51 protein-coding genes, 1 tRNA gene and 1 pseudogene (1 of these 53 running past the window's edge) are annotated in these 57671 nt (G+C 40.4%); 20 read left to right on the top strand and 33 right to left on the bottom strand.

Translation table 11 applies throughout. The features are described 5' to 3' along the window. The first annotated feature begins 942 nt into the window (after positions 1–942). Both HRT96_RS08750 and HRT96_RS21940 read left to right on the top strand, forming a co-directional pair. On the top strand, positions 943–1275 hold the full coding sequence (locus tag HRT96_RS08750; RefSeq protein WP_293155075.1) for a recombinase family protein: 333 nt from the start codon (positions 943–945) through the stop codon (positions 1273–1275). A gap of 192 nt (positions 1276–1467) precedes the next feature. Then, positions 1468–2019, top strand: a pseudogene (locus tag HRT96_RS21940) (recombinase family protein); the annotation flags it as partial. Positions 2020–2538: 519 nt separating this feature from the next. Here HRT96_RS21940 and HRT96_RS08755 read toward each other — a convergent pair. After that, positions 2539–2629: transfer RNA gene (locus tag HRT96_RS08755), tRNA-Ser, on the bottom strand. Positions 2630–3020: 391 nt separating this feature from the next. Here HRT96_RS08755 and HRT96_RS08760 point away from each other — a divergent pair. Beyond that, entirely contained in the window at positions 3021–5105 is a 2085-nt protein-coding gene (locus HRT96_RS08760; protein ID WP_293155078.1) for a methyl-accepting chemotaxis protein, read from the top strand. 187 nt (positions 5106–5292) lie between these two features. Continuing rightward, complete coding sequence (locus HRT96_RS08765; protein ID WP_293155081.1) at positions 5293–5652, top strand: DUF2750 domain-containing protein; 360 nt, start codon at positions 5293–5295, stop codon at positions 5650–5652. 88 nt (positions 5653–5740) lie between these two features. On the opposite strand, the gene HRT96_RS08770 is transcribed toward HRT96_RS08765, so the two are convergent. From HRT96_RS08770 to HRT96_RS08815, 10 genes are all read right to left on the bottom strand, one after another. Then, entirely contained in the window at positions 5741–6439 is a 699-nt protein-coding gene (locus tag HRT96_RS08770; protein WP_293155083.1) for a metal-dependent hydrolase, read from the bottom strand. A 107-nt stretch (positions 6440–6546) separates the two neighbouring features. Then, positions 6547–7356, bottom strand: a complete 810-nt coding sequence (yidA, locus tag HRT96_RS08775) for a sugar-phosphatase (protein ID WP_293155086.1) — start codon at positions 7354–7356, stop codon at positions 6547–6549. 211 nt (positions 7357–7567) lie between these two features. Then, positions 7568–8251, bottom strand: coding sequence for a cold shock domain-containing protein (locus HRT96_RS08780; RefSeq protein WP_293155089.1), 684 nt, complete (start codon positions 8249–8251; stop codon positions 7568–7570). A 32-nt stretch (positions 8252–8283) separates the two neighbouring features. Then, on the bottom strand, positions 8284–8790 hold the full coding sequence (def, locus tag HRT96_RS08785) for a peptide deformylase (RefSeq protein WP_293129510.1): 507 nt from the start codon (positions 8788–8790) through the stop codon (positions 8284–8286). A 223-nt stretch (positions 8791–9013) separates the two neighbouring features. Beyond that, positions 9014–10219, bottom strand: coding sequence for a hypothetical protein (locus tag HRT96_RS08790; RefSeq protein ID WP_293155092.1), 1206 nt, complete (start codon positions 10217–10219; stop codon positions 9014–9016). Between the two features lie 7 nt (positions 10220–10226). Further along, entirely contained in the window at positions 10227–10883 is a 657-nt protein-coding gene (locus HRT96_RS08795) for an energy transducer TonB (RefSeq protein WP_293155094.1), read from the bottom strand. Further along, the gene (locus HRT96_RS08800) at positions 10855–11259 is read right to left on the bottom strand and encodes a biopolymer transporter ExbD (RefSeq protein ID WP_293155097.1); all 405 of its coding nucleotides are present in this window, start codon (positions 11257–11259) and stop codon (positions 10855–10857) included. Before HRT96_RS08800 ends, HRT96_RS08795 begins: the two co-directional genes overlap by 29 nt. 3 nt (positions 11260–11262) lie before the next feature. Further along, the gene (locus HRT96_RS08805; RefSeq protein WP_112713345.1) at positions 11263–11760 is read right to left on the bottom strand and encodes a MotA/TolQ/ExbB proton channel family protein; all 498 of its coding nucleotides are present in this window, start codon (positions 11758–11760) and stop codon (positions 11263–11265) included. Continuing rightward, complete coding sequence (locus HRT96_RS08810; RefSeq protein ID WP_293155103.1) at positions 11760–13007, bottom strand: MotA/TolQ/ExbB proton channel family protein; 1248 nt, start codon at positions 13005–13007, stop codon at positions 11760–11762. The genes HRT96_RS08805 and HRT96_RS08810 overlap by 1 nt, the downstream gene beginning before the upstream one ends. Before the next feature lie 68 nt (positions 13008–13075). Continuing rightward, positions 13076–13828, bottom strand: coding sequence for a DUF3450 domain-containing protein (locus HRT96_RS08815; RefSeq protein ID WP_293155106.1), 753 nt, complete (start codon positions 13826–13828; stop codon positions 13076–13078). A 253-nt stretch (positions 13829–14081) separates the two neighbouring features. On the opposite strand from HRT96_RS08815, the gene HRT96_RS08820 reads away from it, so the two are divergent. From HRT96_RS08820 to HRT96_RS08830, 3 genes are all read left to right on the top strand, one after another. After that, positions 14082–16586: a TonB-dependent receptor plug domain-containing protein gene (locus HRT96_RS08820; protein WP_293155109.1), complete on the top strand. Its 2505-nt coding sequence runs from the start codon at positions 14082–14084 to the stop codon at positions 16584–16586. Positions 16587–16672: 86 nt separating this feature from the next. Continuing rightward, positions 16673–18397: an ABC transporter ATP-binding protein/permease gene (locus HRT96_RS08825; RefSeq protein ID WP_293155111.1), complete on the top strand. Its 1725-nt coding sequence runs from the start codon at positions 16673–16675 to the stop codon at positions 18395–18397. A gap of 46 nt (positions 18398–18443) precedes the next feature. Further along, the gene (locus tag HRT96_RS08830) at positions 18444–21377 is read left to right on the top strand and encodes a M16 family metallopeptidase (protein ID WP_293155114.1); all 2934 of its coding nucleotides are present in this window, start codon (positions 18444–18446) and stop codon (positions 21375–21377) included. Between the two features lie 181 nt (positions 21378–21558). Here the strand turns inward: HRT96_RS08830 and HRT96_RS08835 are convergent, their stop codons facing one another. The 5 genes from HRT96_RS08835 to HRT96_RS08855 are packed head-to-tail and all read right to left on the bottom strand — an operon-like array spanning position 21559 to position 27578. After that, on the bottom strand, positions 21559–21855 hold the full coding sequence (locus tag HRT96_RS08835) for a cytochrome c (protein ID WP_293155117.1): 297 nt from the start codon (positions 21853–21855) through the stop codon (positions 21559–21561). Between the two features lie 54 nt (positions 21856–21909). Further along, complete coding sequence (locus tag HRT96_RS08840; RefSeq protein ID WP_293155120.1) at positions 21910–24606, bottom strand: molybdopterin-dependent oxidoreductase; 2697 nt, start codon at positions 24604–24606, stop codon at positions 21910–21912. A 2-nt stretch (positions 24607–24608) separates the two neighbouring features. After that, on the bottom strand, positions 24609–25229 hold the full coding sequence (locus HRT96_RS08845) for an arsenate reductase (azurin) small subunit (RefSeq protein ID WP_293155123.1): 621 nt from the start codon (positions 25227–25229) through the stop codon (positions 24609–24611). After that, the gene (locus HRT96_RS08850) at positions 25226–26476 is read right to left on the bottom strand and encodes a cytochrome c peroxidase (RefSeq protein WP_293155126.1); all 1251 of its coding nucleotides are present in this window, start codon (positions 26474–26476) and stop codon (positions 25226–25228) included. Before HRT96_RS08850 ends, HRT96_RS08845 begins: the two co-directional genes overlap by 4 nt. A gap of 10 nt (positions 26477–26486) precedes the next feature. After that, positions 26487–27578 (bottom strand): cytochrome c peroxidase, encoded by a 1092-nt coding sequence (locus tag HRT96_RS08855; RefSeq protein WP_293155129.1) that lies wholly within the window; start codon positions 27576–27578, stop codon positions 26487–26489. Positions 27579–27926: 348 nt separating this feature from the next. On the opposite strand from HRT96_RS08855, the gene HRT96_RS08860 reads away from it, so the two are divergent. The 3 genes from HRT96_RS08860 (at position 27927) to HRT96_RS08870 (ending at position 34303) form a co-directional block, all read left to right on the top strand. After that, positions 27927–30251, top strand: coding sequence for a HEAT repeat domain-containing protein (locus HRT96_RS08860; protein ID WP_293155132.1), 2325 nt, complete (start codon positions 27927–27929; stop codon positions 30249–30251). Positions 30252–30378: 127 nt separating this feature from the next. Continuing rightward, a complete protein-coding gene (locus tag HRT96_RS08865) occupies positions 30379–32952 on the top strand; it encodes a PAS domain S-box protein (RefSeq protein WP_293155135.1) in 2574 nt (857 codons plus the stop codon). Further along, positions 32945–34303, top strand: a complete 1359-nt coding sequence (locus HRT96_RS08870) for a sigma-54 dependent transcriptional regulator (RefSeq protein ID WP_293155137.1) — start codon at positions 32945–32947, stop codon at positions 34301–34303. The genes HRT96_RS08865 and HRT96_RS08870 overlap by 8 nt, the downstream gene beginning before the upstream one ends. 116 nt (positions 34304–34419) lie before the next feature. Here HRT96_RS08870 and HRT96_RS08875 read toward each other — a convergent pair whose 3' ends face one another. Continuing rightward, entirely contained in the window at positions 34420–34623 is a 204-nt protein-coding gene (locus tag HRT96_RS08875) for a cold-shock protein (RefSeq protein WP_006033612.1), read from the bottom strand. A 239-nt stretch (positions 34624–34862) separates the two neighbouring features. Between HRT96_RS08875 and HRT96_RS08880 the strand changes: the two genes are divergently transcribed. From HRT96_RS08880 to HRT96_RS08915, 8 genes are all read left to right on the top strand, one after another. After that, on the top strand, positions 34863–35141 hold the full coding sequence (locus tag HRT96_RS08880; RefSeq protein ID WP_293155140.1) for a hypothetical protein: 279 nt from the start codon (positions 34863–34865) through the stop codon (positions 35139–35141). Between the two features lie 97 nt (positions 35142–35238). Then, positions 35239–35655 (top strand): GFA family protein, encoded by a 417-nt coding sequence (locus HRT96_RS08885; RefSeq protein ID WP_293155143.1) that lies wholly within the window; start codon positions 35239–35241, stop codon positions 35653–35655. Positions 35656–36890: 1235 nt separating this feature from the next. Continuing rightward, positions 36891–37514: an outer membrane beta-barrel protein gene (locus HRT96_RS08890; protein WP_293155146.1), complete on the top strand. Its 624-nt coding sequence runs from the start codon at positions 36891–36893 to the stop codon at positions 37512–37514. A gap of 119 nt (positions 37515–37633) precedes the next feature. Beyond that, positions 37634–38419 carry a DUF2071 domain-containing protein gene (locus HRT96_RS08895; RefSeq protein ID WP_293155149.1) on the top strand — a complete coding sequence of 262 codons (786 nt, stop codon included), beginning with the start codon at positions 37634–37636 and terminating at the stop codon, positions 38417–38419. A gap of 131 nt (positions 38420–38550) precedes the next feature. Then, complete coding sequence (locus tag HRT96_RS08900; protein WP_293155152.1) at positions 38551–38919, top strand: hypothetical protein; 369 nt, start codon at positions 38551–38553, stop codon at positions 38917–38919. Between the two features lie 100 nt (positions 38920–39019). Next, positions 39020–39313: a YciI family protein gene (locus HRT96_RS08905; protein WP_293155155.1), complete on the top strand. Its 294-nt coding sequence runs from the start codon at positions 39020–39022 to the stop codon at positions 39311–39313. A 110-nt stretch (positions 39314–39423) separates the two neighbouring features. Then, positions 39424–39576 carry a hypothetical protein gene (locus tag HRT96_RS21945; protein ID WP_366051998.1) on the top strand — a complete coding sequence of 51 codons (153 nt, stop codon included), beginning with the start codon at positions 39424–39426 and terminating at the stop codon, positions 39574–39576. Between the two features lie 629 nt (positions 39577–40205). Then, positions 40206–40640, top strand: a complete 435-nt coding sequence (locus HRT96_RS08915) for an RDD family protein (RefSeq protein WP_293155158.1) — start codon at positions 40206–40208, stop codon at positions 40638–40640. A gap of 40 nt (positions 40641–40680) precedes the next feature. Here the strand turns inward: HRT96_RS08915 and HRT96_RS08920 are convergent, their stop codons facing one another. From HRT96_RS08920 to HRT96_RS08935, 4 genes are all read right to left on the bottom strand, one after another. Then, positions 40681–41355, bottom strand: coding sequence for an ATP-binding protein (locus HRT96_RS08920; RefSeq protein WP_293155161.1), 675 nt, complete (start codon positions 41353–41355; stop codon positions 40681–40683). A 63-nt stretch (positions 41356–41418) separates the two neighbouring features. Further along, positions 41419–41847 (bottom strand): DUF5522 domain-containing protein, encoded by a 429-nt coding sequence (locus HRT96_RS08925; RefSeq protein ID WP_293155164.1) that lies wholly within the window; start codon positions 41845–41847, stop codon positions 41419–41421. 347 nt (positions 41848–42194) lie between these two features. Next, positions 42195–43346, bottom strand: coding sequence for a chromate efflux transporter (gene chrA / locus HRT96_RS08930; protein WP_293155167.1), 1152 nt, complete (start codon positions 43344–43346; stop codon positions 42195–42197). A 48-nt stretch (positions 43347–43394) separates the two neighbouring features. Then, positions 43395–43946, bottom strand: a complete 552-nt coding sequence (locus HRT96_RS08935) for an AAA family ATPase (protein ID WP_293155170.1) — start codon at positions 43944–43946, stop codon at positions 43395–43397. A 270-nt stretch (positions 43947–44216) separates the two neighbouring features. Between HRT96_RS08935 and HRT96_RS08940 the strand changes: the two genes are divergently transcribed. Next, positions 44217–45113 carry a hypothetical protein gene (locus HRT96_RS08940; protein WP_293155173.1) on the top strand — a complete coding sequence of 299 codons (897 nt, stop codon included), beginning with the start codon at positions 44217–44219 and terminating at the stop codon, positions 45111–45113. A gap of 59 nt (positions 45114–45172) precedes the next feature. Here HRT96_RS08940 and HRT96_RS08945 read toward each other — a convergent pair whose 3' ends face one another. The 7 genes from HRT96_RS08945 to HRT96_RS08975 all read right to left on the bottom strand — a co-directional run bounded on the left by HRT96_RS08945 (position 45173) and on the right by HRT96_RS08975 (position 52802). Then, complete coding sequence (locus tag HRT96_RS08945; protein ID WP_293155176.1) at positions 45173–46054, bottom strand: RNA polymerase sigma factor RpoD/SigA; 882 nt, start codon at positions 46052–46054, stop codon at positions 45173–45175. Positions 46055–46234: 180 nt separating this feature from the next. After that, a complete protein-coding gene (locus HRT96_RS08950; RefSeq protein ID WP_293155179.1) occupies positions 46235–46558 on the bottom strand; it encodes a metalloregulator ArsR/SmtB family transcription factor in 324 nt (107 codons plus the stop codon). 67 nt (positions 46559–46625) lie between these two features. Then, complete coding sequence (locus HRT96_RS08955) at positions 46626–47828, bottom strand: NnrS family protein (protein ID WP_293155182.1); 1203 nt, start codon at positions 47826–47828, stop codon at positions 46626–46628. A 146-nt stretch (positions 47829–47974) separates the two neighbouring features. Continuing rightward, on the bottom strand, positions 47975–48211 hold the full coding sequence (locus HRT96_RS08960; RefSeq protein WP_293155185.1) for a FeoC-like transcriptional regulator: 237 nt from the start codon (positions 48209–48211) through the stop codon (positions 47975–47977). Next, positions 48174–50486, bottom strand: coding sequence for a Fe(2+) transporter permease subunit FeoB (gene feoB / locus HRT96_RS08965; RefSeq protein WP_293155188.1), 2313 nt, complete (start codon positions 50484–50486; stop codon positions 48174–48176). The genes HRT96_RS08960 and feoB overlap by 38 nt, the downstream gene beginning before the upstream one ends. Next, on the bottom strand, positions 50486–50713 hold the full coding sequence (locus HRT96_RS08970) for a FeoA family protein (RefSeq protein ID WP_293134368.1): 228 nt from the start codon (positions 50711–50713) through the stop codon (positions 50486–50488). The genes feoB and HRT96_RS08970 overlap by 1 nt, the downstream gene beginning before the upstream one ends. 256 nt (positions 50714–50969) lie before the next feature. Then, complete coding sequence (locus HRT96_RS08975) at positions 50970–52802, bottom strand: ABC transporter ATP-binding protein (RefSeq protein ID WP_293155191.1); 1833 nt, start codon at positions 52800–52802, stop codon at positions 50970–50972. Positions 52803–53120: 318 nt separating this feature from the next. Between HRT96_RS08975 and HRT96_RS08980 the strand changes: the two genes are divergently transcribed. After that, positions 53121–54368 carry an aromatic amino acid transport family protein gene (locus HRT96_RS08980; protein ID WP_293155443.1) on the top strand — a complete coding sequence of 416 codons (1248 nt, stop codon included), beginning with the start codon at positions 53121–53123 and terminating at the stop codon, positions 54366–54368. A gap of 101 nt (positions 54369–54469) precedes the next feature. Here HRT96_RS08980 and HRT96_RS08985 read toward each other — a convergent pair whose 3' ends face one another. The 5 genes from HRT96_RS08985 to HRT96_RS09005 form a co-directional block, all read right to left on the bottom strand. Continuing rightward, positions 54470–55042 (bottom strand): acyloxyacyl hydrolase, encoded by a 573-nt coding sequence (locus tag HRT96_RS08985; protein ID WP_293155194.1) that lies wholly within the window; start codon positions 55040–55042, stop codon positions 54470–54472. Between the two features lie 103 nt (positions 55043–55145). After that, positions 55146–56045 (bottom strand): hypothetical protein, encoded by a 900-nt coding sequence (locus tag HRT96_RS08990; RefSeq protein ID WP_293155197.1) that lies wholly within the window; start codon positions 56043–56045, stop codon positions 55146–55148. A 221-nt stretch (positions 56046–56266) separates the two neighbouring features. After that, positions 56267–56587 (bottom strand): YdbL family protein, encoded by a 321-nt coding sequence (locus HRT96_RS08995; protein ID WP_293155200.1) that lies wholly within the window; start codon positions 56585–56587, stop codon positions 56267–56269. 16 nt (positions 56588–56603) lie between these two features. Next, a complete protein-coding gene (locus HRT96_RS09000) occupies positions 56604–56786 on the bottom strand; it encodes a YnbE family lipoprotein (RefSeq protein ID WP_112712419.1) in 183 nt (60 codons plus the stop codon). 9 nt (positions 56787–56795) lie between these two features. Next, positions 56796–57671, bottom strand: partial view of a YdbH domain-containing protein gene (locus HRT96_RS09005; protein ID WP_293155203.1) — the final stretch only. The gene runs 1806 nt beyond the window's last position; only the last 876 of its 2682 coding nucleotides appear in the window; its start codon lies off the right edge, out of view; its stop codon occupies positions 56796–56798.

The raw sequence follows: 57671 nt of genomic DNA on the forward strand, positions 1-57671 counted from the left end.
GTGAACCTTTTAAAATCCGTGATAATGATCTGATCACAAAGTTTACGAAAGGTTCCCTGATTTAGTCAACAACGCCGGTCGAGTAACTCAACGACATATTAATAAAACATTAAGATACGCAAGAAAGTACCTACAAAGTAGAGGCACTTTACACTAATAACTATTATTTACAAAAACTTAAAAGTTAAAAATTGAGACGTTAACAATCAATATTCACTGAATTCCGTAGACCTGAACAGTTAAAACGAATAGATGGGGGGGGGTTACAAGGTTAAAATAGTCGGAAATTTTGGCCGAAGCATAATTCTTAACTTACGACGTTTTTCTAGGGCATGTTTAAACTTAGTTTTTCTTCTTCCAGATGTTGACCAACCACCCATTTGAAGCTTTATTTTACAATCAAAAATTCAGTAGCTGTACTGTCGATACGGTGCATTTTTGTTTATTAATTCCATATACAAGAGAACTTGGTCATAAATAATTCATATAAAAATAGAATTATTTGTTATTTAGCCTACAGTCAATATAACAAAATGTTATTAAAAACAGTAACTTATTATCTAATTAATTAAATCTTCTGTCATTTCATAGTGAACAACCTGTTGAAAGATAGGACATTCCATTTTTAGTAATTCCGCTCTATTGACAATAGCATCTTCACCAACATATTAAGTCATTGTTTTTAATCTATTTTATAACTTGCGAAATCTAAGTTTAACACTTAACTTTTAAATATAAGTTCCCATTCACATATCAGAGTGCCAAATGAAGAAACGTAACCTAGAAGTAAATAATCAAATATGTACGGTAGTTTATAAAAAAATCTCTAGTAAAGAGTTAAGCCTAATAACTCACTCGCTACTTAAACAAAATATTGACGAAGTAATAAATATTTTTATTTATATGTCAAAAAAGAAACACGGCAACCAATAAGGTGCTCGCATGCAAAATATTAAAAAGTTAACAAGAATTGCAATTTACACCCGAGTTAGTACTGATCGGCAAGCTAAAGAGAATCAATCACTAGAGAACCAGCGATACACAATCTTAAAGTGGGCATCTGAAAATAACGCAGAAGTGGTTAAGACTTATGAGGATGCAGGTTATTCAGGCTTTAAAGGTATACGCCCTAACTTTGAGCAAATGCTACGCGATGTAGAGTCTAAAACTATAGATATAGAATACATAGTTACTTATGATCTTTCTCGCTTTAGCCGTAAAGAAATTAAACGTATAAGTTCAGAGCTTATACTCGAACAGGCTGGAGTGAAATGACTAACTCTTATGGACGGAATTCCTGAAGATGAAGATATTGCATTTATAGTCAAAGGAATGAACGGTTTATTTAATGAGCAATATAGTCGAGCTCTAAGTAAAAGTTCAAGCATTCGTTTAAATCAAACGGCTTTGGATGGCTTTCATACAGGGGGATGCTTACCTTTTGGATTTCAATCAATTGCTTCAGCTATGTCTGATAGCAGAAAAACGCGTAAAAAATTAATTCCAGTGCCAGAAGAAGCTGAAGTAGTAAAGCTAATCTTTAAGCTAGCTTCTGTAGGTAAAAGTGGTATTCGATACGGAACTAAATTGATAGCAACAGAGCTGAATGTAACTGGTAAGTTGAAACGGGGAAATAAATGGACTGCAAACGCCGTACATAGAGTGCTAAGGGATAGTGCCTATTATGGAGATAGAATTATTGGTAAAAATCGTACAAGAGCAGATATCAACCCTGAGCAAGTTATTGTTAAAGTTCCACCAATAATTGAAAAATCGTTATTTGAACAGGTTGCTTTACTTTTAAAGAAAAATGCTCCTAACAAACAAGAACATCAAGCACTAGGTTCACCAAGCTTATTAACAGGCTTAGTTAAATGCCATTATTGTAAATGTAACTTCGTGATTAACACCGGTAAGAGTGGAAAATACAAATATTATAAGTGTAGCGACTGTATTAAACAGTCGATTAAATCATGCTCCAACAAGGCACTACCTAAGGATGTGCTTGAACATGCAATCTTAAACGAGCTAACAAAAAACCTCTTTATAGAGCCAGTAATCACAAGTTTGCTCACGGAACTGAAAACTGACGTTCAAGACAGTTTTCGTAAGTCCCAAATAAAATTATTGGGTCTAAGTAAAAAAAAAGCTGCATTAGATCATAAACAATTTTCATTAATTGACAAAATAGCAGACAACTCGATTTTTTTAGATGAGTTTGTTCAGAAAAATTTAGACACTTATAAAAATGAAATACGAATAACTAACCATGAAATCAATAATTTAAAGTTAAGAATGGGACTTCCAATCAAGAAATTTGGAGCTAAACAAACGGGTTTATTCATTGATGCTTGTAAAAGAGTACTACTGGGAGGTAATTTAGAAGCAACAAAAGCTCTTCTTAATGCAGTGATTGAGCGGATAGAGATTAAACAAGATAAAGTTACCATCGTTGGAAATAAGCTAAAGATGATGGCTAATATTGGAGGTTTTGATTCTCGGCACTCAAGAATTAAGGTGCCCAGTATCATATCAGTATGGCGGAGGAGGAGAGATTTGAACTCTCGAGGAGCTATTAACCCCTGCTGGTTTTCAAGACCAGTGCATTCGGCCACTCTGCCACCCCTCCGCAGCAGTGCCGAATAATATAGAAGTAGAGTTTAGTTGTAAATAAAAACATGTCGTTAAGTCACACTCTCGCTCGCCTTCAGAACAACCTGTTCAAAAAACAATCCAAACTAATTTTCTAGTTGTAACAATATGGGAATTAAAGGAAGGATTAGTACTTTTTCAATCTTGTTATGACACAGCTTGCAGTTTGTTATGCTAAAAATACTAACCTTTAACCTTAACTACCCACATATAGGTGCCAACCCCAAGCGTAATATCACATATATATAAAATTCAATCACTTAAAACTTCACTATTATAATAAATGATACACATTTACTAACACTTTTGTATTAGTAAGGTTAAACTAATGCATCAATAATATATTATATATTTCAATAGGTCGTAGCATGCAGTTTTCAACCATCAAGCAGCAAATCCTTTTCTGGGGCAGTGCAAGTTTAATTGCGGTAGTCACCGCGACATTTAGTTTTAGTTACTTTAATAGCAATAACTTAAGTAACGAGATACAAACTCTCGTACTTAAAGATACCGAATCAGCGATTAAACAGCGACTCTCATTAAGTGCAAACGTTGAGGCTCAATATATTGCTTCCACCTTTAATAAAGCGATGAGCATAACAACAGGTCTAGCCGCATCATTTGGCAACGAAACCCCCGTCATATCGCGGGAGGCCGTCAATGTAATGCTACAAAATACGCTAGAGAAAAACAAAGACATATTAAGTATTTATACTGGCTGGGAAGTAAACCAATTTGACGGTCAAGATGCTGTAAATACCGATATGCCTCACTCCCAAGCAAGTGGTGTATTTGCCCCATACTGGAATAGATCAGCCAATGGAACCGTTGCACTACAAGCACTTGGTAACTTTTATGCCACAAAACTAAGTGCCGCTGGATTTCGAGCTTCAGAGTGGTATTTATGTCCAATGGAAAGTAAGACGGCCTGTGTAACCGATCCATCAAGCTTTAATGTTCAAGGTGTTCAAACATTACTCAGTTCATTTGTTGCACCAGTGATCCGTGATGGTCAATTCATTGGTATGTTCGGGGTTGATTATTCTCTCAATTTCCTACAATCCCTTGCTCAAGATACTGCCCAGCGATTATTTTCAGGTCAAAGCCAAGTCTTGATTATCAGTTCAGCGGGTGTCATTGCCGCAGATAGTAAACAGGCTGATAATATCGGTAAAAAACTCAATTCTATTGCCATTAAAAATCTGTTGAGTAAACGCCTTATTGACGAAACCGTTACTGTCGAAAACGATTTTCTTACATCAAAACAATTCAATGCCACTGGCGTAACGCAGCAATGGGAAGTGATCATTATCACCCCACGAAATGTGGCCTTAGCGAGCACCAAGCCATTTATTAAAGCGGTGGATAATGGTTTCTCTACTAACCTTAAAAGCCAACTTGGTATTGCAGTACTGACCAGTATCCTCGGTATTATACTGATGTGGATTGCTGCGCAGTCTATTTCCAAACCAATTCGTTATTTAGTCGATAAAGTACGTCAATTGACACAATCTGGTGGTGATCTTACGCAATCTTTAAATATTCAGCGCCATGATGAAACTGGCCAGCTAGCTGAATACCTGAATATTTTCATTGCCAACGTTAGAGAAGTAGTCGCAGACGTAGCAGTGACTTCTAAACACTTAAATACCAGTGCTAAAATAACGGCAAATGCAGCCGACCAAGGTTTATTAAAAATTGCCGAGCAACAACTAGAGATCGAACAAGTAGCAACAGCAACGAATGAAATGTCTTCTACAGCACACAGCGTATCAGATAGCGCCCAAGTCACAGCTCAAGCGGTATCAGAAACTCAAAAAGCAGTGAATAATGGCCAATTAGTCGTCGAAGCCAATGCCGACGGTTTAAGAAGTTTATCGCAGAATGTCTCTCACGCTACGCAGGTTGTCGCAGAACTAGAATCACGCAGTGAAGGTATTGTGGCGATCTTAGAAGTGATACGTAACATTTCAGCGCAAACTAACTTACTTGCGCTCAACGCGGCAATTGAAGCAGCGCGTGCGGGTGAACAAGGCCGTGGTTTCGCGGTTGTTGCCGATGAAGTACGTAACCTAGCCACACAAACAGCAACATCAACAGATGAAATTCAAGTCGTCATTGACTCACTACGTGATTATAGTCGTCAAGCAGTAGAAGCAATGAATACCAGTGGCAGCTTAACCGACTCTTGTCTGGGCCATGCCACAAATGCCGTAGATGCCTTAAAGCAGATTAATGAACAAAGCTGCCGGATACAAGATATGGCACATCAAATTGCCAGTGCAGCTGAAGAACAAGCCGCGGTAACAGAAGAAGTAAATCGTAATATTGTCGCCATCAGCAACGTGGCAGTGAGTATCGCTGAGGGTGCCAAAACGTCCCAACAAGAAAGTGCTAATGTTGCACAATACACCGCGGATGTGAGTAATAAAATAAATAATTTTCAGTATTAATATGGAACTCAACAACGGTTAGTTGGTAAATCTATGTTCATCGCCCAGTCAGTAAACCTGCCTGGGCTTTTTTACAAACGTTGCAACATCAAAACACCGATAACATCTACAACACGCTATATTAACTGTCTATTCGTTTAGTAAAAACGTATAATGCCGACATTAATCCTAATACAATGAGAACCCCATGAAAGAAACAAATCCAATATTGACGAAATTTTTTGCGGATGCAAAACCTAGCCAACAAGTTTGGGGTTTACAAGACAAGTCAGGTGAAGATTGGGTTGTTTGTGATTCCGTTAACTTTGAAGACACAGATGCAATGCCGCTTTGGTCTACTCAAGCATTAGCACAAGAGCATTGCTGTGATGAATGGAAAGCATTTAAACCAACGGCTATCTCGGTATCTGATCTACTTGAATTTTGGATTGAAGATCTAAATGAAGATAACGTGATTATTGGTCTTAATTGGGTATCAGAAGGTGAATGTGCAGAACTTGAACTAGCGGAATTCACACAATCAGTTGTGGATATCGAAGCACTTTAATTCTTAGTCTTTATACGCAATACATGAAAGTGCTTATCTGATACCAGTTAAGCACTTATTCCGTTAACCTCCCTCCAAGTTACCTGCATTAAACTAACGAAAACATCGACCAATCACAGAGCATATCCAGTGTTGTCTCAATTTCGGGTGTCGTCTTCCAAAGTACGCCAACGGCTATCATCATGCCTAACGCCAATAACTTACTGTCCAAATCGACTAGCTTCAACGCCGTACCAAATGAACGCTTTATCTTAATATTCCGTAAATCAACACTGTACATTTCATCTAACATTAAATGTATAAAGCCACCTAAAAATACAAAACCACCAGACAACCAAGCAAGACTATCCGCCTTATCAGAGTTGATACCATCGACGTTCGCAATAACCTGAGTCGTCAGCAGTCCACATAAAACTAAAAACAGTAACGAATGACAGCTCCCTCTGTGCACGGTTAAGCGTTCAAACATCGTCCTGAGCCCGTACTTCATCAGCCCATAAGTCACCACAGGAATCGCGATAACCTCAACGAAACTCAGTTCACCAAAATACGCACTCGTCATGTAACGCATAATGATCAAAATAACAGAAAACGCAAAGATGTTGAATATGGTATCGAGAGAGGTCGAATTATCCGAATCAATATCTGGTAGCAATCCACCGATTGTCCCTAAGAACCAAAGCCAAATAGCGGTATCGAGTTCAATGTGACCAGCCGCAACCAAACTTGCAGAAGAAACACCTGTTAATAGTGCTGCAACATTAAGATGTGTATTAAAATTTGCCATCGTTCTCTTATATCATAGAGTTTAATGCTGCTAGTATATGATAGATCACAATAAATTAATCATTAGATTGGAACTAATACGCTTAAATTTCTGTCCTATAAAAAGTACTATTTATTTAAAATAAACGCTTCAATGACCAGCGCGACACCGTCATCATTATGGCTTGCTGTAATATGGTTAGCGATGGCTTTAATATCATCACTGGCATTATCCATTGCCACACCTAAACCAGCGTATTCCAGCATTTGCTTATCGTTACCTGCATCACCCATACAGATCACTTCATCCGCATTAATGCCAAATTGGTCAGCGATGGCTTTAACACCTATGCCTTTGTGACTGTTGGTATGAAGAAATTCTAAAAAGAACGGCGCACTTTGCAAAATGTTATATTGCTCGTAGAGTGATGCTGGTAATTGCGCAATCGCGGCAGATAGTTTTTCTGGCTCGTCAATCATCATCACTTTTAGCATTGCTTCATCATCACTTAGAGTACTAAAGTCCACTTCAGTGATAGACAGACCATTAATTTTAGCTTCATGGTCGGTATAGTAATTATGTTTAGGGGTGATCAGTCCCGCTTTTACTGAAAATGCATGCACGTGCACACCAAGCTTGTTGGCTAAATCGGCAAGTTTTTTAGCATCTGCACCCGTCACCGTTTGGCTACGCAGCAACTGCTTATCCGCAACTTGATAAACTAAGCTGCCATTGTAACAAGCAACATAATCATCTTTACCTGTCATACCCAATTCTTCTAGCGCCCAATTCATGCCTTCAAGTGGGCGTCCTGAAGCAAGCACGACACGCGTACCCTGCGCTATTGCAGCAAGGATCGCTTGCTTATTACGCGGTGAAATAGCACCTTGAGAATTAAGTAAAGTACCATCCATATCTAACGCGATTAATTTATACATACAACCTCAGGAAATTACGTTCAACAATATTGTGGTTATATTACAACAAAGAGGTAGGTGGTTCAGCAATAAATACGCAATACCCCAAACGCGTCACACTTTAATGTAATAAACACACATAAAAAAGCGGTGGCATTGAATTAATCAATACCACCGCTTTATATTTTAAGCATGTCAAAAGACTGTCTTGACTCGATTACATCGAGCTATTTCAATGTGCCGTATTAACAAACCACATAGAAATTGCGAAAACGGCACCTAGAATAACAACCGCGCCTACTAATAGCAGTGGGTTAAATTTACGTAATTGCTTTGCTTTCGCTTTCATTTCAGAATTACTTACACGCTGAAACTGCCCTGCTACGGCTGTAACATTGGCGTCAATGATTGCTACAGATTCTTCACATTCCACGTCGTTATTACACGGAACATCTTCTGTAACTAATGCAAAGTCACCACTAAATGAATGCATAGTGAAATTTTCACCACCTTCAGAGAAGGTCTTCTTTTCCACATTTGTATTTAAAATAGCATTACAACCGATGCCTGCCGCCAATTTCTTAATATGGCTACGACCTTCGCTTTGATCTTTAAAGAAACGTGTGCTTAGTGTATATCTTGCAACAACATGCCCATATCTTGGTTGATTGCTTTTCGCTGTGAAAAAAGCAACCAACTGTTTTTTAAAGTTAACATCCGGTACGTGTACTTGTTTTGCGGCAAGGCCTTTTGGTGTTGTTGTTGGTTCGAATTCGACAACAACATCCTTCACCAATTTAGATTCATTGGCTTTATCGAGCAGGCTCGACACATGTAAGAAATAACTCTCGCCATCATCGCCACAAATAAATCCAAACTTCTTTGCAGAAATGTACGATATAATTTTTCCTTTCACTTAACTTAGCTCCTTCAGTATCGCTTTAGACCTTATTCGGTCATTTCTTTAATTGTTTTTTTAACTTTTTTCAGTGCCATTTTCTTTTTCAATGGCGATAGGTAATCAATAAAAAGCGTACCTTTAAGATGATCAATCTCATGTTGCATTGCAATCGCTAAGAAGCCATCGTCATTGATTTCAATTGCGTTGCCTTCACGATCCAATGCCGTTACTTTCACTTTCGTAAAACGTTCAACGTCTGCATAGTAGCCAGGAATAGATAAACACCCTTCTTGACCACTTTCTTTGTTTTCACCTTCAACAACAACAGGGTTGATTAATACCATAGGTTCATTACGATCCTCTGAAATATCAATAACAACAACGGCTTCTTTACGACCAACTTGCGTTGAAGCAAGACCAATACCGTCGTCTGTTTTGTACATAGTATCAAGCATATCATCGATCAATGTTTGAACTGTACTTACATCTGCGACTGTTTCAGCGGGTATCTCTAATTTTTTGTTTGGTGCCGTAAGAATAGTTAATACTGCCATATGTCTTTGAATCCTGGTTTTGTTCATATATTACAAACGTGCGTATTTTAAGCGTGCGTATTTTACACCTGTATATTACAAGCGCCGTAGTATAGCTTATATACTCAAACGACTTCAAGATGCGAATTAAAAGACGAACGAGATCGGATAATCTGGCTATCCATCCTAATAAAAATACAGTTAAACACAGACAAAGAGCTAAAAACGAAGACAGGAGGTATTATTAGCTTAATAAATAATCAATCTGTGATAACCAATCTTGTGCTGTTTTCATATATTGTGATTGTTTAATCAGCCTAAACTGCTTACGAGCATGTATGTAATCTTTATTTTCAAAATAACTCACCGCCAATAATAATCGCCAATAATCATTACGAGGTTGTTGTTTAATCTGTAGTTGCAACAACTCAATAGCCAAATGCCAGCGTGCTTGACTATATGCCAATTGACTACTAATCATCAGTTGCTCATCGGTTTTATCGACCTTTTTTTCAAGCAATGCTAGCGCTTCTGATTTACGCTCTGCCATGAGATAAGCTTGAATAAGTAACTGCCGATACTTTGAGACATCACACTCGGAGCAATATTTAACAGCTTGCGGAGTAAACTTATCGGCTTCTTTTTCCAGTATCCGAACCGCTCGATTTGGTGCTTGCTGCTGAATTAATAACTGACTATAAAATAATAGACTACGCAAAGGTAATAACTTTGACTTATAGGCACTGCCAAATACGTTTAGCGCTTGCTCTGGCTTATCAAGTTCATACCAGCTATAAGCTAACCGTTCCCAATATAGTGGATTATTAATGTATTTTTCTGTCAGTAATTGCAACAAGGTATTTTCAGCCGTTAATTGCTTGGTCTGTTGTAATAACGCTAACAAAAAACGATAGCGTGATTCATCAACCTCTAAGACTAAGGCCTGTTCAATACTTTGCTGTGCCGATACCAACGTCTGTAACTGATAAAAACTTTTCGCTTGTAATGTAAATATCATCGCACGATCAGATAAACTCGTTTGTGACGGCATCGACAGCCAATGCTCACTTTGCCTAATAACATCAGAGTAACGCTGTAAACGATAATATAATTGTACCGTTAATTTCATCAACGCCGGCTTGGATTCCTCTTGTCCTGGTAGGTCAAGCAATAATTCAGCCTGATGAACAGTACAAATATCTCGCTCTAATGCAGTACATGCTTGTAGATGTAAATAAGCAGCCATTTTTTTAGCTTTAGTATCCGCATTAGCAACTTGTAACTGAAATTGTTCAATTTGTGGCAAAATAAGATGAGGATCTTGCTCAAGTTGATATGTTAATTGTTGATACCGCCGATAATATGATGTATCAGTGGCATGTGCATTTACGACTACAAGCGCCAGCATACCAACACAAGATAACAGAACCTGCCTTTTAACCTTGTCCATATTTATATTATGACTCCAGTTGATAACGAATAATTATACGTTGCCACTCTGTTTGTGCAGGTGGATCAAAACGCCAACGCATGACAGCTCTTGTGGCGGAACGTACAAATATATCAGCGGGCTGCTGCTGAACAACTTTGACCTGCTGCACTCTACCCTTGACTGTAATCTTAAGTTCAAGAACAACGAAACCCTCGATAGCTCGCTGTTTCGCCGCTGGCGGATACTGAGGTGGTAATTGAAATACTGGTTTAGCAAACCTTATATTTGTCATCATTTGACTACCTAACTGCTTGCCATTTGGTGAGAATTGCAACGTTATTGGTTGTAGCTTAGCTTCAGACATAGGAATATCTGTTAATACCTTAGGTATTTTCACCAGACTATTCATTGCTAACAGCGACAAATTAACCGACATTGGCGGAGGCGTACTTAATTGCGGAGCCGATGTAAGTTTAGTGATTAACTCAGGCTCAATCTCTTCTACCTGTCTATCAGCAACAAAATATACTTTGGCTAATGAAACTGGCGTATATGTATTAACGATAGCCTCCCCCATCGTGAGTTGATAAATCAAGGCGACTAATCCGAAGTTAATAACGACAGCAAATAGCCCTGTTATCAAACAGCTTTTATTAGATTTTGTCGGTAGCAACAGCAACATTAGCAACTCCGGCAATCCTAATTTTATCGATAACAGTAATTAACCGATCACTTGTCACATCTTTATCTACCTGAATCACAGCAGAAGAACTCCCTGTCGAACTTACTTTAGCTTTAACGTAGGCACTCAAATCAGTCAATTTAATCGGGCCTTTGTCTAAGCTGATTTGCCCCTCCTTATCAATAGTAACCATCAATTTGACCACGTCACTACTATCATTTGTTGTACTTTGTGGACGATCGATGTTAATCGTGTTTTGTTGTTGAAACGACGCCGTTAAAATAAAGAATATCAATAAAATAAATACTATATCAATCAAAGGGGTCATATCGATAATGGCATTATCATCTTGTTCTTGAGTATGTTGAAAACGCATAAATTAACCTTTAATAAAACAATAACGAAATTGATCAATAATAATTTGATTACGACGATTAAGATTATGAGCCAGATACAGGCCAGAAAGTGATGTCACTAAACCAGCTAATGTCGTCAACAATGCCTGGCTAATGCCACCAGCAAGCTGTTGTTGTACATTCATTTTATCCAACTGAGTAAAACTCACTATCATGCCGTCGACAGTACCTAACAAACCCAAAAATGGTAAGATCTGAATGCAAATACGGATCCAAGGCATACCGCAATCAAGCATTAATGTCGCTTGACTGAGCCAGGCCTTGAGTAACTGTTGTTGATGCCAAAATGGTAGATTAAGCTGATGCAAAGAAATAGCTTGCAGAGAAGTCTGCAATTGCGGTTGGATATAGCGCTGACGCCAATATACCGTTAAGATCAATCCCCACATCACCACGGATAATAAAATGATCATCCAAACAAGCATCCCTGCCTGATAAAAAAACTGAAGCAACATAGCCATTACTGCTGCCACCCACTATGGCGAGCAACAACCAATCCGGCAGCTTGCTGTTCCAACAGCACAATTAATCGATTAGCCTGCGTTTTCACCCCACAATGGATTAGTAATAAAGGTACCGCTACAATCAGTCCAAGTTCCGTCGTCAATAAGGCTTGGGCAATCCCCCCTGACAATAATTGACTATTGGCACTGCCCTGCTCGGTAATCACTCTAAAGGTTTCAATCATACCTGCCACTGTACCTAACAGCCCCAGTAAAGGTGGGATCCCGGTCAATACAGCTAGTGATGCTAAACCCTTGCGTAATACTGGCACCTCTTTTAATACGGCTGCATCTATGACAGCCTCCAACAGCGTAATATCACCGTCTTTAGCTTGCTCCAATTCGGCAATTTCAACCGCGTTAAGAATACGCCCTAAACTACTTCTATCATTGACTTCAGTATGCAATATTTGCCATTGCACCGCTTGCTGTTCACGACATAATGAATAACAGCGAACCGCGGCAATAAATACGGCAATAGCACCAATAATAGCGATTAAAACACCGATGATGCCAGCCGGACGTAAACGTTCAAAAAGGGTCGGTTCCTGCGCTTTTTTCTGTAATAATTTACCCAAGCTAGGATCAATTCTCATCCCACCGATCACGGGTTTAATATCCGGTTGAGGGCTAAATACCTGCCACACTTTGTGCTCGGGTAAATAACTTAACCAACCAAACTGACTGTGACTCGTAAATGGACCCCATTGCGTAATTAGGCTCGTTTTACGCACTCCGTCTGGCATAATAATTGACGTATCATATTGATGTACTTCACTGGTATATAACAATTGTTCGACGAATGCCTGCCACAATTGATATATTTGTTTTATATCCACATCCTGAGATAAACCGGTTTGAAAACCACTCGTATCTAAGCCCCACAGACCGGAAGGTTTGACTCGTTCAAGTAATAAATTGCCATGCTCAACAATCGTCATAGACAAGGTTTTCAATGCCTGCTGTTCTTTTTGCCACAGTTGCTGCTTCTGACGTAATTGCTGTTGCAATAACAATAGCTGCTCTTCCGCTTCTTGATTATACCGTTGACGGCTAAGCAAATTATCCTTCGCCGTTTGCAATTTCTTACGCTGTTCAGTCAACTCGCCCTTAAAATTAATAACTAATTCTTCTGCCGCTTTAATTTCATGGTTAGTCGCTTGCTTTACTTGTTGTAAAATATTGCCTAATGAGACCTTTGGCATTGAAAACTCCATCGAGTTTACGAAAAACGAAGTGCTCATCAATATAATGCCGGAAAATAATAAGTGTCTCATGATCGTCCCTCAACAGAAGCTTGGTCCGGTCGTGGTAGTGTCATAATATCTGGCGCTATGTTTCCTGCTGCTACCGCAATCGCCTGACGCAAAGGCTGAAACCATTTATCCTCAAGCTGTACCCATCCTTCTCCTTGCTTCCAAATAGCAGCCTGCTGACCATCAATACTTAGCCAGTAATAACCTAAACGGCCAACGCGTAAAAAATTAACCATACGCTCACTATCTAAAGTACCTAACCAAGTTTCAGCTGCATAACCATAACTTAACTCAACCTGATAGGCATCTAACACTTGAGCCATTTTATCCCCTAATATAATACGAGGATCGGCCAAATTCTGAATCAAAATTTGCAAACGCAGCTTCCTCTCAGCCTGTAAAAACGGTATATCACTCTCAACCACTTGCTGCAAAGTACTCAACATATCCTGCATCAACGGACTCACTGCAATTTGAGTTTTTCTAACCTGCTCTCGTTGTCGCTCTAATTCATCATTTGCGTTGTGTAATGCGTTAATTTGGCTATCAAGTTGTAGCTGATATTTATCAGCTACGCGCTGTTGCCATAGAACCTCTCGATACTGTTGTTGCAGTATCTGCTGTTCATCAGATAACTGGCTGACAGCCACTTGAGCTTGCTGACTAGCACGTAAGCCTTGGTTATCAGCAGCGATGACTTGCTGAAGGTCAGTTGCTTGAGCATGTATATTTAATACCCAAAAAAATAAGCTCGAAATAGCTAATTTCATAAAACCTACACTGATGCACTTTTGATGAAGCCCAGAAAAGCAGCGTAAGAAATCTAATAACCGATGTTCTTTATTGTTATTCATTATTTTTTAGTTGTTTATTAAAGATATTTGAATAATAACCCCAAATGCAAATGAAAACAATTATCATTTAGATTGGATGTGTGTTATTTTCCCCACCCTTACTTATATCTGGGTATTAAAGCCACATTTTTAAGCATAAAAACTTACAAAAAGTCATCAAGGTAGCAGAATGAAAACAAAAATTGCGCTTGCGGTTAGTCTGGCACTAACTTCTCAATCAACACTGTCCAGTACACTCGGGGCAGAAAAAGCACCTGATAAAATAGGCATGGAAGTTGTCGTTAAAGATAAAATAGATCCTGCGTTAACATCGCAGCAATCTTTGTCCGCAGCAGAAATTAAACAACGACCAACCGGTAATGGTAATCTCACTGATTTATTAAAATCAAATCCTGCCATTCGCTTTTCAAATTCAGGTAATAACAGCATGAATCAAGGTGAGATAAAACCAGAAGATATCTCGATTCACGGCTCAACCGCTTATCAAAATACTTTTAATCTTGATGGTATGACGATCAATAATGATTTAGACCCGGCAAATAATAAGTTAGGTGTAACAAACAGTAATTTAAGCAGTGATGAACAAGGCTTCTACCTAGACAGCCGTTTAATCGACAGCATAACTGTATATGATGCCAATATTCCTGCCGAATTTGGCGGATTTACTGGTGGCGTTATCGACGTTAACAGCCGCAGTTGGCAAGGTGAAAATCATGCCAGTGTATTTTATCGTATGACAGATTCAAGCTGGAATAAAAATCATGTTGATGAACAACTTAATTTTAGCAGCGGCAATAATGATGCCAGTAACCCTAGCCGCTTCCAGCCCAAGTACAGTAAAAAAAGTTTCGGAGCCTGGTTTGAAGCAGGAATCACTGATGACTTAGGGCTGGTATTTTCACTTTCACGCCGAAACTCATCGATACCTATGACTAATGTCGGAAAAAAAGCCGTCACATTAGATAAAGAGAATAAAGTGATTGGCTTTACTACTGAAAGCAATATTAAAGAGCAAACTCGCGTTTCAGATAACCTATTCACTAAATTAACCTGGTATGCCACACCTCGCACAACCGCGAACTGGTCAATGACTTATTCGGGTTACGACAGTGAAATGTTCATGAATGGCACTGCAAACTCTGATTACTCAGAATCGCATAACGGCCTAGCTAGCAGTTTGAATATTGAACATGCCTTTGATTTTGGCATGTTAGATATGGGTATTAGTATTCAGAATATGCAAGACATCCGTGATAGTGAGCAAAATTATTATGTTTCTCTTAAAGATTACACCGACTGGCAAAATCCGACCGAGTTTAGTTCTGGCGGACCCGGCGATCTCACCACTGAACAACAAAATGTCACCGCAAATGCCAAAATGACATTAGATCCACTCCAATTCGGCAATAGCCAGCATACTTTTACATTCGGTACCGAAATAACCCAAACTAATGCTAAGTTTATACGCGATGAAACCTACTACAGAAATAGCTATCAAGGTATGTGGGATTCTATGGAATGGTTATCCTCTGCCAGTCAAGTAGATGCATTTTTTGCAGGCACTTACCGCACAGACTATCGTAACTATTCTCTGTTTTTCGATGATACGATTAGCATAGGTAATGTAAATATTCGCCCTGGATTACGTATTGATCGTGACAGTTTCGTTAAAAATACGAATATAGCACCAAGATTAAGTACCAGTTGGAATGTTTTTGGCGACGGCAGCACTATGCTGACCGCGGGTCTAAACCGTTATTATGGTCGTTCTATGCTCACTTACGCATTGTACGAAGGTCAAAATGGAGGTCTTAAACACTGTTATATGATGTGTGAACCAAACAGTGAAGCATCTAGTAATGACTGGGTTGAGACCAATGATTTTGAAGGTATGAGCGATCTTGACACTCCATACAATGATGAGCTTGCCATGAGCCTGCAGCAACGCTGGAATAACAGTATGATCAAACTGGCTTATGTACACAGAAATGGTTATGACGAAGTACGTAGTCGTCCTAAATATCCAGGTACTAAAAATCCTGGACAGGCCAGAATTCGTACCTTTGATAATAACGGCAAAACCCAACACGATAATGTGATCTTAAGTGCACGAAATACACAACCATTACGTTGGCTCGCTACCGATAACAATCTAACTGCATCGGTAAGCTGGCAACAAACAAGCAGCAATACGCCGATGGATCAAGGATACGCATTTTATGATCCGAGCATTAATCTAGACCAAGACAAAGTTTGGTACGATGGCAAGATCATCGCCGCCGAAGATCTGCCATCAACAGATTTCAACGCGCCTTTATTAGTCAACCTTGAATGGACAACCAAAATAAACCAATACGGCCTAACTTGGTATAACCTAGCAAATTGGCAAAGTAGTCGCGAGCAAGCAACCCGCCATGAAAACGCTTACGCAATTGACCCGAGTACAAATAAGCAGGTACTAAAGTATGAATCTGTTAAATTTGCCAGCACCTTCCGCTGGAATACCAAATTGATGTGGCAACCTAAATTTGCCAAAGGTGCAGCACTATCAATTGAAGTCAATAATGTACTCAATAACAAAAATGCCACAGATTCATTTGTATATAACGACAAAGTTTATCGTACTTATGAAGCAGGTCGCCAGTTCTGGCTGCAAGCTAGTTATGACATTTAAGTAATTCGTACGCATGTTCAGGCGTGGGGACAACACTCACGCCTTCTTTACATTTTAATTTATCTCTAACTAACGATATTTAAACAATGCAAAAACTCACTTTATTTTGGCAATTGATCAAGCCTTTTTGGTTTGCCAAAGAACGTAATTCAGCACTACTTCTACTTACGATAGTAATCACATTAAGCTTATCTTCGGTTTGGTTTAGTGTGCAAATAAACCAATGGAATGGCGATTTTTTTAATGCTTTACAACAACTCGATGGCCCTGTCCTCTATGAATTATTGCAATTCTTTGCAGGTTTAATTGCAGCCTTTATTCTCGTCATGGTGTACACCGATTATTTAAAGAAAAAGCTCATTATTAACTTCCGCAGCTGGATGACTACATATTTATGTGAGAAATGGTTATCCAAACACAGCGATCATTATAGACTAAGGTTGCAAAAATCCGAGCCCGATAATCCTGACCAGCGTATTGCCGAAGACGTTGACATATTTATTCAAAGCTCCTTAGATCTACTGTTATCTTTTTTACGTTCGGTGGTAACTCTGGGATCCTTTCTCACCATTCTCTGGCAACTATCAGGTACGCTTTCTTTCACACTATTCGGGCGTGAACTAAATATTCCCGGTTATATGGTTTGGGCCTGTGTTGGTTACACTCTCATTGGTACAGTGATCACCCACCTGATTGGTAAGCCACTACAAGCACTTAATTTTAATCAACAAAAACGTGAAGCTGATTTTCGTCGTGCATTGATCTCACGCCGAGAGCACAGCGCTGCAATCGCAGGGCAAGGAGGAGAACAACAAGAGCAACAGAGTCTTAAAGTATACTTCTCGGCGGTGATTACGAACTGGTATCAATTGATGCACTGTGAACGTAATTTAGGCTTCTTTACCGTTGGTTACGCACAAGTGTCCATGTTGGCACCAATCTTCTTCGCATTACCGAAATTTCTTTCTGGAGCACTAAAACTAGGCGGATTAATGCAAATAAAGATGGCCTTTATGCAAGTGTCCAGTGCGCTTAGCTGGATTATCTATGCTTATCAGGACATCGCTAAATGGGGGGCTACTGTCGAGCGTTTAGCCGCGTTTATAAATGCACTGGATGAACTTGAGGAGCCGGAACCTACACCGACACCCAACAGTAAAACGATTGCATTAAAGAGTAATATTACACTGTATCTCACCGATGGTAGTCCCTTGTTAACTGCGCAATCAATGACACTAAAGCTGGGCGAATTAACCATGATACAAGGTCGTTCTGGCATAGGTAAATCTACACTATTCAAAGCCTTGGCAGGTTACTGGCCTCACTTCACGGGTCAAATCCAACGTATTGAATCTATGTATTGGATCCCCCACAGTTTATATTTGCCCGATGTCGATCTTGCTAGACAACTCTGCTACCCGAGAAACAGTACTGATTTCAGTGACACTGAACTACAGGACACATTGCATAAAATAGGATTACCACACCTATGCGAACAACTATATAGCCAAGTTAACTGGAAACAACAGCTATCCGCAGGTGAACAACAACGCCTTATGTTCGCACGTCTGTTACTCAATCGACCTAAATTAATTTTTATTGATGAAACCACGAGCTCACTTGATATTGATGCAGCCAGTAACTTAATCACATTATTAAAAGCAGAACTACCACAGAGTGCTATTGCATTCATTTCACATCAAGTCGCGCTAACCCAATATGCCGACCAGGTGATCTATATTGAGGACGACAAGGGCAATGATAAAACCGATCATGATCTGAATTTAGTTAACACAATTAATATCGCGTAGTTTATCAAAAAATCGAACCATAAAATTAAGTTTCATGGAGTTATCAATGTTATTTAGAGCTATACCAATCACAACACTTGCAGTAATAACCAGCCTACTCAGTGCCTGTGGCAGTTACCAAAACAACGACCTAAACACCAATAAAAAAGAAACAGAAAAAGTAGTAACAACTCAAATTTACCAATCTCAAGATCAGTTACCAATACGTTCCGATTTGATTACCTATCAATTAGACAATGGACTCGATATTCTGCTGTTACCAAGAAGCAAGTCAGGTGTCGAGCTTAGGTTATTGGTAAACTCAGGTTCATTACATGAAACAGAGCAACAACTCGGACTCGCTCATTTTGTTGAACATATGGCATTTAAAGGTACGCGTAATTTTCCTGACAAACAGAGCTTTTTGGCACTAGAATCTCAAGGTTTAACACTGGGTAGTCATATTAATGCCTCGACCAGTTTTAATTCCACGATTTATCGCCTGTCATTACCGGATAACAGCAATACTGAATTAGCGCTAAATGTCTTATCAGACTGGGCAAGTGAGATCAGCTTTGATAACGATGCATTTGACGCAGAACGCGAAGTTATTGTCGAAGAATGGCGGTTACACCAAGGCAGTGCTTACCGAATTAATAACGAGTTAGAAACACTGCGCTATCAAGGTAGCCGTTTTGCTCACCGTAATACTATCGGTGACATTAACATAATCCGTCATGCGCCAGTCAGCCAGGCTAAAGCTTATTATAAGCGTTGGTACCAGCCCCAACGCATGACACTTGTTGTAACCGGGAACTTTGATCAAACCGATATAAAAAAACAAATTAATGATTATTTTGCAAATAAACCAACGGGTAATACACCTGCCGACCCTAACAGTTGGCATCAATTTAAGCATAATTCACAACTTGAAAGTAAGCTGATTTTCGACCCAGAACGCGCTGGTAGAATGCTACAACTTACCTTACAAAATGACCTACCATCAGCACTTAATACCACGAATGGACAGTGGCGAGATCTCATTGAGTCGACCTGGATTGCAGTGCTTAATCAGCGTCTTGATATTCTCACTGACCACGATAAAATTAAATTTGCTCGTATGAATAGTAAAAGTAGCTTATTGGATGCTAACCGAGTTCAAGCATTACTCATCGCTAAACCTAAAGGTGATGATTACGCCGACACCTTTGCTATTTTAACACGAGAACTGCAACGTCTAGCAACAGAACCGGTAACACAAGCCGAACTCGATAACGTGGCCGATATATACATAGCAAAACTATCCCGCCAAGCCGCCAATGAACAAGCATATGAAAATAGTTACCTTGCTGATCGTCTTGTAAATTCAGTATCTAATCATATGCCGATGCTCAACAAGCAACAAGAACTGGCGATGGCAATCCAGTGGTTAGAAGCGCTCACACCCGAGCATTTACAAGCATCTGTCATTGAAACATTAACGAATAGTGCACCCAAAATCGCTATTATCGGACCTGATATCGACAAAGGCAAAATAACGGCATCTGAATTAGCCCATATCTGGCAACAAGCTCGCCAATCGGTACCTGGACCTTTTACTTTAGCAGCCAAGACACAAGATCTGCTCATTACAGCCCCTGATGCCATAAAAACAACCCAAGCACTCAACACAAAAACCATTCTGTTGAACCAGACTGGAAAAAATAAAGCATTAACTGAACAATTAACCTTAGAAAACAACATGACGGTTGTCATTCATTCCGACTCGAATTTGCAAGGTGATGTACAATTCGATCTTAAAATAAAAGGCGGTAATTCGTTAGCAAGTAACAAACAACTGGGCTCAGTTAATTGGGCATTAAACCTAGCTGAACGCTGTGGTTACGGTGGTTATAGTGCACGTCAACTCGCGAAGTTTTCTCGTAAGGAAGACCTCTTAGTTAACGCATACAGCCAGCAGCTATATCATGGGTTTCGCGGTAAGGCACCGGCCGATAATATGGATAAGTTACTTAGTTTAATCTACTTAAAACTAAGCAGTCCAAACAGCTGCACTGATAAATTGGTTAACATGCAAGAAAGCTATTATTTAGGTCAAACCAAATTACCGGCAGAACGAAAATTCTATAATGCACTGACAGCAGCCAGCTTTAATCAAAGTCAGCGTTTAGTGTCTTCAGCATCAGGTCCTTGGAAAAAGTTTACAAGTCAGCAACTGCAAACATTATATCAACAACTATTTTCTCATCCCGAACAGATGCAATTAACTATTTCTGGACCCGTTGATATTAAGCAACTAAAACCATTATTATCTCAATGGCTAGGTAACATAGTTACGGTACCAGAGACGACAGACCACGCCATAGATACAAGTGAAAAACAAGAACAACAAGGCTGGTTAGACCACAACATTAAGCCGCTTAATCAAGCTATGCAGCAAACGTTTGCGATTGGCAGCAGTCCAAAAGCGATGGTGCAAATACATTACAGTGCTGATACACCATGGACATTACAACGTCAACTCGGATTACAGTTGATTGATGACATGACTAACTTAAGATTGCGTAATAAAGTTCGTGGTGAGGCATCCGGTGTTTATGTTATCAACATGTCTCAGTTATTAGCCAAATACCCTAGTGCCTATTATTTTGCACGTCTAAACTTCACTAGTGCACCCGAACGGGCAGGAGAATTAGCTCAATTAGCAAATAAAGAAATACAAAAGATCGCACGTAAGGGTTTCTCTTTTGCCGAGCTTAAGCAAGCAAAAAAAACCTGGCTACTGGCCCAACATCAGCGTGAGAAATATAGCAGTTACTGGCTACAAGCATTAAGTCAACGAACCATCGAAGACGGGATCACCAATCTCAATGAACTAACTCAATTAAATGTGATTGTATCCGAAATGAGTATCGAAACTATTAATGAAATAGCACATGAACTTATGGGGCATGCACAAAAAACGTTTATTTTAATGCCTAAACCTCTTCCTATGGTGTAAGAAGGATCGTTGTTACTACACTTACTATATTAGTAGTCATATTACTTATAACAGGGATTGAAACAGGCTGCGTAGGTAACCCTTATGGTGATACCTACGCAGTTAGCGATACTCGACAAATACAGCATGTTTCTTACGGTGTAATCATTAGCGCAGCACCAGATTAATATTTAATACCTCACTATTTCAAACTGGCATAATAAGCAGCAATGTTGGCTATATCCGTATCCGATAATGCCATCGACATGCCTTTCATGGTTGGATCTGGGCGCTTACCTGATTTAAAATCTTTCAGCTGCTTCACCAGATACATTGCTTTTTGTCCGGCTAGGTTCGGGTACATAGGGACCGAAGATATCCCCGCGACACCATGACAGGCCATGCACATACCGGTTTTAGCCTTACCAGCCTCGATATCAGCAGCTATCGCAGGCATTGTAACCATTCCGGCTAAGATTAATAATGCTATTTTTTTCATGTCTTTCCTCCTTAATTCAGGCCTTAAAAGAGGGCTGTTGCCAACCCGTTTTATTTAAACAATATTTCGCGGTGCAAAAGAGAACGCGCGGAATTCATGTTTATATTTAGACTCACCAATTTTCCTGATTTTCGATACACCCATTTTAAAGTTGTAGTTACCACTTATCTGATCAACAACTCGTGTCGTGAGTGAGTTAGACGGCTGGCGCATATCGAGCATGTTGGCATACAGCGCCCCCTGCTTGGTTGCAGGCGTCACAATTGCAACCGCAGTCACCGCGGCTTTATCAAGCTGGATATGACCGTTTTTCAGCAAGCTACTAAATTGGAAATCATCGCCTTTCACACCCAGAATGGTCTCTTTGAAATTAGCCACCCGATCGGAATACATCATCACTTGATCGCCCGATTCAATACCGCGTTTTTTCGCATCTTCAGGGTGAATTTCAACCCAGTTTTCCGGCCAACGTTGGGCGGTATAGGCACGACGTTCAACATCATCAAAGCCTGACTGCCAAATTTCGTTAACGCGGCCATTAGAGAACCACAGCTCATCTTCTCTTGGTTGCAACCAAGCATAAAAATCACTGAACAGATCCCAAGGATGTTTCTGCAGATTGACCTTGCCTGTTTGGCTATTAAAAGCCGTTAACTGTTTCTTCAATACGTTCTGACCTTGTGGTCCATTCGCTAAACCTTTTTCAGCTAATGTTGCAGCGGTCATTTCAGTATCATGTAAACGTTTAGTACCCACTAACTTTTTAGTATCGTAGTTATAGAACACAGGTCCTTGAATACCTTCAGTGCCATATTCTCTGAGTTTTTGGTGTAAGGTTTTACCTTCGATATGAGCAGCCACTTTGATCATATGGAAATCTTTACGACTACCCCGGCTAAAGCGTGATGCTTCTTCCGCGACATCGTTAGATGTTTCCCAATCAAAACCGTCAAAGCCCATGCGTTTCGCCAGTTGGCCAACAATCCACCAATCTGGTTGTGCTTGTCCTGGCGCATCATTGAATTTTTGGTAAAGGCGCAGACGTCGCTCGCCATTGGCTCGCATAAAGTCAACCTCACCCCAAGTGGCAGCCGGGAAAACGATATCTGCAAACTTAGCGCCGATTGGATCACGGAGATAAATGTCTTGGTTGATCACCACCATACCGCCAGAGTCCGCACGTTTTTTCAAGGTATCAATGATCTCTTGTTTATCATAGCTATAGACTTGATGTGGGTTCGAGGTGACTAACTCCCAGAATTTCTTCTGCAGACCTTGGCTACCACACATAGATTGGATCCACGTGGTACCAATAACATGCGCAAAACGGGTATGACCTGAATATAAATAGCGGTCAGTATCTAACGCTCTGCGACGACGACCAGGTACTTTTTCAGGTGATTTATTACGCGGTAATTTACCACCTGACTGACCACCACGTTGGTGACCACCAAAGCGTCCAACAACACGCCCTTCACGACCACCAGCACCGACAACCGTTGCTAGCGTTGAGATCGCATTGGTATTGGCCGTGTTATTTGACCAGTAGAAACCTTTTTCAATACCAATCGATGTTTTAGGACGTATACCATTAACTGGTTTCGCCATCATTTCAGCGGCTTTGTAGATCTTAGCTACATCAATGCCGGCCATTTTAGCCGCGTATTTAGGATCAAACTCGTCTTGTGCTTGGTTCCATTTTTTATAATCTTCAAAACCGTCAGTTTGGAATTTTCCCCACGTGGTACGCCACTGCCAAGGCGTATTACGGGTACCCTGACCAAAACCAGAATTAGACTCCCATTTGTTATTTACCCATTTATCAATCCATTCATCATCTTGCCAACCATTGTCCATGATCACGCGTAATATCGCGCCAATCACCAGGTTATCAGAACCCGGGTTAAGATCGATATGTAAGCCGCCATGTTTTTTCATGTAAGCAATACCGGCGGTTTCTCTTGGGTTTAATATCACGGTTTTCATACCGCGTTGAATAGCCGGCATCATAAACTGAGTAAACAAGATGGTCTTGGTTTCATACGGGTCAGTACCGCAAACCATTAACGTATCGGCTGCGCCCCAATCGTCATAACTTGGGCCAAAGTTATCAAAACCCGCATCACGGAAACCCGGTGTAGAAGTTACGTCCGACGGGGTATCATGGAAACTAAAGTTAGCCGTATTAATATGACGTAATGCATATTTGGTGATCGCATAGGTATTCTCAATATATTGATAAGAATAGGTTTTAACGCAATAGGCATTGGTGCCGTGTTTATCAATAACATAACTACCCACCTCAGCAGCAATATCCAAGGCAAAGTCCCAAGGCACAGGTTGTAAGCTACCACCAATCCGTACTAACGGTTGGGTTAAACGGTCACGCGTGCCCGTTGCGGGGTTATAAACCTTCTGCGCTAACAGACCGCCGCGCATGGAAGAATCCCCCATCTTATTAACCACAGTGCTGTCTTTGTCTGGCACGATGATAATATGATGCGGTTTGCCAAGATGCATGACGACATTATGTTGTGATGGCGCAACCCAGGCTTGCAGTGGCGCACTGGGAAAATCGATACCAAAGGCATTTTCACTGGCTTTTTGGCCGCCACTGGCTTTTTCAATTGGCCAACGATAAACTTTGTAACCACAAGCGACGATGCAATAGTCACATGCGGTGGTGATCACTTCTGCAAACGTTGGTGGTAACGGTGCATGGTCTTCTGGAATATAAAAATTAGTAGTCATAATTAAGCCCCCTGCATGGCAATAATATTATCGGTACGGCCAAACAACAGGCCCATAATGCCAACGGCATAAATGTCATCACCATCTTGTTCAAGCAATACTTGCGGCAGACTTTCATACGCTTGACCCGACACAATAATACCGTGACGGCGTAAATCAAACGTCGATAAATGGAATGGACATTGCCCTAATACACGGTGCTCACCAACCACTTTGTATTGACCATCAAGTGGCCCGCCTTGGTGAGTACACATTAATGAAAACGCCACAATATCTTGTTTGTGACCAAGACCACCACCTGCTTTTACACCCATTCGCGTAATAATAGCGCGTGAATTAGGACCATTATCCGGGTAGTTAAAGTTAACAGGCTCATTCAGTTTCAACTCACTGACTTTGGCGATCAACTGTCGTGGATATCCCACCACTCGCGCCCGCACACTTTGCGCTTGTGCAGTACCAGGGAATAACGACAAGGAAACCACACTCGCGGTACTGGCCAGCGCACCGGTATACATTAAGAAATCACGACGTGAGACCATGCATTTTTGATGCTCTCCTGCACTTTCTGTGTTCATTTTCTCGTTACGCGCTGCATTGCGTTTTTTTCTGTCAAAGATCATTTTGTCGCCTCCGCAAGTTGTTGCTCGGTAAATAGACGCTGATAAGGAGGTAGATCTGGATAGTCCATGGTGATACGTTCACCAGAGAAAGCACCTAAGAATGCCAACAAATCTATTTTTTCATTCGCAGTTAAACCCAGTGGTTTGATTAGCTCACTTTTAGTAGCGGGATAACCGGTCGAGCGACCATCAGCGGCGATGCCACCGCGATCATAGAAATCAACCACATCTGCTAGTGTTGCTAACGTGCCATTGTGCATATACGGAGCGGTATATTTGGTATAACGTAAACTAGGAGTTCGGAATTTACCCTTCATTTCTTTGCGTTTACCACGGAAATAAACCCCTGGATCGGCTTTGGTTTTACGGTACATTTTCTCGTTAGAACCTTTGGCATACAGCTCATAACGGAAAGTAATCTGTGCAAGAGCCTCTGAATCCCAGCGTAAGTTAGTCGGTACACCTACGTTGTAGTATTTCTGATCACTGGCTAATGCACTGTTATGGCAAGCGATACACTGTGCTTTACCTTCGAATAAGGTTTTACCCTTAAGTTGCTGTGCCGATAACGCCGTTTCGTCACCCATCAAGTAGTTATCTAATGGGGTATCTGTTTGTATTAACGTACGTTCAAATGCCGCCATGGCTTTCCAGACGTTGCTGAGCTTCGGATAGTTATCACCAAATACTTGATTAAAACCAGTCACGTATTCAGGAATAAGCGCTAATCGTGCTTCCATGATGTCATCTTCGCCATTACCAGCAACCGCTCCTTTCGCCGCACTCTTCGCTTGGCCTTCTAGGGATTTACTTGAACCAGCCCAGAATAATTTGCCGTAATACGCAGAATTAATAATGGTTTGACTGTTACGCCAATGCACAGTACCCGGATAACCGAGTGATAGATCTGTTGGGAAATCCCAACCCAACGCAGGATTATGACAAGCCACACAGGCTGTTGAACCATCCCCACCAATACGACCATCAAAGAATAGCTTTTTACCTAACGCAATTTTTTCATCGGTCATGAGGTTATCTGCTGGAACCGGGACCGCACCAAGCGGCGCTAATGCGGGTAATGTCATGCCATTGAGGGTGATCGGTTTTAATGATGCGGCAACCATCTCTGCCGTGATCACATTTTTATCTGCCTTAATGTTCTTATCGTCTTGCTGCGCACACGCTGGAACAGTAGTAATTGTCAGCAATAACGCGGCCATAGTAGACAAGTTGATTTTAGTGCTCATCTCGTCCTCCTTAGTTTTTAGCATTTTGCCAATTGGCAATAGGTGCATAGTTATAATCTGACTGAGTCCAAACGTGTTTTTCAGTCGTTAATGGTTCACTTGACAGCGATTTCAAAAATGCAACCAAGGCTTTTTGTTCTTGCCACGTCAAATTCAACGGTTTTAAACGGCTGTCTTTGTTGCTGTCCTCGCCACCACCGGTATTATAAAACGCCACCACATCTTGCAGGGTTTCCAGCATGCCGTTGTGCATATAAGGTGCGGTGTGCTGTAATTCACGCAGTGTTGGGGTCATAAATTTCCCCATATCAGAACCATCGGCTTTATGGGTTTGCACATGCGCACCCACATCGCGTTTCAAGTTCATGTAATTTTCATTACCCATGAACATATTAAAGGCGATAAAGGTGTGATGACGCAGTGGGTCACGGAAGATATCGAGGTTTTCTTCAACACCGGTATTGTGAGGTTTACCATCACTTAACAAAGGTCCATTGTGGCATTGCACACAACCCGCTTTACCGGTAAATACAGCTTGACCTTTAAGGGCGAGTTCTGACAGCTCACCTTTATCAAATGGCGTAGTATTGGAGGTTAATGTTTTAAGAAACTCAGGAATCGCTTTACGAATAGAACCATTAGAAGGCTCGCCATAACCCGCGGCTTTAAACATGCTCACATACACAGGATCTTGCTTAACACGCTCTTGCATCAAACGCATATCCATGTTCATTAACCAATCTTCCGTTAACATTTCACGCGTTACATCGTTTAAATTAGTACCGATACGACCGTCATGAAACCATATTTTCTTATAAGCGGTATTAATTAAAGTCGGAACATTACGAAAGCCTTTACTGCCAGGGTAAGCTGGCGCTAGCGCATCAGGGTGAGAGAAACCACGGTCAGGTTGATGGCATGATGCGCAAGATAGCGCTCCGTCACCGGACAAACGTGGATCATAAAATAGACGTTTACCTAGTTCTGCTTTTGCGGCATTCACTTTCAATGTTGGTAGCGCACCAAACTCGCTGGTATGAGTCGCGGCCCAGCTAGAAAATGATAACGAAATAGCAGCAGTAAGGATCAGCGTTTTTTTCATTATAAAGCTCCTTTGCTTCCTATCAATTGGAATAACATTAATCACAATGGGGTATTTGCATAAACTAGGCCAAAACAACAAAATTAAATAAAAGCATATATAACAGCAGTTTAAACTAAAACGTGAGCGAGTTAACATTGCCATTCCTGTAACGTTTTATTAAATAATAAAATGTGTAGTTGAATGAATCGTTAAATTATCAGCTATGTAATAAAGAAGGCAGAACAAGGATTTACCTTCCAAGCCGCGCAATCACTGGTGATTCAACCAATAACCTATTTCGGCATGTTTTATGCTTTATACCTTGTATAGATAAATGCAGAGAGAGTGAATCGAATGAATTCCAACATGACACAGACAAATGCAGCTATTCATGAATTAAGTAAATTACTGGAAACGGGTGACGAAGCGCAGCGTTGCTATTCAGCCCGGGCGATAACTGAAGCAAAAATAACCACGGTTACCCCAGCGCTCAACGCGTGTTTATATCATCAAGACCCTGATGTGGTCGCTGATGCGGCAACTGCACTTGCGACAGTCTGTGCTGGCGATTTAGATAGCTTAGCAGATGTGGCCATTAACCATCCGGATAGCGACGCACGATTAGCAGCACTGTCCGCCTTAACAAAACAATACGATAATGAAAAGCCGCGTGTAGTAGAAATATTAACAAAGTTTGCACTAGGCCGTGACGCGGACGATGACTGGGGGTTAAGTGGTGGTTGGGATGACTGGTGGGATTTGCAATTAACCGCCGTACAATTGCTGAGTTCAATTCAAACTGAAAAACAAGTCGACTTGTTTAGTGAGCTGTTCATTGAATTATTAGAGCAAGAGCAAGACCCTGAACCTGAGCTCGAGCTTGCACTATATCGTGCTTTGGTCGATTTTAAGCCGACAATATTACTGCAACATTGGGCTACCGCGAGAAAAATGAAACAACGAAGACTCGCTCGCGCATTTGCAACAAGTGCAAGTTCGACAGCAATAAACCACATGGCAGCATGCTTACACTGTGATGATGTTGAAATCAAAAAAATCGCCATTAAAGCGCTGTCAACGTATGGTTCAGAGCAAGCGTTATCACTGTATTTAAACGATATAATTCAGTGTTTAAGCGACTGTGATGCAGGTGTGCAAGAAGCCGCAAAATCAGCGTTACATCAGCTTAATCAATTAGATGTTTTAACCTCAACCGAACTAATACGATTCATCGAAAGTGCACCCAATTCAAGTTTGCCAAATTTGATCCTGTTACTTTCTCGCCATGATGATTTAACTAAAGCTGATATGTTGTTGCTACAGGAATACCTCACACATGCAGATAGTAATATAAAAATTGCGGCTATTAGTTTCTTCTCGCAGTTATCAAAAAAACAAATTTTTAGTTATTCCGAACACTACTTAGCTGCATTAAATAGCTGCTTAACGGCAATACAAGATCATCAATTACCTCTGTATCAGCGCGCACAATTACTCCGACAGTTAAGCCAATTTAAACAACATGCGCACCTGTCATTCCCAGTATTGAAAGCACTGCTGGAGAATGAAGAAACCGATGTTGCCCTACGCCAATCGGCATTAGAAGCCATCACCAGCGAAACCAATGAAGACAGCCTAAAATGGCTAAAACAACTGTTACTTGGCCTTGCCTCACAAGAAGATACCATTGCCATTACCCAAGTTGATGCCGTTGACGTTGAAAATAATAGCAAGCCTGAAAAAACAGCAGGGCGCATTAAACTAGAAGCACTATTAGCTGAGCATGGCGATAAGTTTCCTGAAGACCAAGGGTTTGATACTGCCCCGGTATCAACACTGGCAGCAATTCAGCAATCTAACATTGAAGCAACGCTATTATCGGCAGATGACAAACCCGATGATCAGACCTTGCTGGAAATGTTCGACGACCTCGATGATGAATTTACCGCCTACAGTAACATTGTGCGTGACCATCTCGATACCAGTGAAAACCTAGCATTAAACCGTAAAAAAATTGCCCGTTTACCACAAACTGACAGCAAACTCTTGGCGATCAGAGCGCTCGGCCACAGTAACACTGAATCCGCTGCTGGCTTGCTGATTGAAGCAATGCTCGGCGCGACACCGAAAGAACAGCATGAGTTATTTCAAGCGTTAACCAATATCGCCAAGCATCACGACTATAAAGTATTGAGAAATGGGATTGGTGCCGCAGGTTATACCCTGCATTATGGTGATCCATTATGTAAGCAATCTGCTGCGCAGTTTTTAAGTCACATGCCGCTAAACAAAGCCCTGCCAATATTACTGGTTGGCGCAGATGACGAAAATGAACACGTTCGCGTCTGCTGCCTAACAGCACTCAAGGAACAATTAGAACGCAAACGCTTATTACAGCGCCACCAGCAGCAAACTTGTGACATCATCGCCAAGAAAATACACGATCCAGCGGGCGGAGTACGTAAGTTAGCCCTGCAAATTTTAGCCAAGATCGATTTATCTAAATACCTCCCCGCTTTAATTGAATTAGCGGTTAGCGATCAAGAAAGTAATGTGATCGCCGCCCCCTTGTTCTTTACCAAACAACAAGAATCACTGGCAATTTTAACCGACAATATTGCTGAATATAACGATCACCGACAACCATTAGCGATCCAACTTGCTGGCCGCTTACTTGCATTCACGGCATAACATGACCTAACGCAATTCATTGATTGATTTAGCGCAAGTATTATCAATGGCACCGAGATTCGGTGCCATTTTTTGTTACACTCATTTAGTCAGGACACTGGCTGTAAATGCTTAAAATGGATCTTTTATGCGCACTGAATACTCGGGTAATAATATGGACATAACCGCTAACCACAAAAAATTCTCTAAAGACTTAGCCTATTGGTTATTACCTTGCTGGTTAGTTATTTTTATTATCATGGTGATCCACTATTCGCTAAACATTGCAAAGGACAAGCAATACGCATTACACAATGAACAAGTGATTGTTGAGTTAATCGAAAAACTGCTGAATGAGAGCCTAAATAGCATGACATCCGATGCCCTCATGCTGTCTTATATTGCGAAACAGATATCAATAGATCACAGTAATACGGCACCTTTAACCAATTATTTTATTGAATTAAGTAAAAATGATGATAATTACGAGCAAATCCGTTTTATAGACATACAAGGTTACGAACGTATTCGTGTTAATAATATCTCAAATAAAATTTACACGGTTGATAGCCAAGATCTACAAAATAAATCAAAACGTTATTACTTCCAAAAGACCATGCAACTGAGTCAAGGCAATGTCTATATCTCACCGATGGATCTGAATATCGAAGCAGGTCAAATCCAACAGCCACTTAATCCCACGATCCGGATTGGCGTGCCGGTCTTTAATGTCCAAGATGAAAAAATAGGGGCGATAATATTAAATTACAAAGGCCGTAAACTGATTAATCGCTTATTACATATCTCGCCCAATTTTATTGAGCATTTATACATACTCAATGCGGAAGGCGTCGCGATTATTCAACCGGTTAAATCGGCGCTATCTACGCTTACATCGAAAAATAAGTCACCAGCTACACCACAACCATTTCAATTCAATACCAGCAAGCAACTAAGTGACGAGTTACTCGAGCTTATGAGCCAGGCACATCAAGGTCAGATATTACTTCAAGACAGCTACATCACCTTCACGCAAGCGTTTTCTAATCGCAGTGGCCGTTGGACCATTGCCTCGATATTTCCCAAGCAACGCTTTAATTTAGCCCGTATCGCCTTTGCCGATAATTACATGCTGCTGTATATTACCTTAACGCTGGTCCTCAGTTTTTTGATTTTTCTGTTCCGCTATCACTACCAACAAACCAACAACCTACGTGAGCAACAGGCCTATGATAAACAATTCAGATTAACGTTAGAGAACATCCAGTTTATTGCGGTATCCATTAACAGTGATGGCATCATTACTTTTTGTAATGACTTTTTCTTAAACTTGGTTGGTTATCAAAAACACCAAGTCATTGGCAAGTGCTGGGTTGATACTTTCATTCCGCAAAAGCTACAGCAGCAAGCTGCAGAGGCGTTAAAGCAAGCACTAGTACAAGAGTTAGACCAAACCAAAGTCGAAACTGTAGTACAAACAAATTGCGGTGAGGTGGTGTTGGTATCATGGAGCAGTACCTATTCTAAAGCCCACGGTAATAATCTCGCCACAGCCACCTTTATTGGTGAAGATGTCACAGAACATAAAATGGAACAGGACCAACTACAGCGCTTAAGTCACGCCGTAGAGCAAAGTCATAACTCGGTTATGATCACCGAGATCACCGGTGAAATCATCTATGTAAATCCGGTATTTTGCGAACTCACCGGTTATCAAAAACATGAAGTACTGGGTATCACGCCCAAGTTTCTACAATCAGGCGAAATGCCAGTGGTCGGTTATGACAGCCTTCGGCAAACTATTCAACGTGGTGACGAATGGCGTGGTGAATTCCATAATAAGAAAAAGAACGGCGACTTGTTTTGGGAACGCGCGCGTATATCGCCAGTCAAAGACAGTGCTGGCAATGCCCTGTATTTTGTTGCGGTAAAACAAGATATTACCAAAGAGAAACAGCTTGCCCATGAAATGCAGGAACAAGAAGCATTACATGCAAAACAAGACAAACTGGCGGCAGTAGGTAAAGTCGTCAACATGATCGCCCATGATTTAAGAAACCCGCTGAGTTCGATCAAAATGGTACTGCAGATTTATGCGCGTAAAGAGCAAGATGAGTTGTTTGATATCTCACTTGAGCAAGTGCGTTACATGGAAGCTATTTTGGAAGACTTACTGTCCTACTCTAGACCTGAACAGTTTAAACCCGAATGGCTTGATTTAAATAAATTGGTTGAATTTGCCGTTAACAGTCAACGTCGTCTCGCGAAAGAAAAAGACGTGGCGATAGAATTTAGCTACCCGCACAACTTACCAACTGTGTATGCCGACCCGATCAAATTACGCCAAGCACTGCAGAATTTGATCGTTAATGCGATTCAGGCGGCAGAAACAAGTGAGCAAGCTTGCCCTTTAGTCACGGTCACGACTAACATCTTACTCACTGATTCCAACTCGGTGATCTTAATTGATATCACCAATAATGGAAAATCCATCGACCCTTGTATGGTCAGCAAAGTATTTGAACCTTTTTATACCACCAAAGCAAAAGGCACAGGGTTAGGCTTGGCTATCGTACAAAAGATAATTGAAAGCCACAAAGGCAGTGTACGTTTAAAACCCATCAATCCGATTGGTACTTTAGCGCAGATACAATTACCGTTATCTAGCCACATAAGTGCACCAATTTCACCGATTAAGGACGTAGTTAACGAATATGTGTAAATTGCTTATCGTCGACGATGACAAAGGTATCCGTCGTACGCTTGAATTACATTTTAATACGCAACAACATGATGTTAAAACAGCGAATAGTGTCGATGATGGCCTTGTTATCGCGAAAATTTTTTCTCCCAATATCATTATTCTCGATATTCGGATGGAAGGTAAATCAGGTTTAGAGGGCATCGGTGAATTCAAACAGTTCTGCCCGAATGCCCGCATTATTATGATCACCGCGTTTCATGATATGCAGAGTACCATCGAAGCGATGCAAAATGGCGCGGATGAGTACATCCATAAACCGTTAGATCTTGATGAAATTGATGCTGCGGTTGGCTCTGCTTTACAGTTGCAAAATAACAGTAACCTTGATGCCATCAACATTCCCGACAGCAGTGGTAACTCGATTGTTGGTTGTTCCAAGGCCATGAAAGAGATATTCAAAAACATTGGTCGAGTAGCAATGACCAACGCATCCGTAATGATCACCGGTGAGTCTGGTACCGGTAAAGAAATGGTCGCCAAAGCCATTCATAATGCGGGCAATAAAACAGCGCAACCTTTTGTCGCAATCAACTGTGCGGCGTTAGTCGAAACCTTGCTGGAATCAGAAATGTTCGGCCACAAGAAAGGCTCGTTCACTGGTGCGGTTCGCGACCAAATGGGTAAGTTTGAATTGGCTCAAGATGGCACCTTATTTTTAGATGAAGTCGGTGAATTAGCGGGTTCTATTCAGGCTAAATTACTACGTGTTCTGCAAGAAAAGGAATTTACGCCGGTCGGTGGCAAGCAGTCACAAACCACTAATGCGCGGATAATCTGTGCCACTAACATCGATTTCCAACAAGCGATTCAAGACAAAACCTTTCGTGAAGATCTGTTTTATCGCTTACAAGTAGTGCGTATTCACATTCCAGCACTGCGAGAGCGTAAAGAAGATTTACCTCTCCTGATCCCTGCCCTATTGGCGCGGATTAACCGTGACTTGGATACCCAAATTAATCGGGTAGCCCGTGATGCGATGGAAGCACTGTGTGCCTACGATTGGCCGGGTAATGTGCGAGAATTGGAAAACTTGCTAACCAAAGCGATGGCGTTATGCCCAGGGAAAATACTCACCCTAGATCTGTTCGAAAGCATTAGCCCACAATCGGCAGACATTGATAGTGGTAGCTCTGCTAGGTTAGGCCTGTCACCGCAGCAGGATATCGTCGAGTTAAGCTTGCATGATCTTGAACTGCAGTACACAGTCGAAGTGCTCGAACGCGTCTCAGGCCATAAAGGTAAAGCGTGTGACATTTTAAAAATCAGTCGCCCTAAACTGCAACGTATTCTTGATCGTATTGAAGCTTAAGCTTGTTTCGTTGACTACGATATTTCTCCAGTAAAAAGATCTAGCCAGTAAAAGAGCTAACCCATAAAAAAGGATTAATCCCATATCGGTGATTAATCCTTTTGCTAATCGTAAATTTAAATTGCAGTTACATTAGTAGCGCAAGGCCCTTTTTGCCCGCTACCCACTTCAAACTCCACTTTTTGGCCATCTTCTAATGTTGCATAACCAGATGTTTGAATTTCGGAATGATGCACAAACAAATCATTACCGCCTTCGTCAGGGGTGATAAATCCAAAACCTTTGTCTGCATTAAACCACTTAACTGTACCTCGACTCATAACGCTTTTTTCCTCAACTGACTTTGTGTCTGAATTAAGCTTAGTTGAGGCGAATTTTTTGTCCAGTTTAGAATACGCAGTTGTGTGTTCCGATGTCGCAAAGTGTGTTAGATTTGTTACTCATAATATGTACAAATCGAGACGTCCTGCTACACAAAGATTATGAATTAAGTGTTAATAATTCATAATCTACAATTAATTGTAGATGCACAGGTTTACTCGAAAATAGGGAGTTTGAAATGATAAGGCTGTTAATTATTTTTAGTGTGATCCTAATTGCATGGCTACTATTTGGAGTGTGGGGCAGCAAGGCAACATTAGAAGAAGCAAGAACAATAGGCCTTCAAAAGGCAAGCTCCCACATTGATAACCCTATCTTATTAGAAGATTACACCGTAGCTAAAGGCATCCCTAAAGAATCGCTAGATTCTTTAATAGAGGAAGGTAAGATCCCTTCCTATCACTGGCGACAATACACATACATTGAAAATCGTGAACTGGTTGTTGTTAAAAAATAGACTTAACCAAGCCAATCTAAGCAGATTGTCGAAAACGGCAATTTGATTCAATAAGTTTAAGTTTTTGCACATTTATATCAATTAAGGTGTTATCAAAATGCCTAACTCAGAAGCTAACTGCATGTGTGGTGCCGTGAGCATTATTGCAGAAGAAATGAATCCTAAGTTTACCGTGTGCCATTGCCAATCATGTAGAACTTGGGGCGGAGCTCTATTCTTTGCAGTAAAGTGCGGTACTAAAGTGAACATTGAAGGTGAAGATAAAGTTAAAATGTACGAGTCATCGTCTTGGGCATCTCGTGGTTTTTGTACCGAATGCGGAACAAATCTGTTTTATAAATTTAAAGCAACAGGTGAATATAATATGCCAGTAGGCCTGTTTCCAAACCTGAAAGGGTTAGAAATGGATATGCAGTATTTTAGTGACATGCGACCTAGTTATTACTGTTTTTCAAATGAAACAAAAGAAATGACTACAGCTGAGATAATGGCTTATTTTACAGCTGAAATGTAATTAAACATATAACAAGGCGTCAACCTCAATTTCGCTATACTTTCTTATCATGTGAAAAATGGGAGTAATTTGTTATATCAAAGTTACTCATCGAAATTGACCACTAAGTCTTAGATATTCCTATTAATTGAATACAATACACTGTAATGTAAACCACCTATTTATGAGTGGTATGGTAAGTTGAAATTACAGGCGAAGTACTGACGGTGAGTGTGGAAGAGCATAATGAAAACCTATTATCTGATGTATATACATGGCTAATGGGTGGATTTGATGAAGCAAAAAGAAGTAATTTAGAGTTCTTTAAAAATAGAAAGATGACGCTTTGACTATATTCCAGAACTCATTTAGTTCGCTTGAGGATGGTGGAAAGTTAATTCTAACTTTTCGTGACTTATCTACAGAACTTAAAGATACAGATAGATTTATTCCGGTGAGAAGTGACGAAAATATCATCTTCACCTGTTTTTAGAATATGAACGTGAAACCGTTAAGATACATGACATTGTTTACATCAAAAAAAATGATAAATGGGAACTTAATAAAAGTTCTTATCGTAAGATTCGACTCTCTGTCGAGTGGGTAGAAAAACAACTTTCTAATATTGGCTTTAAAATTGAAGAATCAAGTAATTGGAACGGCTTCCAAACAATCGTAGCTGTAAAATAAAGCTAGATTACAATGAAAAATAAAGATTCGAAGCCACTTTTGTCCATCGATGACTTAGGGGGATCGCTCTAAACCGAAACTGCCTCATTCTGGCTCAGAGCCCTTACTCTGTCATAATATGTGCATATCGATTTACCATACATTTTATCATGCAAAATTTACCCACTAAGTTAATCCTACTTATGTGTAATGAAAAAGACTAGATAGGCTGATTTTATACAGTGTTATTGGTATTTCGGTGAACGCAGTCTCAATTTGTCAAAAGGCAGTCAGGTTTATCTTGTAGCCTAGAATTAATGTCAATATACTCAATTACATAGCTAGCCTTGCATATAACTTATAAGGCTAAATAAATAATTTACAGAACGGTTCATTTTCCCATAAACATGTAATTAATAAATTTGAAGTATAATCTTATTTTTCAATTGATTAATCTACTTTTATTGAGGTGAATGAATTTGGGAAATCGAGAGTCCTGTTATACCAATGTTAAATGGCTAAGTCGCTGTTTGGCATTTACAACAAATTGCTATCAATCATGGCAGCATTAATAAAAAGGATAAATAATGAAAACTGCAGTATTAATTAGTTCTTTGCTAGTTGCTTTTTCGGTTACTGCAACTGAAGAAAATGGCGCAGAATACCGAGCGTACAATACTCCTGTAAATTATAACTTCGCTAAAATATCAGTTGGTCAAACATCTATTGATGACATCGACATAGATGCGACCGTAATACAAGGTGGTGGAGAAGGAATGATCAATGAAAATTGGATCTATGACATGTATTATACTGGCTCTTTAATTGATGAAGATTATTTAACAGGTTTATCAAGTGCATTAACTTTTGGTGTTAGTTATCGTTTTCCTGTAGCTGAAAAGCTAGATCTAGTTGTCGGCGGTGGGGTTGCTTATGCATGGTATGATCTCGACACTTATGATGATAATGATACAGACAATGATTTTGGCTTGTCTGTAAAATCAAGCCTACGATATGGTTTTACTGATAAGTTTGAAGGTTCTATTGGTTTAGCTGCGGTTAACCTTTATGACTCAACAGCAACTACTATTTCAGGTTCAATATCTTTTTATCCTACAAAGAATTTTGGTTTTGGTGTATCAGTAGCTCAAACATCCGATGATGTTGATACTTCTAGTATTGGTGCGCATATCAAGTTTAATTTCAATTAGCCACTTAACAAGCATTTAAATAAGGACAAATAACAGTTGGTTTTGCTCCTGCGTCGCTTATCTTAACCAACTATTATTTGCCCATTAAATGGGCGTTATATTTCAAGGATGATTAGGCGTTGGATTCACTAAAGTTAAATGATTTTCTCCATTCAAGACCATCCCCTAAAGGGACTGACGTTTTATGTAAATTACAGCACTTTGCAATAATTACTTACGCAGTAGAACCTTCTAGGTTTGATGGGCTTTTCCCTGAACGCTTCAAATTAGATACCTTGGAAATCAATGGAAAAGAAAAGGCTCTAATTTCAGTAGTGCCATTTCTTGATGTTGATTTTACTTCCGCTGTTTATCCATTTCCAAAGTTCACTATGGGTCAAACAAACTATCGAATTTATATTATCGATAAGGAAACCAATGAACGTTGTGTTTGGTTTCTTGGAACTACATTAGATTCATGGACACTTGCAGTACCTAAATTTCTCTGGAATTTACCTTGGTATAGCGGCGATGTTAAATTCGATTGTGATTTTGATGAATCACAACAAAGATACATCAAATACAAAATGACGACAGATGCAACTTGGGCTCCGGCTAATGTTGAGTTGACCCAGACTAAAGATGCCAGAATTGAGTTGGCTGGGTTTCCTGATCTTGAAACTGGTCTGGTATATTTAACTCACCCATTAGCAGGATTTTACCATCGCCGCGATGGTAAGTTAGGAACTTATCGGGTCTGGCACAAGCAATTAGAAGTCTCTTCTGCAAACCTTAAATCGGCCAGCTTTGGTTTATTATCTCGATTAGGGTTAGTAACACAAGAAGAGCAACAAGTTGCACATAGTGTTCTGATCGAACCAATTAATGAATTTACTATTTATTTGCCGCCAAAAGTGGTGGAATAGAAATATAACAAGCTAATTAATAAGGACAAAAAACAGCTGGCTGTTTTCGTTCCTCAACATTTTAGCCAACAACTTTTCACCCATTATTAGGGCATTAACAACCAAAAGGGAAAATAAATTATGAGGTTTATATGTTAGTTACAGGTGCTTTTTTGGCAATATTTGTAGGTTTAGTACATTCCTATCTAGGTGAACGCTATATTTTGACTCGGCTCTTTAAAAGAGAGTTACCTAAGCTACTTGGTAGCGACTGGTTTACAAAGAGAGTTTTGAGGTTTGCATGGCATCTAACAACTGTAGCTTGGTGGGGGTTTGCAGGCATTCTTTTTATTCTTTCAAGTCCAGGTGAACATATCCAAAAGCAAATACTTATGGTAATTGCGGCTGTATTTTTAGTTAGTGGCTTGTTTTCGGCTTCGTTTACCAAAGGTAAACATATCTCTTGGATATTTTTCTGGTTAATTTCTGGGCTGATTTTTTACGTTGCACAGAGCAGTTAACAAGTACATCAATGATCGCCCACAAACGGGCCTGTGGGCTGGACCTTCACTGCTACGCAGCTCGGCCCATTATGTAAGCGTATATGCAAAGGAGTGTTTGGTGTTTATTGTATCTTTGACCTACAAGGTCGAGCTTGAAAAAGTTGACCTATATATTGAGCAACACGTGGCGTATCTCGAAAAGTACTATTCACTTGGTAAATTCATCGCGTCAGGTAGGAAAGTACCACGCACAGGTGGAATCATCTTAGCAAATGTTTTGAACCGGGATACCTTGGATGCAATTTTAAGTGAAGATCCATTTAACATGGCAGGTTTGGCCCACTATGAAGTGACAGAATTTATTCCAACGATGGTTGGCGAAGGTTTTGATAATATAAAAAATTGCATATAACAAGAGTATGATTTTCGCACCCTTCGGCTGCTGGGACGGTTTACACGCCACTCGTTCCTAGTCCTGTTACAGCGGCCCAATATGCTGGCGTTAGTTTGCTAGGAGCTAGTATGAGCACAAATGTATTACTAAGCATTGCCGCAGTTCTGAATGCAATAGTTGCTCTTTTGCATATTGGCTGCATCTATTATGGTATCGATTTATGGGTGCAGGTGAGGAAATGGCAACTCTTGCAAAAAGAGGTAGCATTCAGCCCACTATAATTACATCTTTTATAGTATTAGTATTTTCGATATGGACAGCTTATGCACTTTCTGGCGCGGGGGTAATTTCTCAGCTGCCTTTGCTTAGCTGGGTATTATCGACAATTACTGCAATCTATCTATTGAGAGGTGTAGCTGGCTTTTTTTTCTACAGCAATCCACTCGGCAGAGCACCTGTATTTTGGTTGTGGAGTTCGGCTATATGCTTAACTTTAGGTCTTGTTCATATGTTCGGGCTTAAGCAAGTTTGGGCGCAGATATGATAGTTCGCAAACTAACAACACGCACTGAGGTGGACAGTCAAGCCCAAGCCTTTCGGTTTGGTTGTAGCGTTGTTCACACCTTAATACGGCGCTTATTTCGATTACTCATACTTTGTGTAATGTGAACGATATCCTTTAAAGCTTAAGCACTAAGCCGTGTGAATTCAACCGGCTAATAAAAATATATACACGTATAGTGCCCTTCGTAATCAAATCGATTTCATATTGGTTACGTAATTAAAAATGAGCACTACTCCCTCCTAACGCATATTTATCAGCTCGATTTATCACATCTGTTATAATTTAAGGCATATCTAGTACTTATTTGTTGTATTATATAATCGAAATAATTATCAGGGTAACTAAATGGAAACGACTGAATTATCTAAAATTAAATCCGCTGTAGAAAAGCGTTTGTTGAATAGATTGGCAAGTCCTGGTAGGCGCTATTTTGGCCAGTTTATTGATTTTATAATCACGTGGATAATTTTTCTGGCCGTTCTTTCTGCATTAAATACGCTAGGATCCCCAAGAGATCAAACAGATGTAATCTCCACTGTGGTGGCTTTGATTTATCTATTTTTATCTGATGCTTTGCCTCGTGGTCAGAGCTTAGGTAAATTAGTATTAGGTATCTCGGTTATAGATAGAAGATCAGGGCATTATTGTACACTTTGGCAATCATTCATACGAAATGTACTCACGCCCTTAATAGGTATAATTGACGCTTTGTTTATCTTATCGAAGAGTCGCCAACGACTAGGCGATATGGCTGCGCATACGATAGTGGTTAAAGTGTGATACCCGATAAAGTCTCAGTATTACTGAGACTTTATATTACCTAAATTACAACCAATTCCAAATCGACCCAAGTATAGTGCCCTTCACTATTCAGCTCGCCAGTTTTAATCTCAATGGCTTCTGAAAACAACGGACTATCAAATACAAAAGTATGGAATTCACCATTTTCACCGCAAGGATCTATCTCTTCAGGTAAGCTAGCGATAAACGCTTCGTCAAAAACTTTCCCCACATAATCGACAGATAAACGACGAGGATCAACACAAGTAACAATTGATCTCTGACCACCCGCTAACATATCGTTGGCAAGTTGTTGGGTATCAAGTTCCCACAGCGGGAATATCGCTTCAATACCAGTACCGACAAGATTATTAACCCGATAGTTTTTGATGTCCGCTAAAAACAGATCGCCATAGGCAAAGTTAACGACTTCACGCTGTTTGGCTTTTTCAACAAACGCATCCATTATCGCTTCGTATTCAATATTGCTACACGGATACGGAATTTCGATAATATCCAACGGTAAGTTCATTACCGCAGCCTGACGCTGTAACAATTCAATACGCACAGAGTGTACCGCGGTACGTTGATATTGCGCATTGACCGAGCAAAAGATACCCACGATCTCGATAGATGGATCGTTCGCCAATTGCAAACACGTCCACGCAGCATCTTTACCCGTGCTCCACGACACTAACGTTTTTTGTTTTTTCATAACTTTAACTATCCAAATGCTGAATTTTAATCATTAGTAATTAAGAGCTTAAGTACTCGCCGCTTATTTATAAGCACAATGACGGCAATCATTACCACAACAGCGAGCACGTTTTAAGTGATACCACTCACTAAACACATAACGGCCATCTTCAATGGTAAAATCGATGTTCTCAACTAATTCGGTTTGATGACGATATGGTTCTGCCAGTGCAAGACGCGCTTTGGGTGAACCCGCCGCATCAAGCTGTTTATTGATCTCGACACCGATAACCTTAGCTAAACATGCTTTACACAAACAATCACTCAACGTACCTAATGGCATAATGGCGGGTAAATCTTGACACCAACAACCACCCTGCTCAATTTCCGAGGCAACGCCACAACCAAATTCCGCTTGGCATTCTGAACATTGCTTAGCCACTGGAGCTGACATTGGCTCCACATTCGCTTCAATTTTTACACTTGTTTCGTCAACCACTGATTTCGTCATACTTTCAATTTCCAAGTTATACATTCTCACTTTCGTTTGCGTACTGCTGTTGCCATGCTTCGATAATAGCAACTAGTTGATCTAAACCGAGCGCTGAATATCAGAAAATCCCAATACTAAATCAGGTTTTAAATCGAGACTCTTATCTATCTTTGCAGAGGTAAATGCTGATATTTTGGAGGCGCTTGTCGCGCGTGCGGAGGACGAACAGTATAGCGTGAAATACCGGCAATCCGTTTCGGGTAATAGTCCTTCATTTTATTTAATCCGCAATTTGATTCTATTTGCGAAAGTATATCTTGTTTAGTAGAAACTGAATACCCAGCAATTATAAGGTTATAGCACCTTTAAAGGCCTATCACATAACCAAATGCAATAAAACCAGCTACCACAGCCATAATCGGTAATTTCAGTGTGCGCAGTGCAAAGAAGCCCACGATAACCGCCGCCATATCAGCAGGGCCGACAATCGCAGAGGTAAATACCGGTTGGTATAACGCTGACATCAGTAGACCAACGACCGCCGCATTAATACCCCATACCGCACCCGCTACTTTAGGTTTAGCCGCGAGCGACTCCCATGCACCATGGAAACCCAGTACCAGTAAAAAACCCGGTAAGAAGATAGTAACAGTGGCAATTAACGCACCCATCAATGGTGAATTAACCAACAAATCAGCACCTAAGAATGCAGATAACGAGAACATAGGACCCGGTACAGCTTGCGCTGCGGCATAACCTAATAGGAAACGGTCCGTATCAATCGCATCACCTAACGCTTGTTGCAACATAGGCAATACGACATGGCCGCCACCAAATACTAAGCTACCCGATTGGTAGAAGTCAGCAAAGAGTGTTAACTCTGTGGATGGATTGGTTAATAACGGCAACCCCGCAAACAATACGGCGAAAATCACTAATGGTAAGTAATTAACCCCACCTTTCGTGGCTAGCTCTGGTGTAGCTTCGCTTGGTTTTTTCAGCTGCATACCAATCACGGCCGCGGCAATAAGCACCAGCATTTGTGTTAACAAACTTGGCACCATCAGTAATACCGCCGCAGTTGCCACACAGATAGTGATCGTACTGCGCTCTTTACAGAAACCTTTGTACATATTTAGCGTCGCATCAGCAACAACCACAACCGCCAATAATTTTAATCCGTGGGTAATATTCACTAACCATGCCGCATCTTGTATCGCGTTGGTTGTTGCCAGAATATAAAGCAATAACACCGAAGGGAATGTAAATGCGATAAACGCGGTAAAACCACCGACAACACCGGCGCGACGTAAACCGATGGCAAAACCAATCTGGCTCGAACCCGGACCTGGCAAAAACTGACTTAATGAAATTAATCTTGCATAGCTTTCGCTATCTATCCACTTTAGTTTTTGAACGAATGTTTTCTCGAAATAACCGATATGTGCAGCGGGGCCACCAAAGCTGATCCACCCCAATGTAAAAAACTGCCAAAATACCTCTAAAACTAGCTTCATTACTTTGCCTTCTCTAGCTGTTATGCGCTTCAAATTTACGCACTGTTATTATATTTCAGTTTTATTGCAGTTATATGACAAAAACGAAGGTTTGTAGCAGGTCTCATCAGGATGCGCTTCATAACTCAGCGCCATTCTGGCGACGATATCAGCAGGCACATGATGCGTACTGGTGAACTGACCACAGCAGTGAATGATGTGCGGCGTTATATCATAGCTTGCAGCAATGTCTAACAATGCAGTTAACTCCCATAAACGAATGCTGGTATTACTGACAATCACAGATTTGCCTTGGCTTAGCGCGTTGCGCATGTTTTGCTGGCAAAACTCATGAGCACGTTTTATTTTACGTCCATCATAGCAATACTGACCTTGCTTATTGATGAAATAATGGTCGGCTTCACAGTGCACGGCATCAGGAATCGATTGCATATAATGCTGGGCGAGTGTCGATTTACCCGAGCCTGGGATCCCGCGGATAATAAGCAAATAAGGTAAAGCGGCTTGTAATGAGAGTACTGGCAGAGATACTGGCATAAAGGCGGTGATAACAACGTGTAAAGTATGAAGCGTGTAAGTATAAGGCTTCATTTTCTGCATGCAATATTAATTTGTACTTGCCTATGCACCGATTTGGCGAACAACAGTGACGCTGACAACCCCTGACTTGATTATGTCTTTAATCAAACAATAGAATGAGTACTTATGTATAAAAATCAGAGTTTAGTGATAAACCTTGGTTTTTTAATTAATTTTTCGTTTAAATCCCTCGGAACTATTCCAATCATTTGATAACCAATACATAATCTATTCTGTAATGTGTATTTTTCATTACCTCTAATAAAATCAATCCAACCAATAAGTGACATCATGAATATCAAATTAATATCAGGCGTGGTAATCGCCGGACTAGCAGTAAGCTATGTTGGCGGTAAGCTTTACATGACCGACAAAGTAGAAAAACAACTTGATGCCAAGATCATCGAAATGCAGCCAATGCTTGATGTTAAATATGGCGATCTCAGTGTTGAACCTATCACCCAAAGAATCCAATTGCATAACGTAGTACTTACCCCGGCTGATGGCAGTGGTAACCCAATCACCATCAATGAAATTACAGTGAATGAACTGGATACTTCATCGGAATTCCCTACTGCATTAGATTTTGTACTAAACGGGATCTCAATCAGCATTGATGACATTGAACCACAAACAGCTGATCGGCTTAAAGCACTCGGCTACAGCGATGACCTGCTTATCAGCTTATCAACAAAATATACTTACGTTGATAACGTGATGGATTGGCAGTTTGGTTTAAGCGCACAAGATATGGGTAAAATGGAATACTCGCTTAATATCGCTGACTTCGAATTTGATCCTAAACAGCCATTAACGCTATTATTTTCTTACCCGAACTATCAACTTAACTCGGCTGAATTAACTTATACCGATCAATCACTTGTTAATCGAATAATGAAACAAGAAGCGGAAAATTCGGCGATCAGTGTTGAAGAGTTAAAACAGCGTTTATCAGATAAAATAAACGCAATATTAGCGGCTGATCTTGAAACAAGTAATAAAATGAGTGATGCGGAACTGAACGTTGCAAAAAATGCAGCAGAGGCGTTTATTAAATTTATTAACGATCCGCAAAGTATCACTATTTCTATAAATCCAGAACAAGCAGTGACATTAGGTGAGATCACCCAAACTCAACATGATCCAGCTAAGTTAATCACCTTACTTAACATGGCATTTAAAGCCTAGTATTAGCATAGCTATATAACGGATGTCAGCTAGTTTACAGTTAGCTGACATCACTCTAATCACATACTTGTGGTCAAAATAGCATCAGCTTCAAAATCAAAATCTTCTTTTACCAAGTCATTCGCACATAATTGTTCTCGAACTTTACTCAAACCATTACGAATAATTTGTCGGACTCGTTCGCGGGAAATATCCATCAATTCTGCAATGGCTTGTAAGCTCATTGGATCTTGCCCTTTAAAACCAAAGCGTAAGCGAATGATATTCTGGCTGCGCAGCGGTAAATATTCTAATAAAATATCCATATACTCGTAATAATCACATTTTTCATAACGAATATCCGGCTGGCAATCAACCCCTGCAGCAACCAAGTCTTTTAAAGTCGCTAATAAGTTATCACCACTGCGTATCTCTTTATCCAGCGAGCCTTCATTAAAATAGTGACCCAATATATTCAACACTTTACGGGGCGAAATCTTTAACTCTTGTGAGATCTTAGTAATACCTTCGTTGGTATCAACATCGAGACCGAGCTCAGAAGACGCTTTCAGTATCTGTTTATAAACACGGGTAACATGAATGGGGATCCGGATCGTGCGAGAGTGATTCATAATATACTGTTCGATGTTATTCCTTATCCACCAAACTGCATAGGTTGAAAATCGACAGCCACGTTCGGGGTCGAATTTATCGACGGCATGCATTAAACCCGTATTACCTTCTTGAATGATCTCGTCCCAACCAAGTGAGTAATTCTGGTATTTTTTTGCCACCATCAGCACCAACCTAAGATTAGATTGGATCATCGTATCTCGTGCAGCCTTATCTCCATTGGCTGCAGCAACCGCTGTATCGTATTCTTCCTGTTTAGACAATAACTGACTAAACCGCTGTAGTTCATCAAAGTACACGTCAAGTGCGTTGCTGGTAATGTTACTCATTAATCATCCCTGTTTATGACCTAACTTGATAGTAACACACTAAAGTGACAGCCTGTTCCGTTTTGTTTTATTCTAGTTAATATCACCAAATAAAAAACAAAATCAAGCGTTAACCAATAATATAGTTTATAAATACAGGGCGTGAATATGGCTGTAGCTTAGAAGCACTTAGCTACATGATCATGGGCGATTCGTCATCTCGGTTAGGCGGGCTAGTTCGCAAGTAATACTGTCGAGGTTATTCTCTAAAGTCAGTGCTAAGATCTGCTGTGCCCAAGTTGCTAGCTGCGGATTTATTTGATAATAGACCCATTGACCTTGGCGTCTGTCGACCACGAGTTTGTTACGACGTAATTGTGCCAAATGACGAGATATTTTAGGCTGACTTTGTTGCAATGCGAGCGTTAATTCACACACGCATAACTCACGCTCGTGCTGTATTAATAAAATACTTTTTAGCCGAGTTTCGTCCGCTAAGCATTTGTAAAACTGAATTAAATTCATATTTAAGGTTACATAAAGTGGCACATGTTGCCACTCTATATAAACCTTGTTTAGCTGTCAAACCGTTCTAACCTGGTCGGCCGTCTACACGGGGTTTAATTAACATTGGCGCATAATGATATGCGAACAATCCAAAAGCAATTAACCAGAATGCGATGCTTAAATTGATGAAAGTAATATAATACTGCATCCAAAATATCGGGCCTATCACGCGTATAATTGCCGCGATAAAAATACTCAAGAAGCCCCAAAACATCGCTTTCGGTTGTTGCAGCTTACGACCTGTATGACCCAGTGAAACTCGAGATATCATCGCTAAAATTAATCCTCCCATGCCACCAACAGTAATTAAATGCCATAAATGACTCACAAATGGGACCACAATAAAGTAACTCATACCCACAGTGAATAGCCCCACCCAGATGAAGAATATAGCACCATGAATTGACCATAACAGGGGTACACCCAAGGTAATCCAAGGTTTCCAGCGGAACCAACGTATTGCTTGGCAACCACCAGAGAGCAGAAATAAAGACCCAAATACAAATGCTGGCACGGTAAATAAAGGCTGAAGTAATAACAATGCGGTAATGAGGGCAAGACTACCTGTCGCCAATTTTTCTAACCAAGGCAAGGGTAATACTTTTGCAGTTTTAGTGCCGTTGGCGGTAAACATAGGAACCACACGACCTGCCATCACCGACATTAAAACGGCCATCAAGATTACCGAAGCATACGCTGCTTGGCTAACGGTCATATTCACTAATCCTAATTTAGCCAAATACATTTCGATGTTGGCAACCGTAAATAACACTAATAACGGGACAAAAAATAAATTACGGTACTGTTTAATTTTAAACAACGGTTTGCCTAAAATATAAGCAACTGTAGGGAGAAAACTTAAATCAATCAATATGATAACATAGTCATTTAATAATGTTGGTAACAGTAAGACAACACGTCCTGCCAGCCAAAGTAGAAATAAACCGAGTAAAGATGCTCCCGAAACACCACGTATCCCGGTCCAATTTTGAATCGCCGTTAACAAGAAACCGGCAACGATAGCGCAACCAAAACCAAATAACATTTCATGAATATGCCACCATAGTCCACCGCCATAAGGTTGGAATGTGATATACCCCGATAACATCGCCCCCCACAATACTAACGCGACCATGCTAAATAAAGCACCAGCTAAGAAGAAAGGACGAAAGCCAAGACGTAACACAGGGAGGATTTGTTGTTCCTCAGCTAAGTCTGTAATTTGCATTGATTTAACCTTTTTAATAATGATTAGTATTGAGTATATAAGCTAACATTGGGTTTGTAATTGACAAAAGGCAAGTACCCTACTTCATTAGTCAGGTATTTGCCTTAATATTGATACGCTCAAAATGTGTTAGTTAAAACGTTATTTTAATAAATAACAGTAACCGCAAGTTCACTCTCGGCATTCCAACGATAATAAACATCGCAGTTTGCTTGGCCAAGTCGAGGACGTTTGCTGACGGTTGTTGATATTTTGCCTTTTGCTATCCACAGTGCCAGCATTGCATCGATTCCGTCTTCGCTAATACCAAAGGTTTTAGCCAATTCAGTGCGATTGGTTTTGCCGTTAGCAACAAGATGATCTTTCAGACGAGTTAAAATCATAGTTACCTAGCTCCTCTTGTCGTTTTATTTTATTACCTTGTTTCTTCAGCAGTGCCACAACTACCAGCATCAATACACTGAAGAAGCCTATCCAGCCCATGCTTGCTGCCGGATGCGCTGAAAACTCAACAATTTGATAATACATAGTGGCAACAAAATAGCCTAAGAACATGGTCCAACCAGCAATGAATACCGCAAATGGACGACCAAATTCACGTACATAAGCGCCCATTGCCGCAGCACAAGGTGTGTATAACAGAATAAACAATAAAAATGCAAAGGCTGCAGCATCAGAGCCAAAACTGTCTTTTAAGTTACCAAAAAGAGTAACATCAACGTCTTGTTCGTCTGCGACTGCATCCATGTCGGTCAAATCGCCGACATCAACACCCAGTGGATCGGCATAACTTAAGGCCGCGATGTTTGCAGGGATAGATAACACGGCGTCTTCTAAGCTGCCTAATAAGTCAAACTCAGCATCATCACCTTCCGCGCTTGAGTACAAGCTATTTAAGGTGCCAATCACCGCTTCTTTGGCAAAAATACCAGTGATAATACCGACTGTTGCCTGCCAGTTATCGGCTTGAATACCAATAGGCGCAAGTAAAGGGGTAGCGACTTGTGCAACTTGCGACAATATCGAGCTTTCAGTCTCTTCGTTACCAAAGCTGCCATCTGTCCCTAATGAATTAAAGAAACTTAAGAAGGCGACCACCAAGACAATGGTTTTACCGGCCCCAAACACAAAACGTTTTAGTTTTTGCCAAGTGATGATCAACATATTCTGCATTGTTGGTAATTCGTAATCCGGCATTTCCATGATAAAGCTATCACTGCGGCCTGGATATAGACTCCAACGTAATAGCAGCCCGGTGAATACGGCAACTAAAATACCAATCATGTATAAAGCAAAGACAATATTTTGGCCATGTTCAGGGAAGAATGCCGCCGAGAATAACGCATAAACAGGTAATCGCGCACCACACGACATGAACGGCGCCATTGCGGCGGCTAATCGACGCTCACGTTCATGTTCGAGTGTACGTGTTGCCATGATAGCGGGCACATTACAGCCAAAACCAAGTACCAGTGGTACAAATGCTTTACCCGGTAAGCCAATACGTTGCATTACCTTATCCAGTACAAACGCGGCCCGCGCCATATAACCCGAGCTTTCAAGTAATGACAAGAATAAATATAAACAACCAATCACAGGAATGAAAGTCGCAACGGTTTGAATACCACCACCAATACCATTGGCAATAATAGTAACCAGCCAGACCGGTAATATACCGTCAAGCAGATAATGTCCCCCATCAACCAGTACACTGCCAAAGCTAATATCAAAGAAATCAATGAATGCGCCGCCGATGTTAATCGAGAACATAAACATCAGATACATCACAACAAAGAAGAACGGGATACCAATGTATTTATTCAATACCACCTGGTCAACTTTATCACTGAATGAACGGCTTAACTTGCCTTCCTGACGACGTACTTTATTACATAACTGGTGTAGGAAGGTGTAACGTACATTGGCAATATGGAAATCGGTTTCGATTGACTCCGCCACTTTATTTTTAACCTCTGACATCTGGATAAGAATATCAAGGCTTAGCAAATCGCTCACCAAACTGTCATTTTCTAATGCGCGTACTGCCAGTGATCTTGGCTCTACATCATGCTCATAAAAATGAATATCTAATTCGCGGATCGCTGATTCGATCTCTGGACCATAATTCATCACCAGCGGTGTTAGTTTTACGCCTTGCTGCACTAATGAATGCAAGTCTTGCTTAAACTCATTAACTTCATTTTTAGCATTGGCCGACAAGGCTAAAACCGGACAACCAAGAGCCTTTTCTAACTTTTTAATATCTAAGACTTGGCGTTGACGCGCGAGCACATCCATCTTGTTTAACACCACCACCATAGGGCGGCCTAGCTCACGTAATTGCAGCGTCATATATAAGCTGCGTTCTAGACATGAAGCATCAACTACATTTATAATCAAGTCTGCGGCATGATTTAACGCCGCTTTCGAGGCTATCATTTCATCAACACTATTGACTTCATTACTGCTGTCCAGCGCATAGATACCCGGTAAGTCCGTTAATAAGAACTCATCACCGGCATGACCATAACGGCCGGTTTTTTTATCAACCGTCACGCCAGCCCAGTTACCAACACGTTGGTTAGCGCCTGTTAGCGCATTAAATAAGGTGGTTTTACCGCTATTCGGGTTACCAATCGTTAGGATCTGGTACAACATTAAGCAACCTCGACTTCAATTTGTAGCGCCAGTTGCTTACGGATAGCAATAGAAACACCGCGCACTGATATTTGTAAAGGATCACCCATAGGCGCACGGCGAATCAACGTCACTGTAGTCTTAGGTAATATGCCCATAACCATTAACTTTTTGCGTGTGTCAGCTGGTAAACCCGACATATCGGTAATTTGAGCGACAGCCCCATCGTTTAAGAACGCTAACTTCATATCTACACCTAATCCTAATTATTCATATCCTACGCTTGCAGTATAAATAACTATTGATATGAATCAACACGATATAAATGAAAACAATGAAAATAATACTAAAGTGGTACCTTGATATAACAGGAAAGTGTATAGAAGGTATTTATGTATGATAAATGAATATATATCTTGAAGTAACGTGGGTATAAATGCAGCTCGTATATTGAGTAATATACGAGCTGAATCTATTTATTGTGATTGATATAATGACTGCTGACTAAGCATTCTCACCAATGAAACCACCGGTTTGATGGGCCCAAAGTTGGGCATAAATGCCGTGTTTCGCAAGCAACTCTTGGTGTGTTCCCTGCTCTACTACACGACCTTCATCGAGAATAATTAAACGATCCATTGCCGCTATCGTTGATAGTCGATGCGCAATCGCAATCACGGTTTTACCATCCATTAGTTCATTTAAACTTTCTTGAATGGCCGATTCAACTTCCGAATCTAACGCCGAAGTCGCTTCATCTAATACCAAGATTGGTGCATCTTTTAATAATACCCGCGAAATGGCAATACGTTGACGTTGACCACCTGACAATTTAACCCCACGCTCGCCCACTTGCGCATCATAACCCTTGTTACCAAAGGTATCTGTCAAGGTGCTAATGAACTCATCGGCACAGGCTTGCTTGGTCGCTTGCAGTAACTGTGCTTCGCTAGCATTAGGATTGCCATACATAATATTTTCGCGAATGGTACGATGTAATAACGAGGTATCTTGTGTCACCATCCCAATTTGACCGCGTAAACTGTCTTGCTGGACATCACTGATATTTTGGCCATCAATTTTAATTGATCCCGATTCCACATCATGAAAGCGCATCAACAAGTTAACCAAAGTCGATTTACCCGCCCCAGAGCGACCAACTAGACCGACTTTTTCACCCGGTTTAATCTTCAGATTTAACTTCTCTATCACACCCGCTGATTCGCCATAATGGAAACTGATATTATCAAATTCGATTTCACCTGCTGATACAGTCAGCAGTTTAGCATTTGGTTTATCTTCAATATCGATTGGCTTGGCTAAGGTATTCATACCATCAATCACTGTGCCCATATTTTCAAACAGACCACCAATTTCCCACATGATCCACTTCGACATACTGTTTAGACGTAACGCTAAGCTGATCGCAACAGCAATAATGCCAACACTTAAACTCGCGTCTAACCACAGCATGATCGACATCGCAGCAACACCAAATAATAATAAGTAATTTAATAATTCGACACAGAAAGTGAACCCCGTAACCAAGCGCATCTGTTTATGTACCGTCACCAGGAATTCATCCATGCCTTCTTCGGCATACACCATTTCGCGAGAGTTATGCGAGAACAATTTAACGGTGGTGATGTTGGTATAACTATCCACTAATCGGCCTGTCATCATTGAACGGGCATTGGCTTGTTCTGTGGAGATCTTCTTAAGCTTCGGCACAAAGTATAACTGGATAGCAATAAAACCAACAAACCACGCCAGCATCGGCAGCATCAAGCGCATGTCGGCTTGCCCGATCATGACTAACATCGCCATAAAGTACACTGCGATATAGACCAATACATCCAGTAACTTCATCACGGTTTCACGTACCGACAAGGCAGTTTGCATTACTTTGGTGGCAATACGTCCGGCAAAGTCACTTTGGAAAAAAGACACACTTTGACGTAATAAATAGCGATGTGCTAACCAACGAATAGACATAGGGTAATTACCCAGCAATGTCTGATGCATGATCAACGAGTGCAACAATACCAATAGCGGCATCCCCACCAGTATCAATACACTTAAACCAATAAGGTTGGCACTCTCATCATTTAAGAAATGTTCAGGGTCATGAGTAGATAGCCAATCTACCAACTGCCCCATAAAACCAAATAGCGAGACTTCTAATATCGCAATCATCGCGCTAAGTATGGCCATCGCTAATAAAGGCGATTCAAAACCACGGGTATAATAACGGCAGAAAGCGACGAGATCTTGCGGCGGCTGTTCTGGCTGATGCTTGGGGAACGCCGAAGACATTTTTTCAAAAAACTTAAACATAAAGGATCATTATCTGAGCAAATTAAAGACTTCGCTATGGTACTACGTTATTGAATAACTTCGTAGTCTGAACAACAATATCGGTCAGATCACCACAGATATTTAGATAGTTAAAGCTTCACAGGTAAAGATGTAAATATTAGTTTCCAGTCTAATGTGCATATTTTACACTAAAGCTATTGCACTACCCCCTATATAATAAGTAAACTCACCGCGTCTTAATAGTTTATGTATATTCAAGGCACTTGTGTAAATATAAGTTTACACACTTCAATCGTGATCTGTAATGGAATATTTTATGACTGTGAATAAGGTTTTATAACTGTGAATAAAATAGTAGGAAGTACCCTTATTATTGCTGGCACCGCTCTTGGTGGTGGTATGTTAGCTTTACCCCTTGCATCCGCTGGTTTAGGTTTCTATCCCGCCGCATTTTTGATCATCACTAACTGGGCGTTAATGACGTATACCGCGTTACTTATGTTAGAGATCCATCAACATGCAGAGCATGATGCAACGCTTAACTCACTGGCTAAAAATTTATTAGGTAAACCCGGTCAATATCTCGCAACGTTTGCTTCTTTCTTCTTGTTCTATGCGCTTTGTGCTGCATACATCGCTGGTGGCGGTTCGCAGTTAACTAACAAGATTAATGATTTCATGAGTTTAGAATTAACGCCTCAGGTTGGTGCTATATTACTGACAATCATAGTGGCGACAGTTGTATCTATTGGTACGCACTCTGTGGATATCGTAAATCGGGTATTGTTTAGCGTGAAAATTATTGTCTTAGCACTGACACTAAGCCTGTTATTTCCACACGTTGAATCAATTAATTTATTAGAAATGCCGGTACATCAAGGTTTGCTACTCTCTGCGTTACCGGTTATTTTTACATCGTTTGGTTTCCACGGCAGTATCCCATCAATCGTACGTTATGTGGGTATTGATATTAAAACACTGAAAAAAGTGATGATCTGCGGTGCATCTGCACCACTGGTTATCTACTTGTTATGGCAAGTCGCTACGCAAGGTGTATTAAGCCAGACGGAGCTAATGGCAAATAACTCGCTAACTAGCTTTATTGCATCGCTCAGCGATGTATTACAACAGCCGCACGTGAGTCAGTCGGTCTCAGTGTTTGCCGATCTTGCTTTAGCAACGTCATTCTTAGGGGTAAGTTTAGGCCTGTTTGATTTATTATCAGGCATGATGAAACGCACTAACACTGGTATTAATAGTAATAATGGTAGCGACGATAGCACTAGAACAGACGGTAAATCGCACCGTTTAAAAACAGCGCTTGTCACATTTTTACCACCACTGGCTTTTGCGCTGTTTTACCCACAAGGATTTATTACGGCGTTGGGTTATGCCGCCATTGCATTGGTTATTCTAGCAATCTTCTTGCCTGTTGCTATGGTTTCTAAGCAACGTAAAGCACAAGCAAGTGGTTATAAAGTTAGCGGTGGTAATGTGAGTTTAGTACTTGCCAGCTTAATGGGTTGCGTGATCATCGCATCGCAGTTTTTACAAATGGCGGACGTGATCCCTGCGGTTGGTTAAAGCCATTCTGAATAAGTAAGATGAAACTGCCCAGCAAGATGTAATTGTTCATCATATACCCAAGGCATGAAGTAACTTGGGTATAGCTGGGCTGTTTACGTTTAAAACTTGAAATGTAACCGTAGGCCGGTATTATCCATGCCACTATTACGGTCGCTGCAAAAGTCCCCATGTGATACGTGATCCAAAAACAGGGCAATTGAAATCTGTTTTTCCACTTTATAACCGAGTTCAAGAGACTCTCTGAACAACCACCAGCACCCTAATGTTGTCAGCCCATCACCTTCCTTTACCACGCCACTATTACCATTATGCACAGCCATGCCAAGACCCAGACTAGCAAAGAAAGATGCTGTAATATCAAAGTTCCACATAACACCAGCATAAAGAAAACTGGTCTCTCCAATCGTATTAATGGTGGTGCCTATAAAGGGTTTAGGTTCACCGAGTGCTCTCAGCAATTTTGGGGATTGAAAATGTATTTCCATATTTACATCAGTGCCGTTTTCTTCCCTAGACGCGATTGGGCCAATATTATGCGCTAATATTCCGACACGAAATTCAGCGATGAACGGTAGACGTGTTTCAGAGTCATCCATGTCTGATGCCGCATTCACCGAATTAACAGTGCTCAGTAATATTAAACACAGTAAGCCTAACCGACAAGACGTCATCGATGTCTTCACCAAATTATTTAAAACAAGCCATTATCACAATATTAATAATAGCTCTTTACGCAAATTTTATTTATTACTCCCCAGTGATATCAATGGTCACTTATTCACACCCACCTCGAGAAAAACTTAAATTAATGATATTTTCTAAGCTTTCACTGTCTCCATTGAGGATATCGACTGTCACATAATTACCGTCATCAATAAACTCAACAAGCGTTGCTGCTCCACAGACCTTATCGCGTATGAACATCTCCGAGTTAGCTTGTAATTTTTCCATATCATACAAGCTTAACTTATTGCCCATACCCTTTAGCTCTAACACAATATCCACCGCGTTTTCATTAATATTAAAGTGAGTCATCTTTATGCGCTCATCGGTCTCGGTGAAATATTGAGCATAGGATGTTCGCACTTCTTCTTTAGATTTTTGCAGTTGAACATACGAAAACAGTCCAAAAACAAGAAAAGACCAAAACGCAGCGGCAAGCAATAACCACAGATAATTCAACCCGGTTAATTTACTATTCGCCTCACCCTGTACATCCTCACCAGCATAATTGGCTAACGATTGTGCGTTATACAAAACCCAACCTGACACAGGCAGGACCAATAAGCTTAAAATAAATGTGAGTTGAGGTGCATACCCATATTCAGACAGGTTGCCAACAATTTGACAACCGACAGAAAATACCACATACAGGGTTGCTAGATAACGAATACTTTTAGGTGCTGCACCCGTTTTATCTTCATATTTCTGTTCAAATAATGACAACAACTCATGAACAAAGAAAATAGAAAATATGCCTCTCATCACCGGCCATACATCTTTATTTGTGCTTTTTTTGTATTCGCTCCAATGTTTATAAAACCAATAAACAGCGTATAAACCAAATGAACTAATAAATAAAATTAACAGTTTCTTTTGAGAGACAACATAGAATTCTATCTTACTTGATTGTAATTGACTTTCCTTGTCAGTACTTTCGATGTTTACCATCATGACAACTTCCTTTATTGAATTTACCTCATATCTACATGAGTATATTGAAGTTTATTTGAAGTAACAAGGGGCTGAGTATGGCAATATGGTTAAGTAGGATATTCACATGTAGGGTTAAAACATTTTGTATAAACATAAAAGCCCCACGGTCATGTAATTAATACATCACCGCAGGGCTTATGCTTTTTAAATGCTATTGTTTTTATGAATGTATATTATAGCTATTTCTTCTTCCACCGTCCTGGTGAATATTCAATAAACTGACCTTTTGCTGTCATCGACATGGCTTTTTTAGCCGCGCGTACAGCAACAGATTTCACCGTAATATTATGCTTTGTAGCAAGTTCTTGATATTTAGCTTTACGCTTATTATTAACCGTTTCTACTAACGTATTCACTTCGTTACTTGGCTTTACTGCGCCAAGATAACCATTGACTTGCTCACCGACTAATCCTGCTTGTTTAGCTTCTTGTAGGTTCATCGCCTGTACCGAAAATGACATCGCGATTAAAATAATCAAGGCTGAAAAAATTCTTCTCATTGTAATCTCCATTTCACTAGAATAACTCATCATCGCTAAATACATCATCTAGCTCTTTATCTATTTTCACTTTAATCTCGTGATCAATCTTTACATTTAAATTAATCACAATCGGTTTATCGGGAACAGCAAGCTGTATTGTTGGCGTACAACCTGCGATAAGTACAAGTAAACTTGCACTAAATAACAGTGCTTTCATATTATATCCTTATGGGTTATTCATTTTATCAAGCGTATCATACAACGCATCATTAATTCTTAAACTACGAAATAGCTGCAATACATTTTCTTCATGGGAATAATTAAATTCAATTGGCCGCTCCACACTCGGGTTATGCCCTTTGATATTAATCGTTAATTTGGTGTCTCCGCTGGGCTTATAATCAACATAACTGTGTAACGAATCATAATGTAAGTTTTCTAACAGTTCTAAAGCATAACGTAATTGTGGCTGAGTTAATTTTAACTGATCTATCGTGACATTATCCTTTATTTGGATCACCCCACCAACACCTTGCTGCTCTATTGACCCATCGGTTATTGATATCGCAGCACCCTGCACAATAAAAGGTAAATCAGCTTTTAATAAGCCAGTCACTTTCACACCAGGAACGTTATACAATTCAAGTACCTCAGGTAAAGATAGATTGCGAACCTGTAACAGCCCAACAATATGATCAAAATCGGTAATTAACAACGGCAATACCGAAATAGTGCCAGAGAAAGCCTTTGCAGATGCATTATCAACCGCCAATTGTAGCTTTTCATCCGCAAATGAGACTAAACCAGAGAAATTAATGTCAGTGGCGACAGGTCCCATGTCAACGGATGAAATGTCACTATTAATATTACATTTCGCATTTAACGACGAGGCTAAATCAGGTTTATCTGCAACAATTCTACACGTCCATTTAGCATTTATATCAGAGGCTGTGATCTCATTAAAAGTACTGTGATCGGCGGTGAGTCCACCCGACATACTTGCCGTTAGATACCTTTGTGGCTCATTTAACATTATTTGGTAATCAAGTCTGCTTGTCACTCGTGCAGGCAAGTTTAGTCCGACTGGTAAAGGGTATTTATC

The sequence above is a fragment of the Moritella sp. genome, assembly GCF_013215705.1.
GTDB lineage: Bacteria > Pseudomonadota > Gammaproteobacteria > Enterobacterales > Moritellaceae > Moritella.

Bases quoted from the DNA above. Each gene is read 5' to 3' on its own strand.
- HRT96_RS08765 (WP_293155081.1), top strand. From the start codon at position 5,293: ATGAAAGAAACAAATCCAATATTGACGAAATTTTTTGCGGATGCAAAA.
- HRT96_RS08810 (WP_293155103.1), bottom strand. From the start codon at position 13,007: ATGCCAAAGGTCTCATTAGGCAATATTTTACAACAAGTAAAGCAAGCG.
- HRT96_RS08970 (WP_293134368.1), bottom strand. From the start codon at position 50,713: ATGAAGTTAGCGTTCTTAAACGATGGGGCTGTCGCTCAAATTACCGAT.
- HRT96_RS08925 (WP_293155164.1), bottom strand. From the start codon at position 41,847: ATGACGAAATCAGTGGTTGACGAAACAAGTGTAAAAATTGAAGCGAAT.
- HRT96_RS08820 (WP_293155109.1), top strand. From the start codon at position 14,082: ATGAAAACAAAAATTGCGCTTGCGGTTAGTCTGGCACTAACTTCTCAA.
- HRT96_RS08855 (WP_293155129.1), bottom strand. From the start codon at position 27,578: ATGAAAAAAACGCTGATCCTTACTGCTGCTATTTCGTTATCATTTTCT.
- HRT96_RS08845 (WP_293155123.1), bottom strand. From the start codon at position 25,229: ATGATCTTTGACAGAAAAAAACGCAATGCAGCGCGTAACGAGAAAATG.
- HRT96_RS08955 (WP_293155182.1), bottom strand. From the start codon at position 47,828: ATGCAAATTACAGACTTAGCTGAGGAACAACAAATCCTCCCTGTGTTA.
- HRT96_RS08920 (WP_293155161.1), bottom strand. From the start codon at position 41,355: ATGAAAAAACAAAAAACGTTAGTGTCGTGGAGCACGGGTAAAGATGCT.
- HRT96_RS08890 (WP_293155146.1), top strand. From the start codon at position 36,891: ATGAAAACTGCAGTATTAATTAGTTCTTTGCTAGTTGCTTTTTCGGTT.
- HRT96_RS08760 (WP_293155078.1), top strand. From the start codon at position 3,021: ATGCAGTTTTCAACCATCAAGCAGCAAATCCTTTTCTGGGGCAGTGCA.
- HRT96_RS08825 (WP_293155111.1), top strand. From the start codon at position 16,673: ATGCAAAAACTCACTTTATTTTGGCAATTGATCAAGCCTTTTTGGTTT.
- HRT96_RS08815 (WP_293155106.1), bottom strand. From the start codon at position 13,828: ATGAAATTAGCTATTTCGAGCTTATTTTTTTGGGTATTAAATATACAT.
- HRT96_RS08830 (WP_293155114.1), top strand. From the start codon at position 18,444: ATGTTATTTAGAGCTATACCAATCACAACACTTGCAGTAATAACCAGC.
- HRT96_RS08915 (WP_293155158.1), top strand. From the start codon at position 40,206: ATGGAAACGACTGAATTATCTAAAATTAAATCCGCTGTAGAAAAGCGT.
- HRT96_RS08940 (WP_293155173.1), top strand. From the start codon at position 44,217: ATGAATATCAAATTAATATCAGGCGTGGTAATCGCCGGACTAGCAGTA.
- HRT96_RS08795 (WP_293155094.1), bottom strand. From the start codon at position 10,883: ATGTTGCTGTTGCTACCGACAAAATCTAATAAAAGCTGTTTGATAACA.
- def (WP_293129510.1), bottom strand. From the start codon at position 8,790: ATGGCAGTATTAACTATTCTTACGGCACCAAACAAAAAATTAGAGATA.
- HRT96_RS21945 (WP_366051998.1), top strand. From the start codon at position 39,424: ATGAGCACAAATGTATTACTAAGCATTGCCGCAGTTCTGAATGCAATA.
- HRT96_RS08985 (WP_293155194.1), bottom strand. From the start codon at position 55,042: ATGACGTCTTGTCGGTTAGGCTTACTGTGTTTAATATTACTGAGCACT.
- HRT96_RS08880 (WP_293155140.1), top strand. From the start codon at position 34,863: ATGATAAGGCTGTTAATTATTTTTAGTGTGATCCTAATTGCATGGCTA.
- HRT96_RS08875 (WP_006033612.1), bottom strand. From the start codon at position 34,623: ATGAGTCGAGGTACAGTTAAGTGGTTTAATGCAGACAAAGGTTTTGGA.
- HRT96_RS08870 (WP_293155137.1), top strand. From the start codon at position 32,945: ATGTGTAAATTGCTTATCGTCGACGATGACAAAGGTATCCGTCGTACG.
- HRT96_RS08975 (WP_293155191.1), bottom strand. From the start codon at position 52,802: ATGTTTAAGTTTTTTGAAAAAATGTCTTCGGCGTTCCCCAAGCATCAG.
- chrA (WP_293155167.1), bottom strand. From the start codon at position 43,346: ATGAAGCTAGTTTTAGAGGTATTTTGGCAGTTTTTTACATTGGGGTGG.
- yidA (WP_293155086.1), bottom strand. From the start codon at position 7,356: ATGTATAAATTAATCGCGTTAGATATGGATGGTACTTTACTTAATTCT.
- HRT96_RS08950 (WP_293155179.1), bottom strand. From the start codon at position 46,558: ATGAATTTAATTCAGTTTTACAAATGCTTAGCGGACGAAACTCGGCTA.
- HRT96_RS08835 (WP_293155117.1), bottom strand. From the start codon at position 21,855: ATGAAAAAAATAGCATTATTAATCTTAGCCGGAATGGTTACAATGCCT.
- HRT96_RS08840 (WP_293155120.1), bottom strand. From the start codon at position 24,606: ATGACTACTAATTTTTATATTCCAGAAGACCATGCACCGTTACCACCA.
- HRT96_RS08800 (WP_293155097.1), bottom strand. From the start codon at position 11,259: ATGCGTTTTCAACATACTCAAGAACAAGATGATAATGCCATTATCGAT.
- HRT96_RS08960 (WP_293155185.1), bottom strand. From the start codon at position 48,211: ATGATTTTAACTCGTCTGAAAGATCATCTTGTTGCTAACGGCAAAACC.
- HRT96_RS09000 (WP_112712419.1), bottom strand. From the start codon at position 56,786: ATGAAAGCACTGTTATTTAGTGCAAGTTTACTTGTACTTATCGCAGGT.
- HRT96_RS08885 (WP_293155143.1), top strand. From the start codon at position 35,239: ATGCCTAACTCAGAAGCTAACTGCATGTGTGGTGCCGTGAGCATTATT.
- HRT96_RS08770 (WP_293155083.1), bottom strand. From the start codon at position 6,439: ATGGCAAATTTTAATACACATCTTAATGTTGCAGCACTATTAACAGGT.
- HRT96_RS08860 (WP_293155132.1), top strand. From the start codon at position 27,927: ATGACACAGACAAATGCAGCTATTCATGAATTAAGTAAATTACTGGAA.
- HRT96_RS08935 (WP_293155170.1), bottom strand. From the start codon at position 43,946: ATGCAGAAAATGAAGCCTTATACTTACACGCTTCATACTTTACACGTT.
- HRT96_RS08945 (WP_293155176.1), bottom strand. From the start codon at position 46,054: ATGAGTAACATTACCAGCAACGCACTTGACGTGTACTTTGATGAACTA.
- HRT96_RS08805 (WP_112713345.1), bottom strand. From the start codon at position 11,760: ATGGCTATGTTGCTTCAGTTTTTTTATCAGGCAGGGATGCTTGTTTGG.
- HRT96_RS08865 (WP_293155135.1), top strand. From the start codon at position 30,379: ATGCGCACTGAATACTCGGGTAATAATATGGACATAACCGCTAACCAC.
- HRT96_RS08790 (WP_293155092.1), bottom strand. From the start codon at position 10,219: ATGGACAAGGTTAAAAGGCAGGTTCTGTTATCTTGTGTTGGTATGCTG.
- HRT96_RS08995 (WP_293155200.1), bottom strand. From the start codon at position 56,587: ATGAGAAGAATTTTTTCAGCCTTGATTATTTTAATCGCGATGTCATTT.
- feoB (WP_293155188.1), bottom strand. From the start codon at position 50,486: ATGTTGTACCAGATCCTAACGATTGGTAACCCGAATAGCGGTAAAACC.
- HRT96_RS08990 (WP_293155197.1), bottom strand. From the start codon at position 56,045: ATGATGGTAAACATCGAAAGTACTGACAAGGAAAGTCAATTACAATCA.
- HRT96_RS08900 (WP_293155152.1), top strand. From the start codon at position 38,551: ATGTTAGTTACAGGTGCTTTTTTGGCAATATTTGTAGGTTTAGTACAT.
- HRT96_RS08850 (WP_293155126.1), bottom strand. From the start codon at position 26,476: ATGAGCACTAAAATCAACTTGTCTACTATGGCCGCGTTATTGCTGACA.
- HRT96_RS08750 (WP_293155075.1), top strand. From the start codon at position 943: ATGCAAAATATTAAAAAGTTAACAAGAATTGCAATTTACACCCGAGTT.